General features: G+C 52.5%; 50 protein-coding genes (1 of these 50 cut by a window edge). 30 read left to right on the forward strand and 20 right to left on the reverse strand.

The window, feature by feature from the left end:
* Positions 1–17: 17 nt before the first annotated feature.
* The 9 genes from urtC (GZZ87_RS05310) to GZZ87_RS05350 all read left to right on the forward strand — a co-directional run bounded on the left by urtC (GZZ87_RS05310) (position 18) and on the right by GZZ87_RS05350 (position 8136).
* Positions 18–1124 (forward strand): urea ABC transporter permease subunit UrtC, encoded by a 1107-nt coding sequence (gene urtC / locus GZZ87_RS05310; protein WP_162026067.1) that lies wholly within the window; start codon positions 18–20, stop codon positions 1122–1124.
* Positions 1125–1139: 15 nt separating this feature from the next.
* Positions 1140–1940, forward strand: a complete 801-nt coding sequence (urtD, locus tag GZZ87_RS05315) for an urea ABC transporter ATP-binding protein UrtD (protein ID WP_162026066.1) — start codon at positions 1140–1142, stop codon at positions 1938–1940.
* A 12-nt stretch (positions 1941–1952) separates the two neighbouring features.
* Positions 1953–2684 (forward strand): urea ABC transporter ATP-binding subunit UrtE, encoded by a 732-nt coding sequence (gene urtE, locus GZZ87_RS05320; RefSeq protein WP_162026065.1) that lies wholly within the window; start codon positions 1953–1955, stop codon positions 2682–2684.
* An 18-nt stretch (positions 2685–2702) separates the two neighbouring features.
* Positions 2703–3005, forward strand: a complete 303-nt coding sequence (locus tag GZZ87_RS05325; protein ID WP_162026064.1) for an urease subunit gamma — start codon at positions 2703–2705, stop codon at positions 3003–3005.
* Positions 3002–5101: an urease subunit alpha gene (gene ureC, locus GZZ87_RS05330; RefSeq protein WP_162026063.1), complete on the forward strand. Its 2100-nt coding sequence runs from the start codon at positions 3002–3004 to the stop codon at positions 5099–5101. Before GZZ87_RS05325 ends, ureC begins: the two co-directional genes overlap by 4 nt.
* Positions 5102–5209: 108 nt before the next feature.
* The gene (locus GZZ87_RS05335) at positions 5210–5683 is read left to right on the forward strand and encodes an urease accessory protein UreE (protein WP_162026062.1); all 474 of its coding nucleotides are present in this window, start codon (positions 5210–5212) and stop codon (positions 5681–5683) included.
* Positions 5684–5880: 197 nt separating this feature from the next.
* Positions 5881–6588 carry an urease accessory UreF family protein gene (locus GZZ87_RS05340; RefSeq protein ID WP_162026061.1) on the forward strand — a complete coding sequence of 236 codons (708 nt, stop codon included), beginning with the start codon at positions 5881–5883 and terminating at the stop codon, positions 6586–6588.
* A 52-nt stretch (positions 6589–6640) separates the two neighbouring features.
* Positions 6641–7273: an urease accessory protein UreG gene (ureG, locus tag GZZ87_RS05345; RefSeq protein ID WP_178092139.1), complete on the forward strand. Its 633-nt coding sequence runs from the start codon at positions 6641–6643 to the stop codon at positions 7271–7273.
* A 2-nt stretch (positions 7274–7275) separates the two neighbouring features.
* On the forward strand, positions 7276–8136 hold the full coding sequence (locus GZZ87_RS05350; RefSeq protein WP_162026060.1) for an urease accessory protein UreD: 861 nt from the start codon (positions 7276–7278) through the stop codon (positions 8134–8136).
* Positions 8137–8406: 270 nt separating this feature from the next.
* Here GZZ87_RS05350 and GZZ87_RS05355 read toward each other — a convergent pair whose 3' ends face one another.
* Positions 8407–8595, reverse strand: coding sequence for a hypothetical protein (locus GZZ87_RS05355; RefSeq protein ID WP_162026059.1), 189 nt, complete (start codon positions 8593–8595; stop codon positions 8407–8409).
* A 76-nt stretch (positions 8596–8671) separates the two neighbouring features.
* Complete coding sequence (locus GZZ87_RS05360; RefSeq protein WP_162026058.1) at positions 8672–9592, reverse strand: LysR family transcriptional regulator; 921 nt, start codon at positions 9590–9592, stop codon at positions 8672–8674.
* 160 nt (positions 9593–9752) lie between these two features.
* Between GZZ87_RS05360 and GZZ87_RS05365 the strand changes: the two genes are divergently transcribed.
* The 8 genes from GZZ87_RS05365 to GZZ87_RS05400 all read left to right on the forward strand — a co-directional run bounded on the left by GZZ87_RS05365 (position 9753) and on the right by GZZ87_RS05400 (position 17510).
* Positions 9753–10820, forward strand: coding sequence for a CmpA/NrtA family ABC transporter substrate-binding protein (locus GZZ87_RS05365; RefSeq protein ID WP_162026057.1), 1068 nt, complete (start codon positions 9753–9755; stop codon positions 10818–10820).
* Between the two features lie 30 nt (positions 10821–10850).
* On the forward strand, positions 10851–12092 hold the full coding sequence (urtA, locus tag GZZ87_RS05370; protein ID WP_244648012.1) for an urea ABC transporter substrate-binding protein: 1242 nt from the start codon (positions 10851–10853) through the stop codon (positions 12090–12092).
* Between the two features lie 115 nt (positions 12093–12207).
* Positions 12208–13131, forward strand: coding sequence for an urea ABC transporter permease subunit UrtB (gene urtB, locus GZZ87_RS05375; protein ID WP_162026055.1), 924 nt, complete (start codon positions 12208–12210; stop codon positions 13129–13131).
* Positions 13132–13155: 24 nt separating this feature from the next.
* Positions 13156–14358: an urea ABC transporter permease subunit UrtC gene (gene urtC, locus GZZ87_RS05380; RefSeq protein WP_162026054.1), complete on the forward strand. Its 1203-nt coding sequence runs from the start codon at positions 13156–13158 to the stop codon at positions 14356–14358.
* Positions 14348–15094: an urea ABC transporter ATP-binding protein UrtD gene (gene urtD, locus GZZ87_RS05385; RefSeq protein ID WP_162026053.1), complete on the forward strand. Its 747-nt coding sequence runs from the start codon at positions 14348–14350 to the stop codon at positions 15092–15094. The genes urtC (GZZ87_RS05380) and urtD (GZZ87_RS05385) overlap by 11 nt, the downstream gene beginning before the upstream one ends.
* A gap of 19 nt (positions 15095–15113) precedes the next feature.
* Positions 15114–15806, forward strand: a complete 693-nt coding sequence (gene urtE, locus GZZ87_RS05390) for an urea ABC transporter ATP-binding subunit UrtE (RefSeq protein WP_162026052.1) — start codon at positions 15114–15116, stop codon at positions 15804–15806.
* A gap of 72 nt (positions 15807–15878) precedes the next feature.
* Entirely contained in the window at positions 15879–17096 is a 1218-nt protein-coding gene (gene fmdA / locus GZZ87_RS05395; protein WP_162026051.1) for a formamidase, read from the forward strand.
* A gap of 93 nt (positions 17097–17189) precedes the next feature.
* Positions 17190–17510 (forward strand): zinc ribbon domain-containing protein, encoded by a 321-nt coding sequence (locus tag GZZ87_RS05400; protein WP_162026050.1) that lies wholly within the window; start codon positions 17190–17192, stop codon positions 17508–17510.
* Positions 17511–17678: 168 nt separating this feature from the next.
* On the opposite strand, the gene def is transcribed toward GZZ87_RS05400, so the two are convergent.
* Positions 17679–18260 carry a peptide deformylase gene (def, locus tag GZZ87_RS05405; protein WP_162026049.1) on the reverse strand — a complete coding sequence of 194 codons (582 nt, stop codon included), beginning with the start codon at positions 18258–18260 and terminating at the stop codon, positions 17679–17681.
* A gap of 271 nt (positions 18261–18531) precedes the next feature.
* Between def and GZZ87_RS05410 the strand changes: the two genes are divergently transcribed.
* From GZZ87_RS05410 to GZZ87_RS05420, 3 genes are all read left to right on the forward strand, one after another.
* Positions 18532–20670: a protein-disulfide reductase DsbD domain-containing protein gene (locus GZZ87_RS05410; protein WP_162026048.1), complete on the forward strand. Its 2139-nt coding sequence runs from the start codon at positions 18532–18534 to the stop codon at positions 20668–20670.
* Positions 20671–20761: 91 nt separating this feature from the next.
* On the forward strand, positions 20762–21361 hold the full coding sequence (locus GZZ87_RS05415; RefSeq protein WP_162026047.1) for a redoxin domain-containing protein: 600 nt from the start codon (positions 20762–20764) through the stop codon (positions 21359–21361).
* Between the two features lie 381 nt (positions 21362–21742).
* The gene (locus GZZ87_RS05420) at positions 21743–23191 is read left to right on the forward strand and encodes a protein adenylyltransferase SelO (RefSeq protein ID WP_162026046.1); all 1449 of its coding nucleotides are present in this window, start codon (positions 21743–21745) and stop codon (positions 23189–23191) included.
* A 54-nt stretch (positions 23192–23245) separates the two neighbouring features.
* On the opposite strand, the gene GZZ87_RS05425 is transcribed toward GZZ87_RS05420, so the two are convergent.
* From GZZ87_RS05425 to glnD, 4 genes are all read right to left on the reverse strand, one after another.
* On the reverse strand, positions 23246–23653 hold the full coding sequence (locus GZZ87_RS05425; protein ID WP_162026045.1) for a VanZ family protein: 408 nt from the start codon (positions 23651–23653) through the stop codon (positions 23246–23248).
* Between the two features lie 16 nt (positions 23654–23669).
* Positions 23670–25361, reverse strand: a complete 1692-nt coding sequence (locus tag GZZ87_RS05430; RefSeq protein WP_162026044.1) for a GAF domain-containing protein — start codon at positions 25359–25361, stop codon at positions 23670–23672.
* 124 nt (positions 25362–25485) lie between these two features.
* Complete coding sequence (locus GZZ87_RS05435; RefSeq protein WP_162026043.1) at positions 25486–26289, reverse strand: hypothetical protein; 804 nt, start codon at positions 26287–26289, stop codon at positions 25486–25488.
* Positions 26290–26474: 185 nt separating this feature from the next.
* A complete protein-coding gene (gene glnD, locus GZZ87_RS05440) occupies positions 26475–29273 on the reverse strand; it encodes a [protein-PII] uridylyltransferase (protein ID WP_162026042.1) in 2799 nt (932 codons plus the stop codon).
* A 253-nt stretch (positions 29274–29526) separates the two neighbouring features.
* Between glnD and GZZ87_RS05445 the strand changes: the two genes are divergently transcribed.
* Entirely contained in the window at positions 29527–30114 is a 588-nt protein-coding gene (locus GZZ87_RS05445; RefSeq protein WP_162026041.1) for a peptidylprolyl isomerase, read from the forward strand.
* A gap of 336 nt (positions 30115–30450) precedes the next feature.
* Positions 30451–30648: a hypothetical protein gene (locus tag GZZ87_RS05450; protein ID WP_162071429.1), complete on the forward strand. Its 198-nt coding sequence runs from the start codon at positions 30451–30453 to the stop codon at positions 30646–30648.
* A 273-nt stretch (positions 30649–30921) separates the two neighbouring features.
* Here the strand turns inward: GZZ87_RS05450 and GZZ87_RS05455 are convergent, their stop codons facing one another.
* Together GZZ87_RS05455 and GZZ87_RS05460 are read right to left on the reverse strand one after the other, a co-directional pair.
* Positions 30922–31530, reverse strand: coding sequence for a hypothetical protein (locus tag GZZ87_RS05455; protein WP_162028272.1), 609 nt, complete (start codon positions 31528–31530; stop codon positions 30922–30924).
* A 71-nt stretch (positions 31531–31601) separates the two neighbouring features.
* Positions 31602–32411 (reverse strand): ABC transporter ATP-binding protein, encoded by an 810-nt coding sequence (locus GZZ87_RS05460; RefSeq protein ID WP_162028271.1) that lies wholly within the window; start codon positions 32409–32411, stop codon positions 31602–31604.
* A gap of 214 nt (positions 32412–32625) precedes the next feature.
* Between GZZ87_RS05460 and GZZ87_RS05465 the strand changes: the two genes are divergently transcribed.
* The 6 genes from GZZ87_RS05465 to GZZ87_RS05490 all read left to right on the forward strand — a co-directional run bounded on the left by GZZ87_RS05465 (position 32626) and on the right by GZZ87_RS05490 (position 38376).
* Positions 32626–33291 (forward strand): hypothetical protein, encoded by a 666-nt coding sequence (locus GZZ87_RS05465; protein WP_162028270.1) that lies wholly within the window; start codon positions 32626–32628, stop codon positions 33289–33291.
* Positions 33292–33956: 665 nt separating this feature from the next.
* On the forward strand, positions 33957–34799 hold the full coding sequence (gene dinD, locus GZZ87_RS05470) for a DNA damage-inducible protein D (protein WP_162028273.1): 843 nt from the start codon (positions 33957–33959) through the stop codon (positions 34797–34799).
* Between the two features lie 6 nt (positions 34800–34805).
* On the forward strand, positions 34806–35402 hold the full coding sequence (locus GZZ87_RS05475) for a hypothetical protein (protein ID WP_162028269.1): 597 nt from the start codon (positions 34806–34808) through the stop codon (positions 35400–35402).
* A 584-nt stretch (positions 35403–35986) separates the two neighbouring features.
* Positions 35987–36916, forward strand: a complete 930-nt coding sequence (locus tag GZZ87_RS05480) for a LysR family transcriptional regulator (RefSeq protein ID WP_162028268.1) — start codon at positions 35987–35989, stop codon at positions 36914–36916.
* A 75-nt stretch (positions 36917–36991) separates the two neighbouring features.
* Complete coding sequence (locus GZZ87_RS05485; protein ID WP_162028267.1) at positions 36992–37666, forward strand: hypothetical protein; 675 nt, start codon at positions 36992–36994, stop codon at positions 37664–37666.
* Positions 37667–37812: 146 nt separating this feature from the next.
* Entirely contained in the window at positions 37813–38376 is a 564-nt protein-coding gene (locus GZZ87_RS05490) for a LemA family protein (protein WP_162028266.1), read from the forward strand.
* A 606-nt stretch (positions 38377–38982) separates the two neighbouring features.
* Here GZZ87_RS05490 and GZZ87_RS05495 read toward each other — a convergent pair.
* Positions 38983–39828: a PIG-L family deacetylase gene (locus GZZ87_RS05495; protein WP_162025520.1), complete on the reverse strand. Its 846-nt coding sequence runs from the start codon at positions 39826–39828 to the stop codon at positions 38983–38985.
* A 234-nt stretch (positions 39829–40062) separates the two neighbouring features.
* Between GZZ87_RS05495 and GZZ87_RS05500 the strand changes: the two genes are divergently transcribed.
* Positions 40063–40665, forward strand: a complete 603-nt coding sequence (locus tag GZZ87_RS05500; RefSeq protein ID WP_162025521.1) for a hypothetical protein — start codon at positions 40063–40065, stop codon at positions 40663–40665.
* A gap of 130 nt (positions 40666–40795) precedes the next feature.
* Positions 40796–41734, forward strand: a complete 939-nt coding sequence (locus GZZ87_RS05505; protein ID WP_162025522.1) for a glycosyltransferase family 2 protein — start codon at positions 40796–40798, stop codon at positions 41732–41734.
* A 65-nt stretch (positions 41735–41799) separates the two neighbouring features.
* Here GZZ87_RS05505 and GZZ87_RS05510 read toward each other — a convergent pair whose 3' ends face one another.
* From GZZ87_RS05510 to accC, 10 genes are all read right to left on the reverse strand, one after another.
* Positions 41800–42792, reverse strand: a complete 993-nt coding sequence (locus tag GZZ87_RS05510; protein WP_162025523.1) for a substrate-binding domain-containing protein — start codon at positions 42790–42792, stop codon at positions 41800–41802.
* Positions 42793–42937: 145 nt separating this feature from the next.
* A complete protein-coding gene (locus GZZ87_RS05515; RefSeq protein WP_162025524.1) occupies positions 42938–47005 on the reverse strand; it encodes a thrombospondin type 3 repeat-containing protein in 4068 nt (1355 codons plus the stop codon).
* Positions 47006–47017: 12 nt separating this feature from the next.
* Positions 47018–47569 carry a hypothetical protein gene (locus GZZ87_RS05520; protein ID WP_162025525.1) on the reverse strand — a complete coding sequence of 184 codons (552 nt, stop codon included), beginning with the start codon at positions 47567–47569 and terminating at the stop codon, positions 47018–47020.
* A gap of 488 nt (positions 47570–48057) precedes the next feature.
* Complete coding sequence (locus GZZ87_RS05525) at positions 48058–49545, reverse strand: glutamate synthase subunit beta (protein WP_162025526.1); 1488 nt, start codon at positions 49543–49545, stop codon at positions 48058–48060.
* 52 nt (positions 49546–49597) lie between these two features.
* Positions 49598–54244: a glutamate synthase large subunit gene (gltB, locus tag GZZ87_RS05530; protein ID WP_162025527.1), complete on the reverse strand. Its 4647-nt coding sequence runs from the start codon at positions 54242–54244 to the stop codon at positions 49598–49600.
* 260 nt (positions 54245–54504) lie between these two features.
* Positions 54505–54840, reverse strand: coding sequence for a glutaredoxin (locus GZZ87_RS05535; RefSeq protein WP_162025528.1), 336 nt, complete (start codon positions 54838–54840; stop codon positions 54505–54507).
* Positions 54841–55216: 376 nt separating this feature from the next.
* On the reverse strand, positions 55217–55690 hold the full coding sequence (locus GZZ87_RS05540; protein ID WP_162025529.1) for a hypothetical protein: 474 nt from the start codon (positions 55688–55690) through the stop codon (positions 55217–55219).
* A gap of 72 nt (positions 55691–55762) precedes the next feature.
* Positions 55763–56302: an alkaline shock response membrane anchor protein AmaP gene (gene amaP, locus GZZ87_RS05545; RefSeq protein ID WP_162025530.1), complete on the reverse strand. Its 540-nt coding sequence runs from the start codon at positions 56300–56302 to the stop codon at positions 55763–55765.
* 77 nt (positions 56303–56379) lie between these two features.
* Complete coding sequence (locus GZZ87_RS05550) at positions 56380–56826, reverse strand: Asp23/Gls24 family envelope stress response protein (protein WP_162025531.1); 447 nt, start codon at positions 56824–56826, stop codon at positions 56380–56382.
* A gap of 28 nt (positions 56827–56854) precedes the next feature.
* Positions 56855–57671, reverse strand: partial view of an acetyl-CoA carboxylase biotin carboxylase subunit gene (accC, locus tag GZZ87_RS05555; RefSeq protein WP_162025532.1) — the 3' portion only. Its footprint extends 548 nt past the window's final position; only the last 817 of its 1365 coding nucleotides appear in the window; its start codon lies off the right edge, out of view; it ends in the stop codon at positions 56855–56857.

The following is a 57671-nucleotide window of genomic DNA, read 5'->3' on the forward strand; positions in this document are numbered from 1 at the left end:
AGCCTTGTTTCTACGTCATGCTTACTAGCAAAAATCAAAAAGAGATCGTCATCTTCGGTATCGTTGCCGGTCTATTAATGCTCATTCCCTCTCTGAATGCTTGGGGACCCGAGAGTGGCCTACTCTCTGTCAGTTCCTTTCAGGTGTCACTGTGGGGCAAATATTTAACGTATGCGATTTTGGCGATGAGTCTGAATCTGCTGTGGGGTTACACTGGTCTGCTCTGCCTCTGTCAGAGTTTATTCTTCGCCTTGGGAGGGTATGCGATGGGCATGTATCTGATGCTTGCGATTGGTGATACAAGTAGCGCCGAGCTCTACTTGCCCGACTTCATGGTTTTCATGGGCTATCAAGATCTGCCTGTTCACTGGAAGCCGTTTGACAGTTTCTGGTTTGCATCCGGTGCGGTGCTCTGGGTGCCTGGTTTAGTGGCGTTGATCTTTGGTTTCCTTGCCTTCCGATCGCGAATCAAAGGAGTTTACTTCTCGATTCTGACGCAGGCGCTGACCTATGCGGTGTGTTTGTTGTTCTTCCGTAATGACTTTACGTTTGGTGGGAATAATGGCTTTACCGACTTTAAGGTAATTCTGGGGCATAGCATGAACGATGCGTCGACCACACGTTGGTTGTATATTGGTTCGGCCTTTTTACTGCTGGTGACTTACTTGATCACTTCCGGAATTCTAGCATCGAAGTTTGGTAAGGTGCAGCAAGCGATACGTGATTCGGAAAATCGCGTGCTCTTTTCGGGATATTCGACAACGAGTTTCAAATTAGTTATTTTTACATTATCTGCAATGATCGCAGGTGCGGCAGGCGCGCTTTATGTGCCTCAGGTCGGTGGGATTAATCCGAGTCTGATGGAAACCAGCAAGTCGTTGGAAGTCGTTGTCTGGGTGGCCGTCGGCGGTCGTGGCACCAAGTGGGGGCCAGTGATTGGCGCCATCTTGGTCAACATGATGAAGAGCTACACCACACAGGCATTCCCCGATTACTGGCTCATCATGATGGGCGGTATGTTCGTCTTCGTCGTCTTGTTCATGCCAGACGGTATCGTCGGTGTCTACAAACAGCTCAAGAGCCGCATCGCTCAAAAGCGTTCACTTCAATCAGCTGCTGCGTAAATCACCATGGCACTCATGCAACACGAACCTCTCTACCGCGATACACCGCTGATTCTGTCGGTATCCGGTGTCAATAAAGCCTTTGATGGATTCAAGGCGATTAACGATCTCAACTTCTATTTGGAAGAAGGCGAACTGCGCACGGTCATCGGGCCGAACGGCGCGGGCAAGAGCACTTTCATGGATATCATCACCGGGCGCACACGTCCAGATACTGGAACCGTGACGCTGCATGAAAATGATGGTCACGATAAAGATCTGACGAAATTGCGTGAATTTGAAATTAATCGGATTGGTATCGGTCGTAAGTTTCAGACACCCAGTATTTATAAATCACATACCGTGTATGATAATTTGGTGCTTTCGCTAAACCGCGATCGTGGCGTGTTCAAAACACTGTTTTATAAAGAAACTGCGGAAGACCGTGCGCGCATCATGGAAGTGCTCAAAACAGTGCGACTCGAGTCGCGCATGAATGATTTCGCGGGACTACTCTCGCATGGTCAGAAGCAGTGGCTGGAGATCGGCATGTTGTTGGCGCAAGATCCCCGCGTTCTTTTGATCGACGAACCGGCTGCGGGTATGAGTGACGAGGAAACCGATCGCACCGGCGAGCTGTTGCTGAGCCTAGAAAAGAAGCACAGTTTGATCGTGATCGAGCACGATATGGAGTTTATCCGGCAGATCGCTCGTAAGGTCACCGTGTTGCACCAAGGGCATGTCTTGAAGGAAGGCACCTTTGACAACGTCAAATCCGACCCGCAGGTGATCGAGGTGTATCTCGGTCGCCAGGGCAAGAAGGACGAATCCAAATAAAGAATTTACCCAATGATTTCAGAAGCTGAAACTCCCGCCGTCGCACCTTTGCTTTCCGTTAATGACCTAAAAGCGAGCTACGACGAATCGATCATCCTTCGCGGCGTCTCGATGAAGGTGAAGCCAAACTCCGTCGTCGCTCTTCTTGGGCGCAATGGTGTGGGCAAGACCTCGCTACTACGCAGCATCATGGGGCTGATGCCGAAGACCGAAGGCGATATTCAATTCGAAGGCCGCTCCATCAGTGGCATGCGCACCGATCAACGCGCGCGCGCTGGGCTCGGCTATGTGCCGCAGGGGCGTGATATTTTCCCAAATCTGACTGTGCAGGAAAACCTAGAAGTGAGCCTGAGTATTTCTGGCAAAGAAGGTAAAGAGCGCATCGAAGAGGTCTACGAGCTTTTCCCTGTGATCAAAGAAATGCTCGGTCGTAAGGGTGGTGTGCTTTCTGGTGGTCAGCAGCAACAGCTAGCGATCGGCCGCGCGATCTTGACCAACCCGAAGCTCTTAATTTTCGATGAGCCGACCGAAGGGATTCAGCCGTCCATCATCGACCAAATCGAAGATGCCATTCACTTGCTGAAAAAACAGGGCAATTTGAGCATTATTTTGGTGGAGCAATATCTAGATTTCGCTAAAGCTGCCTGCGATGAATTTTATATTCTCGATCGTGGTAGTGTGGTGCTTGAAGGGGAGTCCGAAGAGTTGACCGGCGAAGTGATCGAGAAATATCTGACTGTTTAACACTTGGCTGAATAAATTATGCACCTGACACCTAGAGAACAGGAGAAACTAATGATCGTCGTCGCTGCCGATCTGGCACGTCGCCGGCAAGCCCGCGGGCTGAAGCTGAACTACCCCGAGTCGATCGCGATTATCACCTATGAGATCTTGGAAGGCATTCGCGATGGCAAATCCGTCGCCGATCTGATGAGCTATGGCGCGACCATCTTGAAGCGTGAAGACGTGATGGAGGGTGTGCCAGAAATGATTCACGAAGTCCAAGTCGAGGGCACGTTCCCTGACGGCACAAAACTAGTCACCGTTCACAATCCACTACGATGATTCCAGGCGAATATAGATTTTCCGATCCAGATGCGTTGATGTCCATCAACCCTGGCCTTGAAACGATCACGATCCGCGTGACCAATGCCGGAGATCGTCCGGTGCAGGTCGGCAGTCACTTTCATTTCTATGAAGTAAACGAAGGGCTACAGTTCGATCGTGATGCGAGCCGAGGCTTTCGGTTGAACATTGCCGCAGGCACCGCAGTGCGCTTCGAGCCGGGCGATGTTCGCGAAGTTGAACTCGTCTCATTAGCTGGCGCACGTGAAGTGCACGGCCTGAACAACAAAGTCGACGGGCAGTTGGACGCTTCGCGTCAGGAGTTAGATTTAAAAACTTCCTCAGGTCTCCAGTCTCCTTCCTCTGGTCTCGAATTTACCCGTCGTCAATATGCTGAAATGTTTGGTCCCACCGTGGGCGACCAAGTGCGTCTGGCTGATACCGATCTATTTATTGAAATCGAAAAAGACTTGATCGCCGAGTCCGGTGGTTATGGCAACGAAGTGAAATTTGGTGGCGGCAAAGTGATCCGCGACGGCATGGGGCAATCGCCTCTGGCGCTGGGCGCGGATTGCTTAGATCTCGTGCTGACGAATGCGACGATCATCGACCCGATCCTTGGCGTGATCAAAGCCGACATCGGCGTGAAGGACGGTCGCATCGCAGGCATCGGGCATGCCGGCAATCCCTTGATTCAATCTGGTGTCGCCGATGACATGGTGATCGGTGCGGGCACGGAAGTGATCGCCGCGGAAGGACACATTGTCACCGCCGGTGGTTTTGATTCACACATCCATTTTATTTGCCCACAGCAAATCAACGAAGCATTGACCAGTGGTGTGACCACGATGGTGGGCGGCGGCACAGGGCCTGCAACGGGCACCAATGCCACGACCTGCACGCCAGGTAAGTGGAACATTGAAAGAATGCTGGAGTCGGCAGAATCGTTTCCGATGAACCTCGGTTTTATGGGCAAGGGCAATGCGTCCAACCACGAGGCGCTGCGCGAGCAAGTCGAAGCGGGCGCGATGGGGCTTAAGCTTCACGAAGATTGGGGCACGACGCCGAGCTCGATTGATCACTGTTTAACAGTGGCAGATGAGTTGGACGTGCAGGTCGCGATCCATACTGATACTTTGAATGAATCGGGCTTTGTTGAGACGACGATTGGTGCCTTCAAAAACCGTGTGATTCATACCTTTCACTCTGAAGGCGCAGGCGGTGGACACGCTCCCGATATTTTACGTGTCTGCGGCGAGCCGAATGTGCTGCCGTCATCGACCAATCCGACGCGTCCGTTTACGGTCAACACCATTGATGAGCATTTGGACATGTTGATGGTATGTCATCACTTGGACTCGAAGATTCCAGAGGACGTAGCCTTTGCTGAGTCGCGCATTCGTCCACAGACGATTGCGGCCGAAGATATTTTGCACGACCGCGGCGCGATTTCGATCATGTCGAGTGATAGTCAAGCGATGGGGCGCGTGGGCGAAGTTCTGATTCGGACTTGGCAGACTGCCGATAAAATGAAGAAGCAATTTGGAAAGCTGGAGTCGGAGACGCATACGGCTGCCGATAACTTCCGTGTGCTTCGTTACATTGCAAAATATACGATTAACCCCGCAATTGCCTGTGGGTGTGCGACCGACGTCGGCAGTTTAGAAGTCGGTAAGTTGGCGGACATCGTGATATTTAAGCCAGCATTTTTTGGTGTGAAGCCCGAAGTCGTTTTGAAGGGCGGATTGATTGCTACGGCCAACATGGGAGATCCGAATGCATCGATCCCCACGCCACAGCCGATGTATTACCGTCCGCAGTTCGCTGCCTTCGGCAAAGCACGTTCACGCACATCGATTACCTTTGTCAGTAAGGCTGCGGTTGAATCTGGCGTGGCTGAGCGACTCGGCTTGGAGAAGATCATTCGCCCAGTCGAGAACACGCGCACCATCTCAAAGCATGACATGGTGCTGAATGATTATCTGCCAAAGATCACCATCGACCCTGAAACGTATACCGTGACCGCCGATGGTGAAGTGCTGACCTGCGAACCTGCCGAAGTGTTGCCAATGGCACAGCGCTATTTCTTATTTTAAGCATGCGTAGGGGCTTTGCTTGCGAAGACCGCGAACCTTGCGAACCATCACATTCTTTCGATACCCTTTGAACACTCGCGGGCGCCGCAAGCAGCGCCCCTACAAAAGATGCATCTCGTCACCCAATCCATTTCCGAACTTCCCACAGGCCTCGAAATAATCTCCGTTGTTGTGGATCGTCATAAACTGGCGCGCCGTCGCTGGCGTGGTGAAGGCGCGGACGGCGCCGACTTTGGCTTTGATGTGAGTGAGGCGCTGTCGCATGGCGACTGTATTTATATTTCGGATACAGCCGCGTATGTGATCGATCAGAGCCCTGAAGATTGTTTCTTGATCACGCTCGATGGGGCAAAGGAAGCTGCGTGGATTGGTTGGATGATCGGCAATCTACACTTCAAGGCCTCCTTTTCGAATGAAGGCGTATTGGTGCAAGACGATCTCGCAGTGCGTCAGATGTTAGACCGTGAACGGATTCCTTATCAACAAGTGTCACGTGTGTTTCAGCCCAGCAAGCAGGGTGGGCACTCGCATGATCACGATCATAGCCATGATTTCAGCAGCGGAAAATTTGTGCGCCTATAATATGGAGGGTGTATCTTAGTGCTTTGTCACGGTCAGAGTTTCGTCACTTATTGTAGCGTGCCGCTTCAGCAAACGTTCAGTGTTTTGGCTGGATCTGCTAGGCTCGGTTCGCTTGCTAAAGCTGCGCGCGACGGTCGAAGTCGGTTCCCGAATTCCGCTACAAGGGAATCAGCCTATACTGTTTTGGAGGTGACTGCATGAACGCCGATAATCATACTGCCGCATGGCTGCCTGCACTCATGCAGGTGTCGGATCCACTGTTTCCGTCGGGCGCGTATGCGCACTCGATGGGCTTGGAGCAGTGGGCGCATGTCTGTCAGTATCGCAATGGCGATGACTTGAGTTTGTTTTTTAAAGAACACGCGGGTCCTGCGTTGGCTCGGTTAGAGCTGCCGTATCTACGCTATGTGCGCGAGGCGATTGCGGCAGATGATTGGGATCTACTGCTAGAATTGGATGCTGAGATCGACGCTTGGAAGTGGTCGGCCGAGATTCGGGAAGGCAGCATTGCGCAGGGGCGTGGACGTTTGCGCATGTTGCGCAAGTTGTGGCCGGACGATGCGCGACTGGTGCGCTATGCACAGGCGTATGCCGATGGTGATGCAGCGGGACATAATTTGGTGGTGACTGCGTTGCAGTATCAGATGTTTGCGGTGCCAGTGGAAGCGAGTTTGTTGGCCTATGCCTATCAGAGTTTAGCGAATTTTGTATCTGCTTCAATCAAGTTGCTGCGTATCAGTCCAGAGTCCGCACAGGTTGCCTTAGGCTCGGGGTTGGAACTCTTGCCGGATTGGGTCGCTGCTTCGAAAGAAGTGGAGCACGCTGCGGCCGGTTGGTTTGCGCCTGCCTTTGATATTAGTTCAGCGCGTCATGCCACTGCGTTTTCTCGACTGTTTATTTCTTAATGTTAACCAAAACTGATGAAAGCGACAGGATGTCGCTTCTACTATTTAAATCATGACTCAAATGACTACTCCTCGTCCTGTTCGTGTTGGTATCGGTGGGCCTGTTGGCTCCGGTAAGACGATGCTATTACTGCGCCTAATTGAGACGCTGCATGAGCGCTTCAGCTTAGTGGCGATCACCAATGATATTTATACAAAGGAGGATGCACAGTTCCTCGAAAAAAACAGCCCCATCGAGAACTCCCGTATTCTTGGGGTCGAGACGGGCGGTTGCCCACACACTGCGATTCGTGACGATACGAGTATGAACGAAGTGGCGGTGGAGGATTTGATTACACGTCATCCTGATGCGCAGGTGGTGTTGATCGAGAGTGGTGGCGATAATTTGTCAGCAACGTTCTCACCGGATCTCGTGGATGCGTTCATCTATGTGATCGATGTCGCAGAGGGAGATAAGATCCCACGTAAGGGCGGGCCTGCGATTCGTCACTCAGATTTGTTGATCATTAATAAAACTGAGTTGGCGCCGTATGTCGGTGCGGATCTGGATGTGATGGCTCGCGACTCGAAGGTGCAACGCGAAGAGCGTCCGTTCTTGTTCTGTGATTTGAAGAGCCGCAAGGGGCTCGAAGATGTGGTGGCATGGTTGGAGCGTGAGTGCTTCTTCCCGTTCACTGCGAAGTAAGAATGTCATCGTTGACTACAGAGCCGCAATCGACGCGACCCGCAGTGCGCGGGGGCGCACGTTTGCGCTACGAGCTGGTGCCTGAGCATGGCACCCGCTTGATGGGGCAGTGGGTGCGCCCGCCGTTGCACATGACGAAGGCCTACCACGATAAGGGTTGGGCGGTCAGTATCTTGACCAGCCCAACGGCTGGATTGTTGGATGGCGACTTGCTCGAGTTGGAGGTTGAGGTGTGCGATGGCGCACGTGCGGGACTGATCAGCCCTGCGGCATGCCGTATTCATACAATGGATACGGGCTATGCGACGGTGGAGCAAAGATTCACTGTTGGTGAAAAGGCAGTGCTGGATGTGTGGCCGGCGCCGTTGATCTTACAAAAAGATGCGAGTTTGCAGCAAACTACGCGACTGGACGTGGCGGAGTCATCGACTGTATTGCTGTGTGAGGTCGTGAATCCCGGGCGAGCGGCTTATGGCGAGAGCTTTGAGTTTACGCGATGGGCGTCGAGTTTACGGATTGTGCGTGCGGGCAAGTTGGTCGCGTATGAAAACTTTCGGTTGTTGCCTGCGAAAGGCGATGCGGCTGATTGGCGCACTCTGTATCCGAATGGATCGTATGCAGGCATTTATTATTTAACTCCACAGCCGCTGGAGGATTTAGTGCAGAGTTTGCACCAGTTAGAGCTAGAGGATGCGACGATCGGTGCGAGCCCGCTGCGTGCAGGTGGGCTGGGTATAAAAGTCTTAGCGCAAGATGGGATTAGTTTGCGCAAAGCGATCTTTGCGATTCGTAACCTGTTGGTTCCGCACTCGAAAGTGGAATTCCCTGTAGCGCTTCAACGCGCACAGACCTTCTTTAGTTAGAGTCGAGGGAGTGATTATTCCCTGATCTTTACCCATAAGTTTGTGTCTTCTTGTTTTCGCTATGAACTCGGTTCTTTGAGCTCCTCCCCAGCGAAGGGGAGGTGGTCCCGTCTGCGGGGTCGGAGGGGGGGGCGGCGGGTTAGCCCAAAGAATCTGCTCATGTTGCGCGAAACCCTTCCGTCTCGGCGGACCGAGACACCTTCCCTTCGCAGGGAAGGAGCTTTATTACCACTAACTTCACACATTCTCAACTTATGGGTAAAGCTCAGATTATTCCTTGTCGCTCTTCATGGCGTCGGCTGCTTTGTTCCCCGTGTCTGTCACTACATCAACGCCGTTTCGCATGACATCGATCACATCGTCTGTGCCTTGTTTGATTTCATGGCTTTCGCAGCCAGTGAGTGTGAGGGCAGCGGAGACGAACAGTGTGAGAGTGCTGAGGTGGAGGATGTGTTTCATGCTGCCTTGATGGGTTGGATGCCATCGTCTGTCAAAGTGAAGTTAATCGGGTTTAGTTAAACAGTGGTATGCATGGTTATCGCATGGTATTAGAAAATAGATTCTCAGCTACGTTTTTAGCGACGCCGATGAATAAGGTTTCCATGAAACTTAGCTCTTTGGATTCCAGGTGGGTGATGATCCATGGGCGCTTAAGTGAGCGGCGACTGAGTGGCAATGATTTGAGTGAGCCTGCGAGCTCTTCGCGCTGTATCATCCATTGAGGTAAGATGCCGATGCCAATATCTAATTCGACCAATCGCTTGATCACTTCTTCATTCGCGATTTCGATGAATGGCATCAAGTTCACGCTATGCGTGCGAAAGTATTCGTCCACGAGGTCAAAGGTATAGCCTTTGCTGCCTGTGATGATCAACTGTTGCGATTCGATTTGACTGATGTCTGCTTTGCCTTCGATAGCCCATGGGTGCATGGGATGAACGATGAAGTGCAGCGTGTCAGAACCGATTGGTATTTGATTCTTTTTATAGTTTGGCAGAGTCGAAGGGTAGATCGCGATGTCTATTTGGTGATCATCGATGCCTTTTTTGAGTTCGTAGCTGGTGCCTGGGATGATCTGAATGTTCATTCCTGGAAAGCTTTCTTTGAGCTCACGCAGTGCGACGGGTATTAAATATTGGCATGCCGAAGAGGTGGCACCGATTCGTAGTGTTTTTTGTGATACATCGCTCCAGTCATTTACGAGCTGTCGTGCATTGGTTAAATTATTCAGCAGCTCATCCGCATACGAAAAAAGGCGTTGTCCGGTATAAGTTAGGGCCATTTTTCGCGAATCGCGTTCAAAAAGTTTACAGCCTAAATCTTCTTCGAGGCGTTTTAGCGAGTGACTGACGGCAGAAGTTGTCAGGTTTAAATTCTTAGCGGCCTTACGCATACTCTGCGCATTTACGATTTCGCAAAAGTTTGTCAATTGTCTGGCATCTAGTGGGTTGTGCATGTTTGACGCTCTAGCACAAACGATGCCGTTCTTAGTGATGGCTATCGATTGTTTATGTAAATTCAACAGGTTGTTGAATTTAATGCGCCATAAAATGGCAGCAATTTGAGCTTTGTGGCGTCTGCCATGCTAAGAGATTGGCATGGTATTAAACCGAACAATGGCAGGAAACAAAGAGAGTGGTGCGTTCTCAATTTCGAATCATCGAAATGCGCTCAACATCGGTTTTGTGCCAATGACAGATTGTGCTCCATTAATTGCGGCACAGGAGCTCGGCTACTTTAAGGATGCTGGAATCAATGTGAATCTTTCGCGGGAGGCTGGCTGGGCAAGTGTGCGAGAGCGTATGATACATAGGGAGTTGGATGGTTCGCATGCACATGGGAGTATGATTTATGAAATGGCCTGTGTCGAAGGTCGCCCGAGTATCCCTTGTGTGACTGGCTTAATGTTGTCGCATAATGGAAGTGCGATTTCGTTTTCAAATGAATTGTGGGAGTTTGGAGTGCGTGATGCGCGCAGCATGAAGCGAGTGATTCTTGAGTTACAAGGAAAGCGGAAGTTTCGTTTTGCAGTGGTATTGAAATTTTCCACACAGAATTACTTACTGCGCAAATGGTTGCGCAATGGCGGTATTGATCCGGATGTTGATGTAGAAATTTGTGTCGTGCCACCACCTCAAGTTTTTACCTGTCTGATGCAGGGGCATATCGATGGATACTGTGCAGGTGAGCCTTGGAGTTCGATAGGATTAATCCAAGGCGTGTGCTGGTGTGCAGCGTTAACGGATGAAGTGGAGCCGATGCATCCTGAAAAAATCCTGTTGGTGGGTGAAGCCTTTGCCGAGCACCGACATGAGGAACATGTGGCAATGATCGCTGCGTTGATTCGAGCAGCAGAATATTGCGACAAGGCGTTCAATAAGGCTGAGTTGGCAGCAATACTGTCGCAGAAGAACTATTTCAATACGAGTCCCGAGGCTTTGTTGAATGCTTTGCAAGGCCCCTTTCAACGCGGGATGGGGATGCAGTCGAGTTCGATGGATGCGATTGTCTTTCGACGTAACAACGCGAGTGCTCCAACCGAAGAGAAGGCGCGTTGGATCCTCGGCGAGATCAATCGAAATGAATTAACAAAAACTCCTCTGGAGCTCAGTAGCGAGCAGATCCGAGGTTACTTTAGGATGGATATTTTCGAGGAAGCAGAGCGGTCGCTGGTGGCTGCATAATAAATAACAATAAACATGAAAACAAAACGGATGATGACACTGAAACAGCAAATTGCCGCAGTATGCGGAGTAGCTACAATTGCATTTGGGGGACTAAATGCAGAAGAATACCCGACTTCGGTCGTGAACACTACAGGCTTGGCCGTTACGGATGATACCGTAACTGTCGGGCAGCTCCACTCGATCACCGGAACAATGGCGATTAGTGAAACTGGATCGGTTGAGGCTGAACGCCTCGCGATTAAGCAGATCAATGATATGGGCGGCGTGCTAGGTCGTAAGATTGAAATCATTCAAGAAGATGGTGCCAGTGACTGGCCAACCTTTGCTGAGAAGTCTAAGAAGCTGATTATCCAAGATAAGGTTGCTTGTGTTTTCGGTTGTTGGACTTCTGCTTCGCGTAAGGCAGTTCTGCCTATCTTCGAGAAGGAGAATAACATGCTGTATTACCCGACCTTCTATGAAGGTCTGGAAGCCTCAAAGAATGTGGTCTACACCGGTCAGGAAGCGACCCAGCAAATTATCTGGGGCTTGGATTGGGCTTATGAAGAGCTTGGTGCACGCACGTTCTACTTGATCGGTTCGGATTATATCTGGCCGCGCACTTCAATGAAGATCGCTCGTAATCATATCGAGCGCTATCTGAAAAAGAAGGATCCTAAGTGTAAGGTAGTCGGTGAAGATTACTACGCGCTCGGTCATACCAACTTCCGTTCCTTGATTAATAAGGTGAAACTAAAGAAGCCTGATCTGATCTTCACTGCGGTCGTTGGTGGTAGTAATGTCGCATGGTATAAGCAGCTAAAGGCTGCGGGTATCACCTCGAAGAAGTATAACCTGCTCACCCTTTCCACTACGGAAGACGAGCTTCTCGGAATCGGTGGCGAAAACGCCGAAGGGTTCTATGCGAGTATGAAATACTACCAGTCGCTGGATAACCCGCACAACGTAGACTTCGTGAAAGCATTCAAAGAAATGTGGGGCGAAGATTCTGTGATCGGTGATGTGACGCAAGCCGCTTACCTCGGACCTTGGATCTGGAAGGCTGCTGTTGAGAAGGCCGGTAGCTTTGATATCGATAAGATTCACGCAGCACACCCTGGTATCGAACTGCCAAATGCACCTGAAGGTTATGTGCGTGTGCACGAAACAAACCAGCACCTCTATAGCCGCACTAAAATCGGTAAGATGAAGGCTGACGGTCAGTTTGAAGTGGTGGCGGTCTCTGAAGAACTCATTGAGCCAGATCCATTCCCTAAGGGTTACCAATAAGAAATATTGAAGTGTAATTGACTATTCGGCAGTTGGCCGGGCAATCGGCCAACTGCCCCATAGGGGAGATCGTTTAGGAGAGGTTAATTTTAATAATGAAGAGGACTACAAACTGATGGGAGACTATACAGCACAAGAAATTTACTCGATTGTCGTGATGCAATCATTCAGCGGCGTTAGTTTACTATGTATCTACGTGCTGATGGCTCTAGGGCTATACATTATATTTGGTCAAATGGGGGTGATTAATATGGCCCACGCGGAGTTCCTAGTGCTCGGCTCCTACACCATGTGTTTGTTCTCACAATTGGTGACGGATCACATGCCGTTCTTGACGAACTATTACATCATACTGGCAATACCGCTGTCCTTTGGAATCGCATTTTTTGTGGGATATATGGTCGAGTGGTTATTGATCAGTAGGCTTTACAAACGGCCGTTGGATACATTGCTGGCAACCTGGGGCTTGAGCTTGTTAATGCAGCAGTGCTTTAGAACTTTTATCGGAGCGCGCGAGACGAGCGCGACTTTGCCAGAGTGGTTGTTGGGATCATGGTCTGCTTCGGATACAATTGATATACCAATCAGTGGCCTAGTGCTGCTGGTTTTAACGGCCGCCTTAACGATAGGCCTGGTGATCTATACCAAGAAAACACGGATGGGATTACGGATGCGAGCGACGACACAAAACCGCGAGATGACGGGTGCGCTTGGCATCAACACCAAGATGACCGACCGTGTGACTTTTGGCATTGCCTGTGGGATCTCCGGAATCGCTGGAGCGTTCTTTACTACGATGGCATCGACCTCACCGTCGGCAGGGACGAACTACATTGTTGATTCCTTCCTCGTGCTGGTGGTGGGTGGACTCGGTAGTCTGTTCGGCCTCTTTATCTCGGGAGCGTTCCTTGCCTTACTTTCATCGATCCTTGAGTTCTTTATGACAGGGTCGATCGCCAAGGTGTTTCTCTATCTCGTTATCTTTATCGTGCTGATGAAATTCCCGCGCGGGCTCTTTTCTAGCAAGGTTAGAACATAACTTCGTAATCTCTACTATAGTAACATGAACGTTATATCAAAATACGCGGAATCAGGCTTTTCGAAGCTGTTGTATGACCGTCTCTTTAAGAACAAGGAAGGGCTTATCACATTTGCAATACTTGCAGTGATATTGTTGATCGTGTTGCCGCTCGGTCTAAGCACCTTTCGGTTAAATCTGGCAGGGAAATATCTCTGTTATGCGTTTGTTGCGCTTGGCCTAGTGATGTGTTGGGGGCATGCGGGTATCCTGAGTTTGGGGCAAGGTATGTTCTTTGGCGCGGGTGGCTATTGTATGGCGATGTTTCTGAAGTTAGAGGCATCTGACCCAGTGAGCACGGCGATTCAAACGACGCCCGGTATCCCGGACTTTATGGATTGGAATCAGGTGACGGAGTTGCCGTGGTTTTGGTATCCATTTAAGAGTCTGCCGCTGACTGTTGCCTTGATTCTGGTATTACCCGCAGTGCTCGCGTTCTTCATGAGTATCTTCTACTTCAAAGGGCGTGTGACTGGCGTTGTGTTTGCGATCCTGACACAGTCGATGGTGGCAGCGATGTGGTATTTTATTGTGGGTAACCAAGGTTACTTTGGGGGGATCAATGGCATCACTGACCTTAAAACAATCTGTGGTTGGGACATCCGCGATGAGTCGGCACAAAAGACTCTGTATTACATTTGTTCAGTGCTCTTGTTGGGGTGTATCTTGATCAGTCGCTATGTCCTGTCGACGCGCCTGGGGCGTGTCTTGGTGGCGCAGCGAGATAAGGAAGCACGTGTGCGTTTCTCAGGCTATAACATTACTTCGTTCAAGGTGTTTATCTTCTGTCTATCAGCGGTAATCAGTGCGGTGGGTGGTGCCTTGTTCTCACTGCAGGTCGGATTCATGTCACCGAACCTTGTGGGTATCCAGCCTTCGATTGATATGGTGATCTTTACCGCAGTCGGTGGGCGTGAAAGTTTATTCGGCGCAGTCTACGGAGCCTTGCTGGTGCAATCGGCTAAAACTGCATTCTCTGAAGCGTATCCGACGCTGTGGATGTTCCTATATGGATCTTCATTTATCGTGGTCGTGCTATTTTTACCCAAGGGCTTAGCCGGACTGTATCATGATCATATTAAAGTTTGGTTTAATAAATGGCGCACCAAGTCGTCATCGACCCCAAGTGATTCTGAAAAGATGCCAACCGTAACTGAGTTTAAAAAGGAGGTGCCAGATGCCAAGTGATACAGATTTCTTATTAGCGATCGAGGATTTGACTGTGAGCTTTGATGGATTCAAGGCCGTCGATGATCTGACACTCTACATTGATAAAGGTGAACTCCGTGTGATTATCGGGCCGAATGGTGCAGGTAAGACGACGGTGCTCGATTTGATTAGCGGTAAGACGAAGTCTAGCTCGGGCAGTATTCGCTATAACAATATTGAGATGACTGGTCTGCGTGAGCACGAGATCGTGCGAGCGGGGATCGGGCGGAAGTTTCAGACGCCATCGATTTATGAGAAGCTCAGTGTCTTTGAAAACCTAGAGATCTCATATCCCTGGGGACGCACCGTCTGGGGGTCGCTTCGGTTCAGTCGCAATGCAAAGGTGGTTGAACGTATCTTCGAGGTCGCGGAAGAAATCTTTCTTTCGGACGTGTTGGATCAACCCGCTGAACTTCTGAGTCACGGACAAAAGCAATGGCTAGAGATCGGCATGTTGTTGGTGCAAGATCCAGAGCTGGTGATGTTAGATGAGCCCGTTGCTGGTATGACTGCGAAGGAGCGTGATGCGACTGCGATACTGCTACGGAAGATCGCGAAGGAACGCTCCATTATCATTATCGAACACGATATGGATTTTGTCGCTAAGATCGCGGATCGAGTGACGGTTCTTCACTTAGGTAAGATTATTAAGGAAGGGACCATGGAGGAAGTTCGCGATGACCCACGAGTGAAAGAGGTTTATCTAGGTCATTAAATTCAACGCGCTACGCACTATGTTTTATATAAAAAATCTACAAGTAAGTTACGGTGAGAGTGAGGTCATAGGAGGCTTAAATCTCGAACTGGGAGAAGGCGAAATTCTCGCGGTCATGGGCCGCAATGGTATGGGTAAGACGACGCTCTTTAAGTCGCTGATCGGCATTCTTGGTTGCGGCGCTGGCAGCAGCATCAAGATCAATGATGTGGAGCTTGCGAAACAGCCTAGTTACAAGCGTGTTCGCAACGGCTTAGCCTATGTGCCACAGGGACGAATGATTTATCCGACGATGACGGTGACGGATAATATTCGTGTGGGCTTAGATACCGCCAAGTCGAAAAAGATCCCGGATTATATCTATGAGCTTTTTCCAGTGCTCGATGAGATGGGCAAGCGTATGGGAGGTAACTTGTCTGGCGGGCAGCAGCAGCAGTTAGCCATTGCACGCGCTCTAGTGACAGAGCCTAAGGTTTTGCTATTGGACGAACCGACTGAAGGGATCCAGCCATCGATTATTAAAGAAATGGCACGATCACTTAAGAAGGTGAGAGATATGCAGGGAATTTCGATTATCGTGGCAGAGCAGGTGCTCTCTTTCACGCTGGATGCATGTGACCGATTCCTCGTGATGGAGGGCGGAGCCATCGTGCATTCGAACACGAGAGACGAAGTCGATGCGGAGAAGATCAAAGCATTCCTATCGGTATGATGGTTTAGGAGATATCTGCGCGAATTAAATTTTTTACTCACAAAGGAATAATAACAAAAAAAGGAAAAAACGATGAAAACATTAATCAAAGTCGACCTGAACACCCCACCGGAAGAGCAAGATGTCATCCATAATCGCTGGCACCCTGACATCCCGATGGTGGCGATGGTAAACCCGGGCGATGAATTTCGCGTGGAATGTGTCGACTGGACGGGTGGTCAAATTAGCAATGATGATGATGCCACTGACATCAAAGAAGTCGATTTGACCAAGGTGCACTATCTGAGTGGACCGATCGGTGTGAAGGGTGCGGAGCCTGGTGACTTGATGGTCGTCGAAATTCTAGATGTGGGCGTGTTGGATGATTTTGAGTGGGGCTTCACCGGCTTATTCGCTAAAGAAAACGGCGGTGGCTTCTTGACCGAACAATATCCGGACGCACGTAAGGCGTGTTGGGACTTTCATGGTATCAAAACATCCTCACGTCACATTCCGAATGTAGAGTTTGTCGGGATTATGCACCCCGGGTTGATCGGGTGTTTGCCATCTCAAAAATTACTGGATGATTGGAATATTCGCGAGAAGGAGCTGTTTGATACAGATCCTGAGCGAGTGCCACCGTTGGCAGCGTTGCCGTATCCTGAGACCGCGCACATGGGGCGCATGTCTCCTTCTGAGGCAGCAGAGGCGGCTAAAGAAGCAGCCCGCACCGTGCCGCCTCGCGAGCACGGCGGTAATTGTGATATTAAGAATCTGACGCGTGGCTCAAAAGTGTATTTCCCGGTCTATGTGAAAGACGGTGGTCTCTCTATGGGGGACATCCACTTCTCGCAAGGCGATGGTGAGATCACTTTCTGTGGCGCGATTGAAATGGCAGGCTATCTCGATATTCGTGTGAACTTGATCAAGAAGGGCGTAGAGAAATACGGAGTGATTAATCCGATCTTTGAGCCTAGCCCGATGGAGCCGCGTTATAGCAATCACCTTATCTTCGAGGGGATCTCAGTCGATGAGAATGGCAAGCAGCACTATTTGGATGTGCATGTGGCCTATCGCCAAGCATGTCTGAATGCGATCGAGTATATGAAGAAGTTTGGCTACACGGGCGAACAAGCGTATGCGATCTTGGGCACGGCACCAGTGGAAGGGCATATCAGCGGAATTGTTGATATCCCGAATGCTTGTGCGACGCTCTTCCTGCCGACAGACATTTTCGACTTCAATATTAAGCCGAATGCGGAAGGGCCGAAGGCATCAGTGACTCCGGGCACTGATTTGGCGAAGGCATAGCGCACTTTCGGGGGCGAGGTCGGAGGTGCCTGTTGTAGTTTCAGGCGCCTCTGGCCGAACCCTCTTTTTTCTAACTTTAATGATTAAACGACAATGACACTTTTTGAATACAACTGTAAGGAGCATGGCCTATTTGAGCAGCTCCGCCCCATGGGACTTCGTAAGCATCCGGCACCTTGTCCGGATTGCGGTAAACTGTCGCCTCGCGCTTATTCGATGGCGAAAGTTTCTCATATGGATCCCGCGAAGAAGAAGGCGATTGAGCGTAATATTAAAAGCCAGTTTGAGCCGCATATTTGTAGTGCTAATTGCGGGCATGAAGCACCGGGCTTAATTCCGCCGAGCCATCGTCAAAAGCCGAAAGTGGAATCATACAATGGCCCGCGCTCGTGGGTGATTGAGCACGCGGTTTAGTGAGATTCGCTTATTTCTGCGTGCGAAGACCGCGACATCACAGAAACGTGGCAAACGTTCAAACCCCTTTCGAAAGCACCACAAAGCTTCGAACCACTCACTGCATTCGCCACCGCTTGCACATGCGCGGTCTTCGCAAGCAAAGCCCCTACTGAGCCAGTAGACGTGCTACTTATGCAGCTTCAAATAGTCGCGGCTGTTGCGGCGGATCTTTTTGATCTTCGTCGCCATGCGTTGGAGGTCGCGCTTGTCCATGGTGTCGATGAAGAGTTTGCCATTTAGGTGGTCGGTCTCGTGCAGGATGCAGCGGCCGAGGAGGCCAGTGGCTTCGAGCACGTGTGGGTTGCCTTCGGTGTCCTGAAATTCGCAACGCACGCCGATGGGGCGCGTGATTTTGCCGCGCACATCGGGAAACGAGAGGCAGCCTTCTTCGTAAACGTCTTCGGTCGGGTCGATGATGGTGACCTTTGGGTTGGCGATCGCCATCGGCATGATGAGATCGAGGGGCGGCTGTTTGCCGTCGAATGTGTAGTCAAAGGGCGGCTTTTCGCCTTCGGGCGGGCGCACGTCCATCACGCAAAACTGTAGTGCGAGTCCAACTTGTTGGGCGGCCAGGCCGATGCCGTCTTCGTCATACATGGTGTCGACCATGTCGTCCGCTAGCTGCGCAAGGGCGTCATCGAATTCTGTGATGGGATCGCCGACTTTGCGTAGGATGGGTTCGCCGTATTGAGTGACTCTTAAAAGCATGGATAGAAACCTGAAACTGCGAGCCGCGCTTGTAAAGCTTTTGGGGCGGTGAGTTGTCGGAGTGCTATACTGCCGCGCATCATATTCTGTGAAGCTGGCAGTGGCATCAGCTGATGTTGGTTCGCTACTATTTAAACGTCACAGGCATAGGAAAAAGTGCAGGGTGGGAGTGGTAAGACCTCGCCGCGCTGTTTGAGACGGCAATAAAACAGTTATTGGAATAAGTTCGGGGGCTGGCATATCTTGTTCGGTAGTTATGCATCTGCACTTTATGAAAAAACGGTTCCTCTTTCTCTTTCTTTTTACTACATTGCTTGTCTCCGCGGGCTTGTTGCGTGCGGCTCCGCAGACGGTGGGGGCGGTGACGGTTGACCTCATTGCGGAGCAGGCGGCGGCGGTGCCGGGGCAGACGTTGACTGTCGCGCTGGATTTTGAGTTAGAGACGCATTGGCATCTATATTGGGAAAATCCGGGTGCGAGCGGCTTGCCGGTGGAGATTGAATGGGAGTTGCCTGAGGGTTTTGTCGCAGGTGAGATCGAATGGCCAGCACCCGAGCGGATCGAGTTGGGCGGGCTGATGAGTTATGCGTATGAAGATACGGTGACGCTGATGGTGCCGATTTCCGTGCCAGAGTCGGCGGTTGTGGGCGAGTCGGTGACGATTACCGGCGATGCGTTTTGGTTGGCTTGTAAGGAGCAATGCATGCCGGGTGATGCGAAGTTGAGCCTGGAGTTGCCAGTGGCTGCGACTGCGAGTCCGAGTGAGTTTGCGGGTAAATTTGAGGCGGCGCGTGCTGCGTTGCCTATCGAAGGCGCACCTTGGGGGCTCGCGGCGACGTTGAACGATGGGGCACTGTTACTGACCATTGAGCAAGGTGCGGGGCCTTCGATTCCGGAGGATTTGTATTTGTATGTCGATGTGGAGGGGATCGTGGATCCCAATGCGCCTCAGGTCTTTGAGTTTGTGAGTCCGAATACGGCTCGTTTACAGGCGGTGCTGGATGTCGCTCAAAAGGATACGCCGACGGCGACCGTGTCTGGCGTGCTACAATCCGCTTCGGGGAACTGGGCGGTGAATTTGCCGATTGGCGAGACGGTGGCAGCACCGATGGCTCAGGGGCCGATCGCGGGAGCCGTGCCCGCTGCGACTGGATTTGAGGGCATGCTATTGAATTTGGGGCTGCCGGGTTGGTTGCTGTTGGCGTTTCTCGGTGGATTTATTCTGAACGTGATGCCGTGCGTGCTGCCGGTGTTGTCGCTCAAGGTGTTCTCGTTGCTCAAGCATTCAGGGCAATCCAAGGCGCAGGCCTTGATGCATGGTGGTGCGTATACCGCTGGGGTCGTGGTGAGCTTTCTCGCATTGGCTGGCGTGCTGCTGGCGCTGCGTTCAGTGGGTGAGCGGATCGGCTGGGGTTTTCAGCTGCAGAGCCCGAATTTCGTGGTGGTGCTGACGGTGGTGTTCTTTCTATTCGCACTGAATTTGATGGGCGTGTTCGAAATTGGCACCAGCCTCGTGGGCGCCGATACCAAGGTTTCGAAGCGTAACGATGCGCTGGGTTCATTTGGCATGGGTGTGCTGGCCGCAGTCGTCGGTGCGCCGTGCATGGGGCCGCTGGTCGCTTCAGTGAGTGGGATCGCCGTGCAGGCTAATGCGGCGACGGGCTTGTTAATTTTCGGTGTGATGGGGCTCGGTCTCGCGTCGCCATTCTTGTTCTTATCGGTCTTCCCTAAGTTGGTAGCTTATTTGCCAAAGCCGGGCGTATGGATGGAGTCGGTGAAGCAGTTCATGGGCTTTTTATTGATGGCTGCGGTTGTCTTTCTTGCGCTGGTTGCGGGGCGCCTCGGTGGCGTCGATGCGGTGATTGCTCTGTTGATTGCACTGCTACTGGCTGGTTTGGCTGCATGGGTTTACGGTCGCTGGGCGGTGCCGGTGAAGGCGAAGCGCACACAGTGGATCGCTCGACTGATCAGTTTGGCGCTGCTCGTTGGAGCGACGTATTATGCAATCAACGAAACCAAGGCAGCGTATTTAAACTTTGAGTCAGGTTCATCGGTTTCGGAAAATGGGCAATGGCAGCCTTGGTCTGCAGAGCGAGTGGAGGCTGAACTGGCGGAAGGCAAACCGGTGTTTATCGATTTCACCGCAAGCTGGTGTTTGATTTGCCAGGTTAACAAGAAGGTGGCGACGCATTCGGAAGCGACTGAGGCACTGTTTGAGGAGTATGGCGTGGTGGCTCTGGAGGCGGACTGGACACGCTATGATCCTGCGATTACAACTGAGCTAGAGCGCTTTGGTCGTTCAGGTGTGCCGCTCTATGTGTTGTATGCACCGGATGGTGAAGTGACGGTGCTGCCACAAAGTTTGACCAATGGAATAGTGCGCGAGGCAGTTGAAAAAGCGCTGAAATAATATTGGTTTCACTGACTCTTAAATGCAGGCGGCTGGTGCCGCTTGATTTAGCTCCTCTAAAAAATGGCTCTAAGCCGCTTCTACTACTATTATGAACACGTTCAAATCTCTCCTCATCGCATCACTCGCACTGTTCACCTCGCTGCAAGCTGCAGTGGACACGGGAGCATCGGCACCAGCGTTTACCGTGCTAGATAGCGCAGGGGCTGAGCACAGCTTATCGGATTTTGCTGGTCAGTATGTGGTGCTGGAATGGACACGGCACGATTGCCCGTTTGTGGTGAAGTATTATGAAAATGGCGACATGCAGGCGCTACAAAAAGAGATGACGGCTGCGGGTGTGGTTTGGTTGCAGGTGACGTCGACCGCGGTGGGCAAGACGGGGTATCTGACTGCCGAAGAACTTGATGCGATGCGCAAATCAGTCGGCACGCACTCGACGGCGACTTTGCTAGATGAGAAGGGTGAGGTCGGGCGGGCCTATGGTGCGCGCACCACGCCGCATATGTTTTTGATCAATCCTGAAGGCATCGTGGTGTATCAAGGTGCAATCGATAGCATCAAATCTGCAAGATCCAGCGACATTGCCAAGGCAACCAACTATGTGAAGGCTGCGTATGAGAGTGCGGTTGCTGGCGAGGCAATTGAAAAGCCAACGACACCTCCGTATGGTTGCGGGGTGAAGTATTAGGTTTTTTTAGAGAGCTGAGAGCTGAGAGCTGAGGGGGGAGAGCTGAGAGCTGAGGGGGGAGACCTGAGGGCTGAGGGCTGAGGACTGAGACTTGAGGACTGAGACCTGATTACAGAGCCTTTCCTTCGGTGAGAGCCGCGTGCGACACCATGTTTGCTGGTCGTTGTAGGACGTGCCTCACGACGTCTCCGCCGTAGGGGCTTTGCTTGCGAAGACCGCGCAAAGGCCGTAAGCATACGAAGTTTTGCAACATCTCCTACGCTCGCGGGTGCCGCCCTTCGACAAGCTCAGGGCCTTGAGCCTGTCGAAACGGCAAGCAGCACCCCTACGAAGTATACTGCCATCACTCGTTCAAAGAGCGCAGCATCATTAATCAAATCTATGGAAATACCGTTTAACAATACCTACGCGCGGCTCCCTGAACGCTTCTTCGCTAAACAGGTGCCCGCTCAGGTGCCAGCTCCCACGCTTATTCGCGTCAACGATGCACTCGCATCCACGTTTTCCATCGATGGTGACTGGTTGAAGTCTACGGACGGCATCGCGGTGCTGGCTGGCAACGCGCTTGCCACAGGCTCTGAGCCGATCTCGCAAGCTTACGCGGGGCACCAATTCGGCGGATTTGTGCCGCAGCTTGGTGACGGCCGTGCGATTCTACTTGGCGAGGTGCTGGATGCACAAGCTGGACGATTCGATCTTCAGTTGAAGGGCTCCGGGCAAACGCCTTTCTCACGCCGAGGGGATGGTAAATCCGCGCTGGGGCCGGTGATTCGAGAATACATTGTGAGCGAAGCCATGTTCGCTCTCGGCGTCCCCACAACCCGTGCGCTGGCCGCCGTGGCGACCGGCGAAACGGTGCTGCGTCAAGAGGGTATGGTGGCTGGCGGTATACTCACTCGCGTCGCTGCGAGTCATATTCGTGTTGGCACCTTTCAATATTTCCATGCGCTGAATGATGTTGAAGCACTGCGTATGCTCGCGGACCACGTCATCGCTCGGCATTATCCACACGCCGCTGCGGAGCAGAATCCGTATCAGGCCTTGCTGAAGTCGGTGGTCACTGCTCAAGCGGATTTGATCGCCCACTGGATGTCGCTCGGCTTCATCCACGGAGTCATGAATACCGATAACACCGCGGTGAGCGGTGAGACGATTGACTACGGTCCTTGTGCATTTATGGATGCGTTTCATCCGAAGTGCGTGTTCAGCTCGATCGATGCGCAAGGTCGCTATGCCTGGGGTAATCAAGCAAGCATTGCATATTGGAACCTGACTCGCTTGGCGGAGACGCTGTTGCCTTTATTCTCAGACGATCCAGACAAAGCCAACGAGATGGGTGAAGCCGCACTCGCAGTGTTTCCGCATCGATTCAGTGATCAATACATTGCCCGTTTCCGCGCGAAGCTGGGCCTGCCGGCAGAAGCTCCAGCTGATTTCATACAAGAGACCTTAGAAACCTTGGCAGCCCAGGATGTCGATTTCACGCTCTTCTTTCGTCATCTCACCCGAGTTGCTGCAGGTGACGAGCCCGCACGCTTAGCGGCGCTTTTCGCGAGCCCTGAGTCCTTTGAAAAGTGGTTCAATCAATGGCAACGCGTTGCAGCACCTGCAGAGCATCTTGCGGCTATGCAGGCATCCAATCCGATCCTCATTCCCCGTAATCATCGTGTCGAGGAGGCGATACAGAGTGCCTACCGCCAGGATTATGCCCCTTTCAATCGACTCATCGCAGCCTTGGCCAAACCTTACGAGGAGAACGCTGAATACGCCGACCTAGAAGCCGCCCCTCGTCCCGAGGAAGTTGTGCATCAAACCTTCTGTGGGACTTGATGACGACACCCAGAGGCTCGGTGGCTTCGTCTGCTTGCGGGCTGAAGCACCGCACTACTGTTTTACGGTAGCTGCGTGTTTTTTGCCGAAGCAGTGCAGCTCCAAGAGGCGGCGATACCAGTGCCACTTTAGGTAGAGCACGCTGGCGAGGAGTGCGCCGAGGGTGTCGGCGATCCAATCGTCGATTTCGACGCTGCGACCTACGGTGAAGGACTGGCGGAATTCATCGAGCACGCCGTAGAGTGATATCAGGCAGATGACTTTGATGGTGCCTTGCCATTTGTGCTTGATGAAAAAAGGAATGCGAATGACGGAGGTCGCGACTAGGCCGAAGACTAAAAAGTGCGCGACCTTATCGTAAGAAAATCCGACGTTGGGCGCGGCGAGGTTACTCGTGCCAGAGGCGAGGAAGATGGCGAGTGCGAGGGCAACGGGCCAGACGTGGTGACGTTTGATTTTCAAGAGGCGTGCTGCGGCGTTAGCTTTTCGGTAGCCAAAAACGAAAGCTGGTGCCTTCAGATGTGGATTGGACGAGCTCGATGTTGCCATGGTGGTCGCGGAGGATGCGTTTGCTGATCGAGAGCCCGAGTCCGGTGCCGCCTGGACGATTGGTGAGGAAGGATTCGAAGATGTCGCCTTGTATGCTTTCTGGCATTCCGGGGCCATTGTCCTTAATGGTGAAGATCGCTTGTTGATCATCGCCTGTGCTTGAGATCTCGATACGTCCACCTTCGGGCATGACTTGGGTGGCGTTGAGTATGAGGTTGAGCATGACCTGCTGGATCTGCCCTTTGTTGACCTGCACATGTAGGGGGTGTGCGTTGGGCAGGTAGTTGATCTCGATCTTGCTCTGGTGGAGTTTTAGACGGACCAAGCGGAGCGTCTCTTTGATCAGAGCATTGAGATCGTAGCTGGCGTGCATGTCTTGGCGATTGCGGCCGAAGTCGAGCACGCGGCTGACGATTGCCTCGAGTTGATTGAGCTTATCGCCAATCACGTTCATGTCGGTCTCGCGGTCGTCGCCTGGCTCGAATTGAAGATCGAGTGATTCGAACAGCAGCTTGATCACTGTGAGCGGGTTTCGAATCTCGTGTGCGATTTCAGCCGCGAGCATGCCTAGGGTGGTGAGCTTCTCGTTTTGGCGCAGAGATTCTTCGGAGGTAAAAATGCGTGAGTAGAGACGCGCATTTTGAATGGCGATGGCTCCGAGTTGAGCGAGTGTGGCGAAGACTTTTTTCTCGTCGTTATTGAAGCGGTGGTGATGGGAGGTGTAGGCGTTCAGTAGGCCGATGACTTCGTTGTTGAAGATGATGGGCGTAGCGAGCATGGAGACGAGGCCTTCACTTTGAACAATTTTGATGAAGTCGTTCTCGACAGTGAAGGGCAGGTCGGCGACCTCGATTTGCTTTTTACGGTGGATCCCGGATTTGAAGGAGCTTTCTTCGACCAATATATTGATCGGAGTATCGATACTACCTTTCGGACCGATCATAGTGTGTAGCTTCAGCTGTGTTTGGTCCGGCGAGAGGAGGAAGAGTGCGCACCCATGGCAGTTCATGAGTTGGCGGCCTTCGTGGGCGAGGCTGTGGAGCACCTTGTCTTGCTCGAGTTCGCCGACGAGTCCTTGTCCCATGTTGATGAGGGACTCGAGTTGGTGGGCTTTGACGCGCAGTTGCTTAATCAACCAGAGCCTAGAAACCACGCGGCTGGCTTCGTTGGTCAGTAGAGTAAGAATTTTGAGGGCATGCTCGTCAAAGGCATTGAGCTGTTCGCTGTCGACATTGACAACACCGATGACCATGCCGCGATCTTCCATCGGCACTGCCATTTCAGAGCAGACATGAGGGCGCACTGAGATGTAGCGTGGCTCTGTTTTGACGTCTGGCACGATGAGCGCCCGCCCGTGGAGTGCGGTCCAACCAGTAATTCCTTGGCCGAGTGCAAGATCTAGATCGGTCCAATCTTCGGGGAGGCCGTGGGAGACTTCGAGTTCGAGGCGCTGCGTGTCTGGATTAATGAGCGAGATCGATGCGCTGCTGGGCTGCAGCACGTTAATAATCTCTTGAAGAATCAGCGCGAGTGCTTCTTTGGGCTCTTCGGTATTGGATACGAGGCTACTGATTCGATAGAGTGAATCGATGGCAGTGTGCTCTGTCGCATGGCTTTGCATGGCGCAGACGATTCAATATTCACTCCCGAAGGTCGAACATTGAATCGATCAATTTCGCAACGTGTTGCTTGATGTCGACGCGGCATCTTGCCTCGGCTTTGGCATGGTAGATGCCCTCGTTGCTTTATCCGCGCACGAGGGCGGTGATCTTGTCGCGTAACTCAAGTAAGTGGTGTGTATCGATTTCTTTCTGAGGGTGGATGTTTTCGATGTAAAAGGTGTCCATCGCAACACCACGCTCAGTCGCGATTCGTGCATATGTGATGTCGAAGTGATTGGAGTAGATCAGGCGGGCGATGCGATAGAGCAGGCCAATGCGGTCACTTGCCTGGACTTCGATAATGGTGCGCTTGTGCGAGAGCTCATGGTAGAATTCGACATTCGACGGGAAGTTCGCTGGCAGCATGTGTGAGCGTGCCGCTAGCTTGGCCTTGAATGCGGCTTCCATGCGATCCACATCTGGAGTGAGCCGTTTGCCGTGCACCAAACAATCTTCAACGTGTGTGCGGAAGGTGCTTTCGGCATCTTCGTCGGTTATGACGCCGCCATCTTCCTCCATGATATAGAAGGTATCGATGGTAATGTGATCAGTGCGTGAGATGGCTTTGGTGCTGACGATATTGACGCCTGCGAGTGTGAGCGCGCCGGCGAGTTTATAGAAGAGGCCGGCGCGATCCCATGTGACGACGTTGACGACGGTCATGTTGAGGTCGCTGTCGTTACGCCAATCAATGATGGGAGCGAGTGCGCCGATTGAATCTGCTTGTTGGATCTGGGTCAGCAACTGGTTGACCATCCTGAGGTGCAGTTCGATCTCAACCGCAGTGCTATTGATGAAATAGCGCTCGGGTAGGAGGCTGAAGTGTGCTTCGATCTCTTCGCGGACGATACCTTCAATGCTGTGTTCAAGTATGTGATTGGGGTGCATGTTATCTGATCTTCATTTGGAATAGTGTGGTTTGAGGGGCATCATTTCCTTATGCGTTGCCAGTTTCGTGCCATAACGAGAAGAAGGCGTAGAAAAAATAAATTTTTCTACGCCTTCTATTCGTATATTTAAAAATCAGCTCAGAATTTGAGCAGATTATGGGAGATTTTGGACTGTCATCGGGCTTACTCGTTCGCGATGCGGTCTAGCTTCTCCTTCAGTTCGATGAGGTTGCGCGGGCTGATGATTTCTCGTGAATTAATCTTTTCGATGTAGAAGGTATCCATCGCGATGCCGCGCTCTGTGGAGATGCGGGCGAAGGTGATGTTATAGCCTCTGGAATAAATGACGCGGGCAATCCCATAGAGCAGGCCGATGCGGTCTTCCGCCTGCACTTCGATGATCGTGCGGTTGAGCGAAAGTTCGTGGTAGACTTCGACATGCGGTTTGATCGGTGCAGGGAGAATGCCGCGGAGTTTCTTCTTCTGGCTTTTGACTTTGCTTTCGAGGCGTTCGATTTCTCCAGTGAGCCGTCGACCGTGCATGAGTGCATCATCGATGTGGGTCTTGAAGATCTGATATGCCTTCTCATCGGATAGGGCACCGCCATCGGGATCCATGATGTAGAAGGTGTCGATGGTGATATGGTCATCGCGTGAGACGGCCTTAGTGCTGACGATGTTGACGCCTGCGAGGGTAAGCGCGCCTGCGAGCTTGTAGAAGAGCCCAGCGCGATCCCAAGTTACGACATTCACGACTGTCATGTTGAGGTCGACATCGTTATGCCAATCGATGACGGGCGCGAGGGCGCCGATCACTTCTTCCTGTTGAACTTGAGTGAGTAGTTGGTGCACCATACTGAGGTGCAGTTCGATTTCGGCTGGTTTGTTGTTGATGAAATAGCGCTTAGGTAGGCCGTTGAAGTGGGCTTCGATTTCGTCGTCGGCGATGCCTGGGATTGCGCGTTCGACAATCTTTTGATGTAGCTTTTCTTTTTCCTCTCGGCGTTTTTTCTCGATGACATGCTTGGCCTCGAATTGCTCCAGCGTGCGATTAAACAAGGTGCGGTGCATTGTCTCTTTATAGTCATTCCAGAGTGTGGGCGCAGTGCCCCTCGCATCGCAATAGGTGTGGACGTAGAGAAAGCGCAATTGCTCTGGATCTTCGATAAACTCAGCAAAGGAGTGAGCGGTCTTTGGATCGTCGAGGTCGTAGCGCTGCCAAATGCGTGACATGGCGAGGTGGTGGCGGATAATGAATAGAACCTGTTCTTGTTCATCTTCGCTGATATCAAAGCGATCGAGGATCGGCTTTGCGATACGCACGCCGTTGACGTCGTGCCCTTTGACGCCTTCGGATTTACCGATGTCGTGTAAGAGCAGGATTAAGTAGAGCAGGAGCGGGTCGTCGTTTTTGCGCAGTGCTTTCTCGTAATGGGCAGTAATCGGGGTGTCTTTCTGGAAGACTTCGTCGAGGTGCTTGATCGTGCGTAGGACATGCTCATCTGCGGTATAGCGGTGGTAATACTCGTGCTGCACCATACAGGTGAGTTGCCCGAATTCTGGCAGATAGCGACCAAGGACGCCGAGCTCGTGCATGAGCTTAAGGATCGGAAAGACCTCGCCTGGGGCGCGGAGGATGGAGCAAAAGCTTTTCGCGGCAGAAGGGTGATTGATGATGGAATGGTCAATCAGTGGCAGTGAGCGTGAGATCCGGAATTTTAGGTCTGGGTGGAGCTTGGCACCGAACTGTTGCATCAAGTGAAAGATGCGGATCAGGCGAAGCGGGTCTTCGGTGAAGACGGACTTGCTCTCTTGAGTGAAGACTTTGTCTTGTAGGATGAAGCCATCCACACGCTTCAATGGCAGGTGTTGGTGCGCGCGCAGTGCTTCGCGGAAGGTAATGCGTTTAGTGCTGCGCGGATCGTCTTCGCTGGAGAGGGCGAGGCGCTCTTTGAGCAGTTCGCTGATGTGGTAGATGGTGCGCCCTGCGGTGTAGTAGTCCTTCATGAACGCTTCGACGCGTTCGAAAATATCTTCCTGCGGGTAGCCGAGCCCCGCGGCGACGGTGGGTTGCTGCTCTAAGTCGAGCTTGTCTGTGGGGCGGCGGTTCTGGAGGTGGAGCTGTGTGCGGGTGCGCAGCAGGAAGTCGTAGGCGGCCTCCATTTCTTCTTTGAGGTGGCGGCGCAGTAGCTTGGCCTTGTTGATTTCCTTGAAGGAACCATAGCCGAACTTAATATTGGCCATCCAGAGGATGTTTTGATAATCACGTAGTCCGCCAACGCCGTTCTTGATGTCTGGCTCTTGTAGGTAGACGGTGTTGCCAAACTTGGCGTGTCGGTCGCGTTCGTCCGAGAGTCGCTGCTGAATGTAATCCTTAGAGTTTTCCTTTTTGCAGTAGAGCGCAAAGCGCTTCTGCATATCTTCGTAGAGCGGGTCAGAGCCGCAGATGATGCGTGACTCGAGAATCGCGTTCTTCGACTGGATCTCGCTTTTAGCTTCTTCGATCGCTTCTTTGGTATTACGAGAGGCGTGGCCGACTTTCCAGCCCAGATCCCAGAGTGGATAGAGGATTTCCTCAGCGAGCACCTCTTGGAATTTCTCAAAATTCTTGCCCGAAATTTTCTCGGGATAGAGAAACATGATGTCGATGTCGCTGTGCGGGTTGAGCTCTTGCCGGCCATAGCCGCCGGTGGCGAGCACGGCCATCTTGCAAGGGAGCGCACCATGCTCGGTGGTATATAGATCGAGCGCGGCGAGGAACAGATTCTCAATGACGACGTCGACCATGGCGGCGCGTGATTGGCAGACCTCTAGCCCCGAGTCGCTCTTTTCATGGTGCCGCTTGAGCATCTCGTTCTCCAGCTCAATGTAGCGCTTGTAAGCCGGCAGTTGCTTGTTTCGCGAGACTCCAGGGTCGAACACCAGGCGCTTTTGCGCATGTTTATGGAGGCGTCGAAAGACTGGATTTTCTTGAATTGGCATGGCGCTTAAAAGAAGTGAGGCGTCGAAAGAGTGAATTGAGCGCCCACTCAGTCTGAGTGTGGCTCGTTTTGTTGATTGCATAGAAACCCCATTTTTCACGCTTCCGTCAAGCGACTTTGCGCCGTTGATCGTTTGAAATCAGCAAGATCGGAACATTTAGCTAGTAATAAAGTCCCTTTCTTTTTGACGAGGGGGGCATATTGACTACTGCTTCACCTCCGCAATATCGCAGAAACCACAAATATTACAGAATATGCAAATCGCAGACGGCACAGTAGTCGCAATGGACTACGCTCTTAAAGACGACGAAGGAACTTTGATTGATCAGTCACAGCCTGGACAACCAATGGTGTATCTTCACGGACATCGCAACATCATCCCAGGCCTCGAAGCAGCGCTTGTGGGTAAGACAGCAGGCGAAACCGCAGAAGTGCGCGTTGATCCAGCAAATGGCTACGGCGAGCCAAATCCAGCATTGGAGCAAGTGGTGCCTAAGGATCGTTTCCAAGGCGTCGAAGACCTCCAGGCTGGCATGCAGTTTCAAGCTAACACAGACCAAGGCCCTGTCTCGGTTCGTGTTGTAAAAGTCGAAGGTGACGAAGTCACAGTTGACGGCAACCACCCGCTTGCAGGCAAGCACCTCAATTTCAACGTGACAATTCAAGAAGTTCGCGCTGCGACTGAAGAAGAAATCGCACACGGCCACATTCACCAGGGCGGCGGTTGCTGCGGTGGCGAAGGCAAAGAAGGTGGCTGCTGCAACGACGAGCCAAAGGGCGAAGGCGAATGCTGCAACTCCGACGAGCCTAAGAGCGAAGAAGGCGGTTGCTGCTCGCACTAAGCGAGTGATTTCCAGTCATTAACCTTTTAAGAATCAAAAGCCCCCGTTTTACGACGGGGGCTTTTTTTGGTTCATCGCCAATTTCGAGAATCAGTTGTAGCGATGCGACGCTAGTCGCGTCTGTAATGGAGCGATCTGGCTTGGCAGTGGTCGACCTTGCTGGCGCAAGTTCGCTACGCGGTGTTTAACCGAGAATCAGTTGTAGCGATGCGACGCTAGTCGCGTCTGTAATGGAGCGATCTGGCTTGGCAGTGGTCGACCTTGCTGGCGCAAGTTCGCTACGCGGTTTTTTACCGAGAATTCAGTTGTAGCGATGCGACGCTAGTCGCGTCTGTAATGGAGCGATTTATCGTGCAGTGGTCGACCTTGCTCGCGCAAGTTCGCTACGCGGTTTCTAACCGAGAATTCAGTTGTAGCGATGCGCCGCCAGTCGCGTCTGTAATGGAGCGATCGATCGTGCAGTGGTCGACCTTGCTCGCGCAAGTTCGCTACGCGGTGTTTAACCGAGAATCAGTTGTAGCGATGCGACGCTAGTCGCGTCTGTTTTGGAGCGTCGATCGTGCAGTGGTCGACCTTGCTGGCGCAAGTTCGCTACGCGGTGTTTAACCGAGAATCAGTTGTAGCGATGCGACGCTAGTCGCGTCTGCTTGGGAGCGATCGATCATGCAGTGGTCGACCTTGCTCGCGCAAGTTCGCTACGCGGTGTTTAACCGATAATCAGTTGTAGCGATGCGCCGCTAGTCGCGTCTGTTTTGGAGCGATTTATCGTGCAGTGGTCGACCTTGCTCGCGCAAGTTCGCTGCTGCTCTAGTCCTCGCCTAAGCCGAAACCATCGAGAATATCCACGATCTCACGGGTGCTTTCAATGACGCGGATGATTTTGCCTCCGACTTCTAAAATTTCAGTGCCTTTCGGGATATCGGGTAGGCGTGCGAGAATCTCTTCGGGCAATGGTTTCGCCACCTCGTCGACTTCCGGCTCTAGCACAGTGCCGACTTCGAGCTTCTTCTTCCAGCCAGGAGGCAGTTCGCCGCCACGGTCGACCTTCTTTTGTAGGCCGGGAGGGAGCTTCTTCTTAGACTTCTTCCAGCTGGCATTGCCCTTTTGCCAGTCTTCGAGCACTTCTTTGTCCTCTTTGGAGAACTTTAGATCCTTTGCGGGCTTTTTGTCCTGCTTCTCTTTTTTCGAGGCCTTGTCGTCAGATCCATCGGCTTCTTTATCCTTTTCCGCATCTTTAGCGACCGTCTTGCTCTCTTCAGTTGCTTGCTTCGCTTCTTTAGGCGTGTCTTTTGAGCTAAAAATGCGCTCAAACCACGATGGCTTTTTGTCTTCTGCTGGCTCGGCAGTCGTTGCTGCAGATAAGTGAAGGGCGCTTAGGCTGATAAGTGCGGCGAGGGTCATCAGGATTCGTTTCATCGTTCACTAAGATGGCCAACAGTGTGCACGCAGCAATGCTTGAATGGCACCGCCGCTTTGTTCGGCAAGACTTACTCGGCTTTCAGCTGCAAGCTCCAGCGATCAGCCTTATGATTGCGTCGCACTTGCAATGGAGCGCCGAAGGCCTGGCTCAAATTCTCGGAGTTGAGCACCTCGGATTTGGGGCCTTGCGCCAAGACCTTGCCATCCTTCAGCAGTAAGATGTGGGTGATCTCAGGGAAGATCTCTTCGATGTGGTGCGTGACCAGAACCAAGCGCGGGCCACGTTTTCGTAGAGCCAGTGTCTGTAGGCTCTCTAGGAACTGCTCGCGGGCGACGGGGTCGAGCCCTGCGCAAGGCTCATCGAGGATCAGGAGCTTCGGGCGAGCCATCAGAGAGCGGGCGATGAATACCTTTTGGCGTTCACCTTGGCTGAGTATACCCCATGGACGGTCTGCCAGTGCACGCACTTTGAGCTGACTGAGGCAGCGGAGTGCTTTGGATGGATCCACGCTTTGTTCACGAGTCCAATAACCGAGCTGTGCGGTGGCGCCGCTTAAGACGGTTTCGATCGCGGGTTCATCCGCAGGCACGCGCCTTGTTAAGCTGCTGCTCACCATGCCAATGCGCTTTCGCATTTCGCTCCAATCAGATTTTCCGTAATGCCTACCAATGCACTCCATCGTGCCAGTCGTCGGACTGAGATAGCCTGTTAGTGCCGCAAGGAGCGACGTCTTGCCGCAACCATTTGCTCCGAGAATTGCCCAGTGCTCGTCGGGCAGCACGCTCCAATTGACATCCTTCAGAATGGTCTTGTCGCCTCGGCGAAGCGACAGGCCCTTGATGGATAAAGCGGGGGGTGGGTTGTCAGAGTTTGGCATTTTGGCTGAGAGCTTAAGGTATTAGGTCGAGGTCTTGTTTCGCAAGTCCCTTTCGGATGCCAGCTCTCTAGAGCTTCGCGCTTCAGTGGTCGTTCGTTGAGTGTTTTTTTTGTGGAACATTATTCGTGGAACGGTCTGTATGTTCTGTCTATCTAGGGAAACGTGTTGTTCTTTATCGTTTGATTTTTCGTGGAACAATTAGCGTGGAACAGTAGTGTCGTCAGTCGAGCGCATTGATGTGTTGATTGAGCGTGAGCAGTATGCTGGATTTGAAACTGTGATTGCACCAACTGATTTTACCGACGAACTCGACTTGTATCTCTATCTGAGCGCCTCGGTGCAGCAGCAGTTCGATATCGCTAAAGAGGCAGTCTATAAAGATACGACCTATCAATTGCCCGAAGACTGGTGGTCGGTCTGGCGCTGCGAGATTTTAACCAGCGATCCGTCAGGCGAACAGCACGCGGTCTTGTTTACCAATTCGGCGACATTTTTCAGTTTCATCTGCCACGGCTTTAGCGACGACTTTGATGCGCTGGTCTCTGAGTTTGAAGGCGCGTTTCTCAGCTCACTAAAAGCGCAGGGCTTGCAACTACCCTCCAATGTCTCGACGCAGACGCGCCTGATTCGTGGGAATCCGCGTCGCTTGGTCGGGACGATGAAGGAGCTCAAAGGCCAGGCGCTGGCGATTGCATCGTGTCCTGATGGGCCAGTGCCGCCCGCTGAGATCGAGCGTCGCTTGCAGCACCGTCCCTGTAGCTCATTGAAGGAGATATTTCCAGACTATGAGTATCTCAAGCAGCTGAAGGCGAACCCGCCCTTCGGAGCCGATTTCGATGATACGGACGACGTGATCGTGCCGTTTCCAGGGTGTGAGTAAAGTCACCTGCGAAGTGAGTTTCAGGTTGATCGGCATCTGCACCAGTTAGACCTTTGGCGGCCATGCCTAAAGTCTCCAAATCTAAGAATCAAAAGCGCCGTTCACGAAGCTCGGAGACCTCCGTGACTTGCACTGCGCTACTTGTGGTGGACCAGGCTCCGTTTGTGAAGAAAGCACTTTCGACCTGGCTTCTTGCAGAGAGCCTGTTTACGTGATCAACGCCGACATTGAAGCCGCAGTCAAAGCTTATGAAGAAGCCGCGTCCATTGGCAGCGATCCCGCGGCGGCAGCGCTAGAGCGGCTCGCTCCATGAACCTAAAAAATGAGTTGAACCGTTAATAAACGTTAATGGACGTTAATCAGAGGTTCTAAATACATACTGCTTAAATACTTGAGTGACGTCTCTAACTAGGAATGGCGTATTATCTCATTGTCCATTTTGGCAGTGGGCTGGATTGACGTTAATTAACGTCCATTAACGGTTTAAGAATCAGAGCCCATGCCAACTGCCGAATCTAGGATGATGTCTTGGGAGTGCTTAGCTCTGAATGCCTAGCACGAATAGCTTTCGTGCGACGATCTGTAGGGTGCTGCGGCTTCTTTTCTCTTAGAGATGAACTGAGTTTATAATTGCACTAGGTGAACAGATGTATACTTTTATTGGCATGGATACCGAACTGATTCATGGCTTAACGGGGACTTTCGAAGATCACGCGCAACAGACGGAGAGTGGCGTGGAGTTTTGGCTCGCTCGCGACTTGCAGCATTTGCTTGGGTATGGGAAGTGGGATAATTTTCTCAATGTCCTGTCTAAAGGAAAAACGGCTTGCGAAATCAGTGGTCATCCAACTTCGGACCATTTTGCCGACGTCGGGAAAATGGTCGATTTAGGATCGGGGAGCGTTCGGAAAATCGACGACATCATGCTCACCCGCTACGCCTGCTACTTGATCGCACAGAATGGCGATCCGCGGAAGCAGGAGATTGCGTTCGCCCAGACATACTTTGCGGTGCAGACCCGTAAGGCCGAATTGATTGAGCAACGCTTATTGGAGTCCGAGCGCGTGAATGCGCGCGAAAAGCTGAAGCAGACCGAAAAGGAGCTCTCCGCTGTAATCGACGAATTGACTGGCGGTGGACAAAACTTCGCAAAGATTCGCAGTAAAGGAGACGTGGCATTGTTCGGTCGGCCCACCCAAGCGATGAAAGAAACTTGGAACGTGCCCGACAAGCGTCCACTCGCAGACTTCGCGCCGACTATACTTTTAAAGGCCAAAGACTTTGCGGCTGAGATTACGATTCACAACGCCCGCGCGCATGAGATACGTGATGAGCCGCAAATTTCGAACGAGCACGTCACGAATAACCAGGCCGTCCGTGCTACATTGATCGAACGTGGCATTCGACCTGAGGCATTGCCCGCTGCGGAGGACGTTAAAAAGGTCGAACGTCGCCTTGCATCCGAACAAAAGAAAAGCCTCCGAAGTCCAGAGGCGTTGGAGGAGTGATGACTGATGATTGCACCCGTTAATTTTGACAAAGAACTGACAGTCTACCTATATGTGAGTGAACCCTTTCAGGAGCAGTTTGGGCTGAATCCGGAGAACCTGCCTGAGGATGTCGAGTTGGCACTGCCTGCGGACTGGTGGTCCGTTTGGCGAGCTGAGCAAATTCATTTTGAGGATGATTTGTCGTGGGTGCTTTTCACCAATGCCAAGACATTGTTTAGCTTCTGCTATCGTGCCTATCGCGATGACTATGAAAGCATCATTCAAGAATTTGAGCATGGATTTCTGAGCAACTTAAAAGCAAATGGCGTTCAACTGCCGCCGCAGGTGTCCACGCGTTTGGTGCCGATGGTAGGGCAGGCGGAAGAATTGAGCAACAGTATGAATAGCTTGGCTGAGCACTATCTCGCCGATATCTACGAGCGCGATGCCAGTCGAGAGGACGCTGAAATTCGCTTATGGTCGATTCCCTGTAGCGAGATTGATTACGACCTGCCGGGCGAGGCGTATCTGCGTGAACTCAAAGTAAACCCACCCTTCGGAGTGGCAGTTGTTCTACCAGATGATGGCGATGACGATCCTTTCTCCGAACCTGAACGGTAGCGGCCCACGTCCTAAACGACATCTGTCGGACTTGTCTACTTTCGGAGTGGCAGGTTCACAGCTCGAAAATGGTTTAACCGCAGGTGAACGGGTGACAGTAGCAGCGGCATCCTGCCGCTTTAGTTCGGTCGGTAGCTGCGTGCTTCAGCCGCAGTTGACCGTGTTGGGTGCTTTCAGGGAAACAGTCGATCGATTCGGTGCCTGAGCAATATATGGATTCGTCGATCACACGAAATCGTCCCTCGGTAAACGAACCAATGAGGAAGCCAGCCTTGGAAGTTCATAACGCTTCCCAAGCTGGCTTACATACGTTGGCGCTGTTATTCGCGCTAACCTTTAATGTGAAGGCTTTCGCCGCGGCCATCCGCCGGGGGCGGTCGAACCTGAGCGACGCCTCGTGTCGCGTGTAGTTTACTGAAGCGTCTCCATTTTGATCGTAGGCTAGTTTGGCCCAGATCTAGGAGGCGCGGGTCTGTGTGGTTTCTGTTATTTTCCATGCACACAGTTTGCCATAAAACGAATCATATGAATAATAGATCTTTTAGGTCTTTTCGTTCGGTTTAATCGATATATAGTTTTTTCATATGAAACTGCCATGGCTCAATTATCATCACCTTCTCTACTTTAGAACCATCGCGCGTGAAGGCGGTGTGAATCGGGCCGCTGAGGCGCTAGGTTTGTCTCAATCGACTCTCAGTGCGCAACTCAAAGACCTAGAGACTTCTTTAGGCACGCCGTTGTTTCATCGCGAAGGGCGTAGGCTCGTGCTCACGGAAGCGGGGCAAACCGCGCTCGAATATGCAGAAGATATTTTTGATATGGGCGATGAGTTGCGCTCGTGGTTTGCGAGCCAACATCACCCAGATCTTAAAACGGTGCGCATCGGCACGACCGGTCCACTCTCAAAGGTGCTGCAATTTGAGATTTTACGTCCTTTGGCGATGGCAGGCGAAACGAAGGCTCAAGTCATTCAGAATGATTATTCGGAGCTGATTGATAAGTTAAAGAAGCATCAACTAGACATCGTTCTATCGAATTTACCGTTAAGCGAGATGGATACGGATCTGCTCGATGCTCATCTGCTTGGAGAGATGCCGGTCTATCTGGTCGGCCGACCACCATTCAAAATTCCGGACCTCAAATTTCCAAAGTGGCTGGAGGGCATCCCAGTATTTTTACCATCTTCAAGAACATCGGCCCGTATGGATTTTGATGCATTGATGACTCGCGCTGGCATTAAGCCGCAGGTGCAAGCCGAAGTCGACGATACCGGGCTTTTAAGAATGCTTTCCCTCTCAGGCGCAGGCCTCGCACTTGTGCCCGAGATCGGCGTGCAGTTTGAGCTCTCGCAGCGCAAACTCTTACGCATTGAAAAGGTGCCTAAAGTAAAGGAGCGGTTTTACGCGATCACCACCCACCGCAAGAAACTGCCGCCACAGGTCAACGAGATCATTGAAACTGCCAAGCAGGCATTACTCACCGCCAATGAGAAGATGCGGGAGCGAAAAGTATGAGGGACGTCGTTCTATTGCTGCGGCTCACTGGGATCCATGCTTGCAACCGTTTGCTAATGCTGGTTGAGTGTGTTCATGGTGTTACCGGTTTTTATGTTTATTGGCGTGGCGATTTTGATCGTGGTGTTTGCTTATTTGGGGCACTTGCATGCGAAGAAGCGGCGTGAGGCCTTTCAGGTGTTGGCGCAGCAATGGGGCTTTCGATTTTACCCTGGGAAGGATTTTGGGTTTGCGAAGCGGTATCAGTTTCTCGATCACATGGACGACGGGCACAAGCGGTATGCCTATAACCGTCTATCGGGGCAGGTCGAGGGTGCCGGGGTGAACATTTTTGATTATCACTACGAGACGTATTCGACCGACAGCAAGGGGCGACGCACGACCAACCATCATCACTTCTCGATTTTTACGATGGAGCTACCGCGTCGCTTCCCTGAGCTGACCATCGAGCGGGAGGGCTTTTTCTCGAAGATCGGACAAGCGCTTGGGTTTGATGATATTGATTTCGAGTCGTTGGAATTTTCGAAGCGCTACAAGGTGAAATCGCAGGACAAGAAGTTTGCGTATGATTTCTGCAATGCACAGATGATTGACTATCTAATGAAGCAGCAGGATTTGGTTATCGAGGTGGATGGCAATACGCTTGCGCTGACATTTCCGGGCAGGCTGGCGGTCGAACGGGTGAAGCCGAATTTTATCCGCCTGCAGAAGATCCGCGGCCTGATGCCGAATTACTTATTTGATTCGTAGCGGGCGGGCTGGAATTCTGTATTCTTTTAAACCGCTTATTTGCGCTCATATTACGCTTATTACTTCATTCGGGATTTAGTTCGTTTTTTGTCCTAGTTCGCATTTATAAACGTCCATTCACGGTTCGCCCTAAAAGTTCCTTAGCTATGATTCCTGTCCTGATTGTTCTCTTTGTTCTACTCGGTTTCCCGCTGCTGTTTGTGATCGTGACCTACAATGGCCTGGTTACGATTCGGAATCATATCCGCGACGCGTGGGCGAATATTGATACGGAGCTCAAGCGGCGCTATGACTTGATTCCGAATTTGGTGGAGACGGCGAAGGGGTATGCGAAGCATGAGCGCGAGACGCTGGAGCAGGTGATTGCGTTGCGTAACCAATGCCGCGCAAATACGGGTTCGCCGGGAGAGCAGGCGTCCACGGAGAAATTGCTGGTTTCGAGTTTGAACGGACTGTTTGCGTTGGCGGAAGGGTATCCCGACTTGAAAGCAGATGGGCAATTCTTGGCTTTGCAGAAGGAGTTGGTGAACACCGAGGATCGCATCCAGGCGGCGCGGCGTTTCTATAATGGCAATGTGCGCGACTATCGAAACAAGACGCAGACGTTTCCTTCAAACATCGTGGCTGGGATGTTTAACTTTCCGCCTAAAGCTGAAGAGTTTTTTGAGGTCGATCCTATGGAGCGTCTGCCGGTGCAGGTGAAGCTGTGAGGGCAGCGGGAGAGCTGAGAGCTGAGAGCTGAGGGCTGAGACTTGAGGGCTGAGACTTGAGAGCTGAGACTTGAGAGCTGAGACTTGAGAGCTGAGACTTGAGAGCTGAGACTTGAGAGCTGAGACTTGAGAGCTGAGACTTGAGAGCTGAGACTTGAGAGCTGAGACTTGAGAGCTGAGACTTGAGAGCTGAGACTTGAGAGCTGAGACTTGAGAGCTGAGTCTAGCTTAAGCCTAGATTCGGGAGTAATACTATCCTTTGACATTTTCTGGTAGTATGTAGCCATCGAAGGGAAGACCACTGTGAATACTTTTCAGCTGTATTTGTTAACCGCCCGCTACGCTAGAGATCGCAGAGCACGCTGAGAGCTGACGCAGAGCATTTCACGTAGCCCTCCCCATCTCCTCGGCGCACTCAGCGATCTCTGCGGTTAAACCTTTTTACCAGTTTTAGTCGCATGTTGGTATTAGAACTTAGGCATTAGTATTTCTCTGCCAGTCACTTATGCGATGTTGGGGACTCGCCAGATTGGCGAACCTCTATTGTATTTTAAACAACTGATGATCTGGGACTAACTCCTGACTACTACCTTCTAACTACTCTTTTTAGCTTAAGCCCTCAAGCACGCTGTCTTCGAAGCGCTTGATCTTCGATTGCACGAATTCTTTAATGTCGAGTGTGTCGTCTTCCGCTAGCGGGGTCAGATCCATCGCGAACCAGAGCTGATCAATGACGTCGACGCTGTGTGAATCGAAGAAGGTTGCGTTGGCCTTGCGGCGTCCCATGACGGCATCGCCGTAGTTTTTGCCGCCTGTAATTTGTGAGTCGAAGCAGGCATTTAATTTTTCGGCGAGTTCGGTGTTGCCGCTTACGTCGAGGGCGACCTTTTCTTCGTCGCTCAACCAATCGAGGTCGCGCCACATTTCGCAGCCATAGACTTTCTTTGGGCGCGAGAACGGCGGGATGCGGCGGATCGCTTCGAGCACGGCCTGGAACACTGCGATGTGGCTGCTGTGCTTGTCCGCTGGATTGTGGGTGTAGAGCACTTCGGGCTGCGATTGCAGTAGAATTGTTTCGAGCTGATCGACGAGTGCGCCGCGTTGCTCGGGATCTTTGATGGTTGAGCTAGCGAACCCGAGTTGATTGACGAAGCTGTATTCGCCGAGTTCAGCGGCCTGACGCTGCTCGTCGAGTCGCGTGGCTTTCATTTGATCATCGCTGTGGTCGGCATATTTCCCTGTGCGCGCGCTGCCCGCGCCATCGGTGCAAGTGATACCGCCAAACCAGAGGCCGTCGTCGCCATAGCAGGAGTTGATGCCGTGAAAGGCCATAAACTCTAAGTCGTCCTGATGTGCGCCAATTGCGAGATGCGAACAACGCGCATAGGCTTCAGGCTTCACTACGCCATCGGGAATGAAGAGATCGGAAAAGTTTTGAGATGCGTCTGCCATAATGCGCCTAGCTTTTGGGGAAATCAGCTGTAGTGGCAAACGTAGAATCAAGTCAGATGATGATATCGTTTGGAGGCTCTTTAACGTGACGTTGCTAGGGTGTAGGCCTCATTTTTTGTGCTTTTCAAGTGCGTAGAGCTATGCATATAGGCGCGCATGATTCGCTACATACAGGCTACTACTCTTTGCCTACTGTCACTTTTTCCGACAGTAGCAGGAGCGATTGTGTTTAGTTTGGCAGACCAGTCTAACTTAAGTTCAGATGCACAAATTAAGTATTTAGGAGATACGGTGACGCTTACGGGGGCTTATACTGGGGACGGTAAGGTCGCGCGTATTGAGTGGGAGTTGGCGACCGATCCGATTGTAAACACTGTGGTCGAGACGCATGCGCCAAAACAGAATTGGGAGGTCATTGATCAATCACCAGTCGATCTTATTTACAGCGCGCCGAATGATCCGACGCACTATGAGATTTATTTCTACGAGGATCTGGAGGACGCGGATGATACCCATGTCTCCTATACTTTCGGTAGTGCCTTTACGGCAGACCATAAGTTGTCAGTGGGTAGTTCCGGCTTCGTGGGCATGGAGTATATCATGGAGCGCCTCTATGGTGACAATGCGGTGACGTCTTTTTTGAATGACGACGGCTCTTTGTTATTTGAGGCGGCGACGGTTGACCTTGTTTTGGGAGCGAAGGTCGGCAATGCGTTGGAGAATACAATCATTTCGTTGCCTTCCTATCAGGTGACGGTGGTTCCTGAACCGTCGCAATTTGCTGTGATTTTGGCGCTTTTGATCGGCACCTTTGTGCTGACGATACGCCGACGTTAGCCTTTTCTGCCAGCCTGAATGGGTGGGCTGTGGAGTGGGCATTTGACGAGAATCATGACTCAGGTGCTCAAATAAACTAGAAATTGACCCAGTCGCTGTATTCTGGAATTTTTAGAGCTCACCTATCAAAATGTCAGCACCTACCTCACACGCGCAACTTACCAACGTCACGGTTGTGATTCCCGTCAAAAATGAGGCGACGAATCTACCTGTCTGCCTCGGACGGTTGGTGGGCTTCGGCAAAGTCGTGGTGGTGGACTCGGGCAGCACGGATGCGACCTGCGAGCTGGCGCAGGATGCAGGAGCCGAGGTTCTAGTGTTTGAGTGGGATGGCAAATTTCCGAAGAAGCGTAATTGGGTGCTGCAGACCTATACCTTTACCACTGAGTGGGTGTTGTTTCTGGATGCCGACGAGTTCGTATCTGAGGCGTTTAAGGCTGAGCTGGCTGGTGTGTTGCAAAATACCGAGTGCGTCGGGTTCTGGCTGAACTATGAGCGATGGTTCTTGGGCAAGCAACTGAGACACGGGGATGAGTTTAATAAGCTGGCGCTCTTCCGTGTGGGTGCAGGTGCGTATGAACGGATCGAGGAGAATCAGTGGAGCGCGCTAGATATGGAGATCCATGAGCATCCAGTGCTCGAAGGCGCGATCGGTGAGATTCGTGCACCGATTGAGCATAATGAATATCGTGGCCTGCATCACTACATCGCCAAGCATAATGAATATGCGAGCTGGGAAGCTGAGCGCTATCTGCAGCTGACAGGTCAGAGACCTGAGGGCGGAGACCTGAGGGCTGAGGACGGGGATCGGGATGTTCGGTCTTCTGATGGTATCTCAACTCTAAAATCTCAGGTTTCAAGTCTCCACCCTCCGCTCTCAGTCCTCACTCCGAGGCAGCAGAAAAAATATCGTCATCTCGCAAAATGGTGGGCGGCGCCCGTGTATTTCATTCGTGGATACGTCCTGAAAGGCGGCTTTCTGGACGGCGCGGTGGGGTTCCACTTCGCGCTCGGGAAGGCGATTTACTTTTATCAGATCAGGCTGAAAATCCGTGAACGGAGCGCTTAAGTGAAACAGGCATTCCTGCCTGTGCTTCGTGTTGTGGACAGACAGGAATGTCTATTTCACTTAGATTACTTGAGCCACTGCTTCCAGCTTGCGCGGTAAGTTTCGATGTTTCGCCAATCGACGACGCGAGGCGCGTTGTGCTGGATTTGTTCTTCGGGGGATTCCTGCTTGTGGAGCTTGTTGACGAGTGCGGTCATGCTGGACTTGCCCCATTCGTAGTAGGGGTGGACGATGAGCGCATCGACATAGCCTTGGTCGATATACATGAAGGCCGAAGGCGAGGATTGGATGGCGACACAGGGAAACTTGCCTGGCTCCCATGGGAGTGCGGGCATGCCTAAGAGCGGCCAGTCGCCGAGAAAGAGCCAGCCCTTGATCAGATCGTTGCGGTCGGCTTCTTGGGTGGCACGGATCGTCTCAATCGCAGCGCGGTAGTCGGGCGCACATGGCACGACTTTTTCAATGCGGCGGTAGCCGAGGACTTCGCGTGCGCCTGCGAGGCGGTCTTGCATGCCAGCATCAGGGTTGTCGCTCACGAGAATTGCGACGCGGCCTTTGGTGGGAAGTTTTTTGAGAAGTGCTTTGGCGGCGAGACGTCCGGCTTCGACTTCGTCGGCAACGTAGGCAGCGAGTGGCTTGATACCTTCGATCTGGTTCTCGAAAAAGACGACTTCCTGTTCTTGTTCGAGGGCAAATTCGATGGAGGAACGCAGTGCTTCGGGCTCATCTGGGCTGATGATAAAGCCGTCGGCATCTTCGATAAAGAGGCCGGCGAGGGAGGCTTGTTGACTGCCACCTTGCTCGACGTTGGGCGTAAAGACGAGGAGTTCGACGTCGATCGAGTATTGCTCGCTTAGTTCGCGGGCGGCGTGTTGCGCGCCGAGGTGGGTGGCTTGGTAAATGGCATCGCCTTGGTCGCGCCCGACGATGCCGATGCGGTATTCGCCGAGGATTTCACGGTTCTGTGCGTAAGCGCTGAGTGACGACAACAGTAGCGCAGCGGCGGAGAGGGTAACTTTTAAATGACGGATCACTGGGGTGATGATGATTGATAGCAAATTACGATGCGGGTCAGATTGAACCGTTGATGGGCGTTAATAAACGTTAATCTGAGTTCCTGTGCTTTATGTGATGCTTTATGACCGCCATTTATCGGTTTTGTTGCCTGTGCTCGCTCTGAGGCTGGATCTTCTGCTGTAATTGCTAGAAATCGATTTGAAGCCGATAGAACGCTTTCTTTGCGTTCGAGATGGGAAGTGTGACGGTGTCAAAGTCGACTAGATTTGTGTGTGGGTTCACTTCAAGGTTCTCACAGGGGAGCCAGCTCTCGGCTTCGAGTGAAAGTGAGTATTCCAATGCGTAAGCGCCTTGTCGCAGTCCGTTGCGGCGCTGGTTGTAGGCGACTTGTAGCGAGCCGTCGGGCTTTCGTTCGATACGAGGTCGGAGCGCATGGTCGGGGCTCGTCATCGATCCGCCGAAGGCAAACTCTTCAAAGACAGTCAAACCATCCCCATCGATGTCATCGTCCCAGTCGTCCGAACTCGGGCTGGCTCCGTCCATTTGTGATTGATACCATTGCTCGGCAACTCCAATGGATTGGCCGATGAGGGTGCTATCGACGACAGTGAAGTGCGCATCGAAGGTGCCTTGATTGTCGCCATCCACCCGTAACAGGCCGGCATCCCACAGTGATTGATAATAGTCGACAGTCGCGGCACTGCCCATGATCAAGCGACCGCGGCTGCCAGCGACAAAGTTGATATAAGTGCCCTCTATCAGATTGAAGCTCGAAGTGTTTAACTGCACGACGCCATCGCCGATATCAAATTCTAAGACGGCACCGCCGCTATGCCCGGTGCTGATGTCAATGCTGTTGCACGTGATCTGCCCGCCGCTGATCCAGATTCTCCCTGAATCAAACAGCTCGATAGCGCGACTGCTGACCAATTGGAGGGAACCCGCTTCCATGGAGAGCTGTGCATATTGCTTAATCCTCAACACCCGCGAAGAGTTGTAATTATTCACACCGGAGGCTGCGAGGTCGATGCCACCACCGGCAACGCGCACATGTGTATTACCAGTCCATTCGAAGATTGCATCGCCTTCGCGGGTAACGGTGCCGGACTCGATGGTCAGATCGTAATCGTTCACGCTAGAGGGAATCGAGGCATCCACGGTGACATAGCCTTTGCGTCCTTCGTTCGGTAGGCTCAGATACCAGTTTGCCTCTAATTGCAGTGAGCCTCCATCGACCAAGAACTCATTGCGTCCCGGAATGCTGCTCGGGTCGGTCGGGTCGGTGCCCAGGCGCACCTCTGCCTCATCATCAAACCCATCCTCGTCGGAATCGCTCAAGCTGGGATGGGTGCCTAAAGCCAGCTCTTCGTGACCATCGAGTCCATCACCATCATGATCGCGCGATAAGTCGGGCGTATAGACGAGATCGATCCGAAGACCGTCTACTAACTCAGCGCTCCATTGTCCTTCAGTGCTTGATAGTGGCGAATCGGACGCGATCTCCAGTTCGATTTTTTCGGCGCTATAGCCAGTGATTGCGTCGGCCTGTAAGATCTCAAAGCGCTGTGTCGCATTTAGGTCGATTCCAGTGGCTGCGAGCGTGTCGACTGTCGATCCGATTTGGATCGTTAACCGAACTAGTTCACTCGCGGACTCGGTCAGGAAATTACCTTTTTTGTCGATCCAAACATCATCCGGAGTGACGCCATTTAAATCCAATCCACCGCTCACTTGAATGTGATCCCAACCGGATAGGACATTTGAGGCATTGGCTAGCTCCCACTCGTAGGTGGCCAAATTGTCCACAACCACCCCGGCGCTTAGGTGCTGGTTACCTACGTCGCCGACGCGTCCGGGCGAAAGTTTCGAGCCTTGTCGTAAGACGACGGACGTGCCGATCTCACCTACGCCAGATAAGCGGCCAAAGAATCCAGGGTAGTCGAATTGTTTAGTCTCTCCTTGCCGTGTCATGTGCGGTGGAATGATTGCCGATCGCAGCGCAGAATCTCCATTATATTCAAAGGTCGAAAACGGACCAATGTCGATGATGTCCGCAGACAGTTGCCCCTCGGGCTCTACGATGAAATGCGTGCCATACATAATAGAAAGTATGCCATTTAAATAAGCGGGATCATCGCTCTCGCCTTCTAGCGAAAGACTTCCCGAAACGCGGACGGTATCGCCATGTTTGGCGACTAAGCTTCCGCGTCCACTGACGTTGCCACTTAGAAGATATTCGCCGCCTCTCGAAAGGTCCATCAACCAGTGGTCGCGTAAGGTGTTCACGTCTCCTTCATCCGTCCAATCGTATTGGCTAGAAGGTTGATCACCTGTTAATATCATGACGGTGTCTGATTGAGTCACGTCTCCAGCGATGACCAATTGGCCTCGCCCCAGTTTGAAGTAAGTATGAAATTGCTCTCCAATGACGGGATCGCTCATTCGGAGTAAGTTCAAATCGTTTAATAGGATTGGATCTCCCGTTTCACTGTCTGCCCAAAGCGCACTGAAACCTTCCATTGTCATCGAGTCGATCGCGGTGCCTGCATTGAGTGCTAGCTCTGCGCCGCGTCGCACGGTCACGACTGGATTCGCGCCCAAGGCATCGGCGTGTGCCACGGTCAGCATTCCCTGTTGCACCTCAATCTCACCTGTCACCGTATTGCTCCCTGCGAGTGCAATCGTGCCCAGCCCTGTCTTTGTCAGTCCTTGGTTCGAAGTGATCTCGGTCTCAATACGCACGTTGCTGTGCGAAAGCGCGTCCACATTGCCAGAGGACAAAGCCAATGGTTCGCCCGTCAGTTGATAATCGCCTTCGAAATACAGCGCATCCGCTTGCCATGCGCCTGAGGCCACGAAGTCATTGCCCGACCCTGCGGGCGGGAAGTGCGCCCTGAGGCCGCTGGAAGACTGATTGAAGTGGCTCGTGTCGGCGACACTGCTTGACGGCGCCATCAGGGTCGCGTGATCCATCAGAGTCGTCGCACCTGCTGTGGTGATTTGCACGTCCCAGGCGACCACTTGAGTGAAGTCATTCAGATTGCGGCGCAGTAGGTCTTTATCCGCATTGCCAGTGAAGGCGAAGTCGACTGCATCGTCATAGGCATAGGCAGTCACTTTGTAAGTGCTGGCTGCTAGATCGAGCGCTGACAGGTCTAAGATTTCTTGACGATCATAGGCCGTGAGTTCCGTTCCATTAATAAACCAGCGGATGCGGATCACATTCGTCGTCGCCACGTGGACTTCGAGAGCTGCGGGGTCTACGAGCAGTGTGTCGTTGGCAGTGTGGGAGTCTATCGGATCGAAGGCCTTGTGGTAATCGCGAATGATATTATCGATACGATTTTCGCAAGGGGAGGCATTGTCCCTAGACAAATCCATATAGCCGACACGAAAATCTTTTTCTAAAGTGCCTGAGATGTCCAAGCCGACTGGGCCGTGATAATTACTCAGATCCTCGCGTCCTTTTCCGATGTATCCATGCCACTCTCCCCAGAGTCCTCCAGTTGGTTCAAAAGTCGCATTACGGGTGGTGCTGGTGCCTTCCCCGTCGATTAAATGCGATTTCAATTCGCGGACTTTATTGCCGTGCCCGAGTCGATGGTGGGCATGTGTCCCTTCGTGAACCCACGCCCATGCCGTCCCACTGTCTGAAACATACGGGGTTGCTGTGATCTTGGCATTCGCCCAAATACCACTGGCTCCTGCGCCCGTCACGCCCCAGTTAAAATCGCCAATGCCCCAATGTTCCAGCACGGAAGCGTCTCCAGCGGCATTTGCTTTCGCATTGCTATGAAAGGCGCCCGAGTGGGTGCCATGCGCATACATCGGCCAGTCGACACGAATCGAGTTTAGCTTCCAGATCTTAACGAAGGGCGCATAGCGCTCATAGGTATGCTTGAGTAGAATGTTATTCTCGATCTGTTCTCCCGCATCTGCCGAGCGATCAACTCCGCGCACTGTCATGTCCGTCGCAGCTTCGATTCGGAAATTGTAGTCGCTCACGACATCCTCCATCGAGGTGGTCGGCATGGCACCGCGGCCTTCGATGTAGTGAGACACATAGAAGTGATCGAGCCGATTGGAGGACGGCCCAGAACCAGCGACTAATACATAATCAATCTCGTCGACTCGTGTGTTGTAAAGAGTGAGTGCCTCTGTCGATTCTAGAGTGTCCCAGACGATCGGCGTTTGTGCATGTGCCGCACTCGCTAGAATTAGTCCGCATAACGCGGTTTTTGTTTTAAAAGTCATGATCTTAAAGGCTTACTCTTTTGTTTGTTGAGAAGTCAGATCCCAAACAAACTCGGGATGGCTACGAGTGACTTCGAATCGCTTGACTCGGTCTGCTTGCGAACAACGCACCTTGACGGTGCTTTGCTCCGGTGGAAATAAGCCCCATTGAACTGTAATCGCATCCCCACTTGGGGCCTTGGGCAGTCGATACACCAGAGTGATTCGAGCGATACGGATTTCTGCTTCGGGGAGAGCATGGTCTAGGTAGTGTCGTCCCCATGTTTCATTGGGCGCCTCAATGCGTCGCACCTTCGGCGAAACTGGCTTACTGTTTATTTGTAAGGGGCAATCCAGATCAAAGACGCGCGCAATGGTTGGGAAATCTTTTTTAGTTAAGCTGCCGCCCTCCCTGCGTTGGATCGGGTAGAGCATGTCGTAACTGATGTCTGCAACCAAGTGTAGCTCGTCCTCGACTGCTTGATAGTGCACGACCAATAAGTGCTCTGGCGGGTGTGCCCACGCTGCGGAACATAAGAGCAAGCATGCGACGATGACTCTAAGTGGAGTGTTAAATGAGTTCATAGTGAATTGAAAATAGGCAAAATGAGGACCAAGTGATTTGCAGTTAGGGTTAAGCCCCTAACTGCGTCGGGGTGATCAGCCGTAGTCGATAATTTAGCAGGGGAATATGCATTATTTTGTGCGTGATGAGTGCCCACTTCAAAGACACAAGCAATGACAAAGACAATAAAAACTTCGCCCTCTAGGGCGTATGTTTAGGCTCCGCAGCAATCTGCTGCTGCAGTGATTGCATCGGGGGATTTCACCGTTGGAGCTACCACTGCCGAGGGAAATTCAAGATTTGACTGAACGACCTAAGGTTAGGTGTCAGCGTAACCGACACCATGTCTCAGGCATTTACAGAGAACAGTATCGCTTCTACGGCGTAGCGATTTCAGGGGGGGGATGATACAGACAGGAATGTCTGTGTCACGGATCACAAAAAAGCCGCATCGATCAACGATGCGGCTTTCTGAAATGTTTGCGGTGTCTTAGCTTCTAACTCCTTTTTACGGAAGCTTCGTGGTTCCCATTAGGAAACGGTCGCACTCGCGGGCTGCGGCGCGGCCTTCGTTGATCGCCCAAACGATGAGTGACTGTCCGCGGCGCATGTCGCCAGCAGCGAAGACGCCTTCGATGCTGGTGGTGAACTTACCGTATTCAGCCTGCACGTTGGAGCGGGCGTCGAGTTCGAGGCCTAGCTCTTCAGCGATGGTGGCTTCTGGTCCGAGGAAGCCCATTGCGAGGAGGACTAGATCGGCTTCGAGCACGCGTGAGCTGCCTTCGACCTTCTTCGGAATGAAGCGACCGTTGTCGTTGGTCCATTCGATGTCGTGGATGTGCACTGCCTTGACGTTGCCATCGGCATCGCCTGCGAAACGGCTCGAGCTAACCAGGTATTGACGTGGGTCTTCACCTTGGATCGCTTCGGCTTCTTCTTGGCCGTAGTCCATCTTGTAAGTCTTTGGCCATTCTGGCCATGGGTTGTTCGCTGCGCGCTCGGTAGGAGGCTTCGGCATGATCTCAAGCTGCACGACGCTCTTACAACCGTGGCGGAGGGATGTGCCGACGCAGTCAGTGCCGGTGTCGCCACCGCCGATGATCACGACGTTCTTGCCCTTGGCGAGTTCGCTGAACTGCTCGGACTTGCCGTCCTTCACGTCCCAAAGCTCCTTAGTGTTCGGCGCGAGGAACTCCATTGCGTAACGGATGTTGTTAAGCTCGCGGCCTTCGATTGGAAGGTCACGTGGCTTCGTCGCACCGCAGCAAAGCACGACAGAGTCGAAGTCTTCCATGAGTTGCTTGGAGGAAATGTCTACGCCGATTTCGACGCCGCACTTGAGGATGACACCTTCGTCTTCCATCAACTTGACGCGACGAGTCACGACTTGCTTCTCAAGCTTCATGTTGGGGATGCCATACATGAGGAGACCACCTGGGCGGTCTGCACGTTCGAAGAGTGTGACGAGGTGGCCCGCTTTATTGAGCTGATCCGCAGCTGCGAGACCTGCAGGTCCGGAACCGACGACGGCTACCTTCTTGCCTGTGCGCTCAGCAGGGGCTTGTGGCGTGACCCAACCTTCTTGCCAAGCCTTGTCGATAATGGAGCACTCGATGTCCTTAATGGTCACGGCGGGCTCGATGAGACCTAGCACGCAAGAGCCTTCGCACGGAGCGGGGCAGACGCGGCCAGTGAACTCTGGGAAGTTGTTGGTCTTGGAGAGACGCTGATACGCATCCTTCCACTTGCCACGGTAAACGAGGTCGTTGAACTCAGGGATCAGATTGTTGACGGGGCAACCGCTTGCCATGTTGGCGAGGGTCATGCCTGTGTGGCAGTAAGGTGTGCCACAGTCCATGCAACGTGAGCCTTGAGTGCGCACTTTGTCTTCGTCGAAGTGTTCGTGAATTTCGTTCCAGTCCTTGACGCGTTCGAGTGGCGGACGATTAGCAATCGTCTTGCGCTCGAATTCCATAAATCCAGTTGGTTTGCCCATAATTTTAAAGGAGTTAAATAATTTTTAAAGTGTGTGAAAGGTCAGTTGCGGCTTAGTGACCCGCTTTGACGTTTTCTTCGAATGCGGCTTGAATGGCTTCGTCACCAGCTAGGCCGGCAGCTTCCGCGCGTTTGATGGCTTGAAGGACACGTTCGTAGTCCTGTGGCATGATCTTGAGGATCTTGCCAGCAGTGTCTGGCCAGCCATCGAGGATGGATTGACCGTGGACGGAACCTGTGAGTGCTACGTGCTTCTCAATCTTACCCTTTACCAATGCGATCTCTTCGTCTTCGCACTCAATGAGCTGGTAGACGTTGACCATGTCGGGGTTGAGGCTGTTCTTCACGAAATCACCGGCTTCGTCGTAGACGTAAGCCACACCGCCGGACATACCAGCACCGAGGTTACGGCCAGTTGTGCCGAGATTGATCACCATACCGCCAGTCATGTATTCGAGCGCGTGATCGCCGAGACCTTCGACGACGGCTTCGACACCTGAGTTACGAACACAGAAGCGTTCGCCGGCCATACCTGCGATGTAGGCTTCACCCTTGGTTGCGCCGTAGAAGCAGACGTTACCAGTGATGATGTTTTCGCGAGCGACGAATGGAGATTCTGGATCAGGACGAACGACGATCTTCGCGCCGCAGAGACCCTTACCTAGGTAGTCGTTGGTATCACCCGTGACGGTGAATGTCATGCCGAGCGGGCAGAACGCACCGAGACTTTGACCGGCAGAGCCCTTGATGTTGATCTTCAGAGTGTCTTCCGGAAGACCCGCAGCACCATGCTTGCGAGAGATTTCTGCACCAGTGATGGTGCCAACCACACGGTTGGTGTTGATGATCGGAAGGTCGATTTCAACAGGCGTGCCGTCGTTGATCGCAGGCTGAGCCTTTTCGAGGATTTCTGTGACGTCGAGTGAGCGGTCGAGCAGGTGATCCTGGTCCTTGGTGCAGTAAGTGCCGACTTCGGGTCCTACGTTTGGACGGTAGAGGATCTTGCTGTAATCGAGGCCCTTGGCTTTCCAGTGATCGATACCAGCGCGCATTTCGAGCTTATCGACGCGGCCGACCATTTCTTCAATGGTGCGGAAGCCGAACTGTGCCATGACTTCGCGCATTTCTTCGGCGATGAAGTTCATGAAGTTCACAACTGCGTCTGCGCCACCCTTGAACTTCTTACGGAGCTCAAGGTTTTGAGTGGCGATACCGACTGGGCACGTGTTCTTGTGGCAAACACGCATCATCAAGCAACCGAGGGTTACGAGTGGTGCGGTTGCGAAGCCGAACTCTTCAGCGCCGAGCAAACAAGCGATCACGACGTCGCGCCCTGTCTTGAGTTGGCCGTCTGTTTCAACGCGAACACGTGAGCGTAGGTCGTTGAGAAGCAGTGTTTGATTGGTTTCAGCGAGGCCGAGTTCCCATGGAGCACCAGCGTGCTGGATGGAGGAACGAGGCGATGCGCCTGTGCCACCGTCATAACCAGAAACGAGGATGCCGTCCGCCTTGGCCTTCGCAACACCGGCAGCAATCGTGCCGACACCAACCTCGGATACCAGCTTCACGTTGACGCGGGCTTTGACGTTGGAGTTCTTAAGGTCGTGGATCAGCTCAGCCAAATCCTCAATCGAGTAAATGTCGTGGTGAGGCGGAGGAGAGATCAAGCCAACACCTGGAGTGGTGCCGCGTGTCTTAGCGATCTGTGGCAACACCTTGTGGCCAGGTAGCTCGCCACCTTCACCAGGCTTTGCACCTTGCACGATCTTAATTTGAATCTCGTCGGAGTTGACCAAGTAGTTACTGGTGACGCCGAAACGGCCAGATGCCACCTGCTTGATGGAAGAACGGCGGCTGTCGCCGTTTTCATCAGGAGTGAAGCGAGCAGGGTCTTCGCCGCCTTCACCCGTGTTGGACTTGCCGCCGAGACGGTTCATCGCAATGGCGAGGGCTTCGTGTGCTTCCTTAGAAATGGAGCCGTAAGACATCGCACCCGTCTTGAAGCGCTTCACGATCGAGCGTGCAGATTCAACTTCTTCGAGTGGGATCGCTTTCGATTCGTCGAACTTGAAGTCCATGAGGCCACGGATGGTGAACATCTCCTTGGACTGATCGTTGACGATGTTTGAATATTCGGTGAACACCGCACGGTCGCCTTGGCTCGTTGCGAGCTGGAGCTTGTGGATGGTGATCGGGCTGAAGAGGTGACGTTCGCCACCTGCGCGCCATTGGTAGATACCACCTGGGTCGAGGGCTGCTGCCTTCTCGTCGCCGCGTGGACCGAATGCTTTAGTATGACGCATCACCGCTTCTTTCGCGATGGTGTTGAGGCCAATGCCTTCGACGCGCGATGCAGTCTTAGTGAAATACTTGTCGATAACGTTACGGTTGAGGCCGATCGCTTCGAAGATCTGCGCGCCACGGTAGGAAGCGACTGTCGAGATGCCCATCTTCGACATGGTCTTAATCACACCGTTGAGGTTCGCCTTGAGGAAGTTGTAACCAGCTTTTTCTGGAGCCAGGTCCAAGTCGCCACGGTCAATCATGTAACGAACTGATTCGAGCGCGAGGTATGGATTGATGACGTTGGCACCGTAGCCGAGTAGTAATGCGAAGTGATGCACTTCGCGAGGCTCACCGGACTCAAGCACGATGGAGACACGTGTGCGTGTGCCTTGGCGGATCAAGTGGTGGTGGAGTCCTGCAACTGCCAGCAATGCTGGGATTGGAGCCTTCTTCGGTCCGATCTTGCGGTCGGTCAGCACGAGGATGTTGACGCCGTCATTGACTGCGGCATCTGCGTTTTCGAAGAGTTTTTCGAGTGCGGCTTCAAGGCCTTTACCGGAAATGGATGGCTCAGAGATGCTGTTGTGCCCTTCTGCAAGGCCGCCAACTTCAGCTTCGAATGTCATTGGAAGCTTAGCAGACTTGAAGCCGTCTAGCTTGATGTGCTTCAGCTGTGCGAGTTCCTTGTCGCTGATGAGCGGCGACTCGAACTTGATCATGCGGCAGCTGTCAGGGCCAGGGCGAGTGAGGTCACCCTCGGAGCCGATAAACGACACACTGGCTGTGACGAGTTCTTCGCGGATCGGGTCAATCGGAGGATTGGTGACCTGAGCGAAGAGCTGCTTGAAGTAGTTGTAAAGCGTCTGCGACTGATCGGACAGGACGGCGAGTGGCGCGTCATTGCCCATAGAGCCGAGTGGCTGCTTGCCGGTCTCAGCACTCGGGCCGAGGATGAAGCGTGCATCTTCGAATGTGTAACCGAACGCTTTTTGGCGTGTTTCGATGGTCTCGAAGTCATCTGCCTTGAGCTCTGCTGGCTCAGGGAGATCTTCAGACTTAACGAGGTTCTCTTTAAGCCATTCACCGTAAGGTGCTTTCTTGGAGATTTGTTCCTTTACTTCGCCATCCTCGATGATGCAACCGGCTTCCATGTCGATCAGGAACATACGGCCAGGCTCTAGGCGGCCTTTTTTGACGACGTTCTTCGGCTCAACGCCTGCGAGGACGCCGACTTCGGATGCTAGGATGACCTTGTCGTCGGAAGTGACGTAGTAGCGGGAAGGGCGTAGACCATTACGGTCGAGTGTCGCGCCGACCTGAATGCCGTCGGAGAATGCCATGGAGGCTGGGCCATCCCAAGGCTCCATCATGCAAGCGTGGAACTCGTAGAAGTCCTTCTTGAAGTCAGGCATGTTCTTGTGACGCTCCCAAGGTTCTGGGATCATCATCATCATGGCGTGCGCAAGGGTGCGGCCGGAAAGAACGAGGAATTCGAGGCAGTTGTCGAATTTCTGTGAGTCAGAGCCGTCTTCGCGGATGATTGGTAGAAGCTTCTTGAGATCCTCACCGAACACTTCGCTGGCAAGCTGCATTTGACGAGCGTGGAGCCAGTTCTCATTACCGCGGACGGTGTTGATTTCACCATTGTGGCAAAGGTAGCGGAACGGCTGAGCGCGTGGCCAGCTTGGGAATGTATTGGTCGAGAAGCGCGAGTGAGTGAGCGCGAGTGCCGAATCCATTGCCTCGTCAGAGAGGTCTGGGAAATAGGTTTCGAGCTGCTCGGTTGTGAGCATGCCCTTGTAGGTCATTGTGCGGCTAGACAGAGAGCTGATGTAGAACAGTGCGTCTTCATCGTTGCCGCTGTAGCGGGTGCGGTGTGTCGCTAGGCGACGGACGATGTAGAGTTTTCGCTCGAGCTCGAGGCCGGCTTTGATTTCGTTGCGGTTGACGAAAAATTGGCGCATGACAGGCTCGCAGGCCTTGGATGCTTTGCCGAGGATTTCGCTGCGGACGGGCACGTCGCGCCAGCCGATCATGCTCAGGCCTTCTTCGACGACGATGTCTTCGATAATTTGCTCTTCGCTCTTACGCTCTTCTTCGTCTTGAGAGAGGAATGCGAAGCCGACACCGTAGTCGCCTTCGGCCGGAACGTCGAAACCACACTCAGCTTTGCAGACCTTCTTGAAGAAGTTGTGTGGGAGCTGAATGAAGATACCAGCACCATCACCTGTGATCGGATCACAGCCACAACCACCGCGGTGATCGAGGTTCACACAGATTTCCAGCGCACCCTTGACAATGTCGTGGGATTTGCGGCCTTTCATATCGACGATGAGGCCGATTCCGCAGTTTTCGTGTTCGTGTTGCGGATCGTAGAGACCCTGAGCCTTGGGCTGGATGTTTGTGTTTTCCATATTTGTATTTAAATAATTGTGTCTAAAAGTGTAGTAAGTATGCGGTTGCTCAGTGTCCTGAGCGACAATTTCGCTTTTCTGGCAGAGCCAAAAGGAACGGAGAAAGTAGTAATTGATGAGGGTGTGTCTAGAGAAAATGACATTCCCGACGGCTGGACGCCGCCAAGTTCGATCAATTCACCACTAAATAGGAGCGAAAAACGTGCCAAATCGATGGATTTGACGGGAACGGCTTCTTGCGAGGCCGTTTTCTGGGGAGGCTAGAAGAAGCGGATCGTCTTCGAGCGCATCGCTTCGTGCTCTTCGTCAGTGCAGGCAGCGTTGGTCGGAGCGTCTGCAGCCTTGTCGTTTTCTGTAACGAGTCCTTCTTTCAGCATGTAGGCTTCGACTTCGTCGCCGCTGACATCTGCTAGCATGTGCCCGTCGATTTCGACGCAGGGAGAGAGTGGCTGTCCTGATTTTTCAACCATTTCGGCGTATTGATCCGCATTGTTGATGATGTCACGGTCTTCGTATTCGAGGCCGTGCTTCTTCATGATCGCGCGGACACCCATGCTCCATCCACAGGTCGGTTTTAAGTATGCGATAATCTTCATAGATCTCTAAGTGTTGCTAATTATTCCGCTTGTCAACTCCGAGGATTGCTTGGGAGCTTCATCGTTGGATGAAGAGCATCGAGTGTTATTCGAGCTAGTTTGGGCTAATTGGGTGCCTTTTCGGGTGCTATACTCTCGCGCATCATGTTTTGTGATATCATCGATACGACCCATTCGGGAGGGACGAGCTCCGCCTCGTCTTGCGGCGTGCTGGTGCTTTGGTTCTGTGCTGAGGCTCAGCTGGCGGTAGCGTAGAACGCGGCAAGCGCGGAGGCCGTCCCTCCCTTGGTAACCAGCACATACGTCAGAGCCGCGGCACTTTTCACAAATAATGATGCGTGCCAGTATAGGTCTGCGCTTTTGTGTTTATGAGCGACTAATACCGCAGCGGAGGCTTGGGCTTGGCGCAGATGATCTGCCACTCTCCCTTGGGGTTTTTGCCGACAGTAAAGAGACTGGTGAAGCGGTCTTCGACGGCGTAAAGCACCTTCATACGGTAGCGCGGCTCTAGGCTCGGGCCATAGCTCGTGCCGTTGTAGGTGAATTCGATTGTTTCTTCGGATGCACCGGAGAGTGGCTCAAACTCGATGCGCTCGATCGGGAATCCGAGTTCGAAGTTGAGTGCGCCTTTGAGGCGAGAGGTGATCATTTTGTCGCAGCCTTCCAGGTAGTAGAGGTCGAGCATAGGCTCGATCGTATCGGCTTTATTGGCCGCTTGGAAGCGCGCGGAAAGCTCGTCGAGGCCGGGTTCTAGTTCGGCCTTCGGGGTGCACGCGTTCAGCAATGCCATGGCGCTGAAGCAGGCGAAGGTGGTGAGTGTTTTGATCGTGGTCGAATTCTGTGATTTCATCGGATGAACGTCTATGACAGCAATTTTTGCGTCCGGTTCATCGGCAAGTGTGGTAACTCAATACGCTCGCGGCTAAAGAGATTTCTGTTTGAGCTCTTCTTGCAGGGCTTCGACAGATTCCGGCTCAACGTCTTGTATGACATCTAGCTCAGCAGGCTTATCTTTACTCGTGATCGGGCTGGAGACTTGGATGCGGCCGCTTTTAAAGCCTGTGGCGACGATGTTGATTTTGCCTAGGTTCTCGATGCCGAGGTTTTCGGTGAGACAATGGCGCAGGTGCTCTTGTAAGGTTTGCTCGATCTCTCTGAGGCGGCCGCCGCTCATGAGTTGAATTTGAACGTCAAAGTGAGTGGTCTTACCTTTGACCTTAATTTTGACACTTGGCTTGGTGACGTCGTTGATTTGTTGGCAGGACGTGCGGATCAGTTCCACGATCGCAGTGCGGCTGACCATGACGCGGCCGTTTTCGGTGCGATATGCGACGATCTTTTTTGGCTGACGGCGAAGCAGTAGTATCAGCGCGAATGAGAGCGCGATAAAGGCTCCAGCTGCATACAGATACGTTGGCTCAGCGAAGTGGCTCAGCGCCTCGGTGATCTCAGTCCAATTCATAGTGTGCTTGTGTGCGAAGATGGCGCCTTCAGTGGCAGATGAGAAACGGGACAAGAGTGCCCCGTCTCCTGTCCGGACTAGTCAACGTGCGCTTGGCCGTCCCACTCGTCTTTTGCCTCTTTTTCTTGTTCGGTGGTGCGGACACCATCGATGATGACATTGACGCGGGCGACGGTCTTGCTGGTCATTTTTTCGACCTGCTCAGCGATGCGCTGCTGGATTTCGTTGCCAACAGTTGCGAGCTCAACGCCGAAACGGAGGATTACGCGAATCTCGATTTGGTAGTCGCCTACCTCGTCTTCATCTACACGGACGCCGCGCTCATCTCCTTTTTTGGAGAAGATTTCTGCGATGCCATCGACAAAACCACCGCCAACTGCGGCGACGCCTACGACTTCGAGGGCTGCCAAGCGAACGATGCTCGCAACCACGCTGTGGTTGATACGGATTTCACCGAGAGTGTTCGAGCCTTCGGACACTGTTGGGATTGTGGACTCGTTACTGTTTTCAGATTCGTTGCTCATGATTGGTGCAATATACTGTTGTTATTTATTAGGTGTAAAGATCCTTGGGGACGCGCTCGATGAACTCCTCGATATATTTCGTGGTCGCTTTGCCTTCGCGGAAGATCGGGTCGCGGATGATTGCGCGGGAGAACGGGATGTTCGTTTTAATGCCGCGGATCAAGTATTCGCCAAGTGCACGATCCATGCGGTCGAGTGCTAGCTCACGTGTTTTGCCGAAAGTCATGACCTTTGCGATCATGCTATCGTAGTAGGGCGGAATCGTGTAGCCGCTGTAGCAATGCGAGTCGATGCGCACACCGTGGCCTCCTGGGGCGTAATAGAGCCCGATTTCACCCGGGCAGGGTGCAAAGTTGCGACCCGGATCTTCGGCGCATACGCGACACTCGATGCAGTGCTTGGTGATCTTGATGTCGTCCTGCTTGTAGCTGAGTGGCTTGCCGCTGGCGATGAGGAGCTGTTCTTTGACCAAGTCAACACCTGTGACTTCTTCGGTGACACCGTGCTCCACTTGGATGCGGGTGTTCATTTCGATGAAGAAATAGTCGCCGTTGCCATCGACGAGGAACTCAACGGTGCCGGCACCTTCGTAGTTGACTGACTTTGCCAGTTTGACTGCGTCACGACCCATTTGTTTGCGGATTTTCTCCGAAATGAATGGGGAGGGCGCTTCTTCGATCACCTTTTGGTGGCGACGTTGAATTGAGCAATCACGCTCGCCGAGGTGGATCACGTTGCCGAATTGGTCGCCGAGGAGCTGGATTTCAATATGACGTGGCGCGTCTAGGAAGCGTTCGAGATATACGGCGCCGTTGCCGAATGCCTTTTCGGCTTCGTTACGGGCA

Source organism: Lentimonas sp. CC4, assembly GCF_902728235.1.
In the GTDB taxonomy this organism is placed as follows: Bacteria; Verrucomicrobiota; Verrucomicrobiia; order Opitutales; family Coraliomargaritaceae; genus Lentimonas.

Bases quoted from the DNA above. Each gene is read 5' to 3' on its own strand.
- urtC (WP_162026067.1), top strand. From the start codon at position 18: ATGCTTACTAGCAAAAATCAAAAAGAGATCGTCATCTTCGGTATCGTT.
- urtD (WP_162026066.1), top strand. From the start codon at position 1,140: ATGCAACACGAACCTCTCTACCGCGATACACCGCTGATTCTGTCGGTA.
- urtE (WP_162026065.1), top strand. From the start codon at position 1,953: ATGATTTCAGAAGCTGAAACTCCCGCCGTCGCACCTTTGCTTTCCGTT.
- GZZ87_RS05325 (WP_162026064.1), top strand. From the start codon at position 2,703: ATGCACCTGACACCTAGAGAACAGGAGAAACTAATGATCGTCGTCGCT.
- ureC (WP_162026063.1), top strand. From the start codon at position 3,002: ATGATTCCAGGCGAATATAGATTTTCCGATCCAGATGCGTTGATGTCC.
- GZZ87_RS05335 (WP_162026062.1), top strand. From the start codon at position 5,210: ATGCATCTCGTCACCCAATCCATTTCCGAACTTCCCACAGGCCTCGAA.
- GZZ87_RS05340 (WP_162026061.1), top strand. From the start codon at position 5,881: ATGAACGCCGATAATCATACTGCCGCATGGCTGCCTGCACTCATGCAG.
- ureG (WP_178092139.1), top strand. From the start codon at position 6,641: ATGACTCAAATGACTACTCCTCGTCCTGTTCGTGTTGGTATCGGTGGG.
- GZZ87_RS05350 (WP_162026060.1), top strand. From the start codon at position 7,276: ATGTCATCGTTGACTACAGAGCCGCAATCGACGCGACCCGCAGTGCGC.
- GZZ87_RS05355 (WP_162026059.1), bottom strand. From the start codon at position 8,595: ATGAAACACATCCTCCACCTCAGCACTCTCACACTGTTCGTCTCCGCT.
- GZZ87_RS05360 (WP_162026058.1), bottom strand. From the start codon at position 9,592: ATGCACAACCCACTAGATGCCAGACAATTGACAAACTTTTGCGAAATC.
- GZZ87_RS05365 (WP_162026057.1), top strand. From the start codon at position 9,753: ATGGCAGGAAACAAAGAGAGTGGTGCGTTCTCAATTTCGAATCATCGA.
- urtA (WP_244648012.1), top strand. From the start codon at position 10,851: ATGATGACACTGAAACAGCAAATTGCCGCAGTATGCGGAGTAGCTACA.
- urtB (WP_162026055.1), top strand. From the start codon at position 12,208: ATGGGAGACTATACAGCACAAGAAATTTACTCGATTGTCGTGATGCAA.
- urtC (WP_162026054.1), top strand. From the start codon at position 13,156: ATGAACGTTATATCAAAATACGCGGAATCAGGCTTTTCGAAGCTGTTG.
- urtD (WP_162026053.1), top strand. From the start codon at position 14,348: ATGCCAAGTGATACAGATTTCTTATTAGCGATCGAGGATTTGACTGTG.
- urtE (WP_162026052.1), top strand. From the start codon at position 15,114: ATGTTTTATATAAAAAATCTACAAGTAAGTTACGGTGAGAGTGAGGTC.
- fmdA (WP_162026051.1), top strand. From the start codon at position 15,879: ATGAAAACATTAATCAAAGTCGACCTGAACACCCCACCGGAAGAGCAA.
- GZZ87_RS05400 (WP_162026050.1), top strand. From the start codon at position 17,190: ATGACACTTTTTGAATACAACTGTAAGGAGCATGGCCTATTTGAGCAG.
- def (WP_162026049.1), bottom strand. From the start codon at position 18,260: ATGCTTTTAAGAGTCACTCAATACGGCGAACCCATCCTACGCAAAGTC.
- GZZ87_RS05410 (WP_162026048.1), top strand. From the start codon at position 18,532: ATGAAAAAACGGTTCCTCTTTCTCTTTCTTTTTACTACATTGCTTGTC.
- GZZ87_RS05415 (WP_162026047.1), top strand. From the start codon at position 20,762: ATGAACACGTTCAAATCTCTCCTCATCGCATCACTCGCACTGTTCACC.
- GZZ87_RS05420 (WP_162026046.1), top strand. From the start codon at position 21,743: ATGGAAATACCGTTTAACAATACCTACGCGCGGCTCCCTGAACGCTTC.
- GZZ87_RS05430 (WP_162026044.1), bottom strand. From the start codon at position 25,361: ATGCAAAGCCATGCGACAGAGCACACTGCCATCGATTCACTCTATCGA.
- GZZ87_RS05435 (WP_162026043.1), bottom strand. From the start codon at position 26,289: ATGCACCCCAATCACATACTTGAACACAGCATTGAAGGTATCGTCCGC.
- glnD (WP_162026042.1), bottom strand. From the start codon at position 29,273: ATGCCAATTCAAGAAAATCCAGTCTTTCGACGCCTCCATAAACATGCG.
- GZZ87_RS05445 (WP_162026041.1), top strand. From the start codon at position 29,527: ATGCAAATCGCAGACGGCACAGTAGTCGCAATGGACTACGCTCTTAAA.
- GZZ87_RS05450 (WP_162071429.1), top strand. From the start codon at position 30,451: ATGGAGCGATTTATCGTGCAGTGGTCGACCTTGCTCGCGCAAGTTCGC.
- GZZ87_RS05455 (WP_162028272.1), bottom strand. From the start codon at position 31,530: ATGAAACGAATCCTGATGACCCTCGCCGCACTTATCAGCCTAAGCGCC.
- GZZ87_RS05460 (WP_162028271.1), bottom strand. From the start codon at position 32,411: ATGCCAAACTCTGACAACCCACCCCCCGCTTTATCCATCAAGGGCCTG.
- dinD (WP_162028273.1), top strand. From the start codon at position 33,957: ATGGATACCGAACTGATTCATGGCTTAACGGGGACTTTCGAAGATCAC.
- GZZ87_RS05475 (WP_162028269.1), top strand. From the start codon at position 34,806: ATGATTGCACCCGTTAATTTTGACAAAGAACTGACAGTCTACCTATAT.
- GZZ87_RS05480 (WP_162028268.1), top strand. From the start codon at position 35,987: ATGAAACTGCCATGGCTCAATTATCATCACCTTCTCTACTTTAGAACC.
- GZZ87_RS05485 (WP_162028267.1), top strand. From the start codon at position 36,992: ATGGTGTTACCGGTTTTTATGTTTATTGGCGTGGCGATTTTGATCGTG.
- GZZ87_RS05490 (WP_162028266.1), top strand. From the start codon at position 37,813: ATGATTCCTGTCCTGATTGTTCTCTTTGTTCTACTCGGTTTCCCGCTG.
- GZZ87_RS05495 (WP_162025520.1), bottom strand. From the start codon at position 39,828: ATGGCAGACGCATCTCAAAACTTTTCCGATCTCTTCATTCCCGATGGC.
- GZZ87_RS05505 (WP_162025522.1), top strand. From the start codon at position 40,796: ATGTCAGCACCTACCTCACACGCGCAACTTACCAACGTCACGGTTGTG.
- GZZ87_RS05515 (WP_162025524.1), bottom strand. From the start codon at position 47,005: ATGACTTTTAAAACAAAAACCGCGTTATGCGGACTAATTCTAGCGAGT.
- GZZ87_RS05520 (WP_162025525.1), bottom strand. From the start codon at position 47,569: ATGAACTCATTTAACACTCCACTTAGAGTCATCGTCGCATGCTTGCTC.
- GZZ87_RS05525 (WP_162025526.1), bottom strand. From the start codon at position 49,545: ATGGGCAAACCAACTGGATTTATGGAATTCGAGCGCAAGACGATTGCT.
- gltB (WP_162025527.1), bottom strand. From the start codon at position 54,244: ATGGAAAACACAAACATCCAGCCCAAGGCTCAGGGTCTCTACGATCCG.
- GZZ87_RS05535 (WP_162025528.1), bottom strand. From the start codon at position 54,840: ATGAAGATTATCGCATACTTAAAACCGACCTGTGGATGGAGCATGGGT.
- GZZ87_RS05540 (WP_162025529.1), bottom strand. From the start codon at position 55,690: ATGAAATCACAGAATTCGACCACGATCAAAACACTCACCACCTTCGCC.
- amaP (WP_162025530.1), bottom strand. From the start codon at position 56,302: ATGAATTGGACTGAGATCACCGAGGCGCTGAGCCACTTCGCTGAGCCA.
- GZZ87_RS05550 (WP_162025531.1), bottom strand. From the start codon at position 56,826: ATGAGCAACGAATCTGAAAACAGTAACGAGTCCACAATCCCAACAGTG.